Source organism: uncultured Sphingomonas sp. (assembly GCF_913776855.1).
In the GTDB taxonomy this organism is placed as follows: Bacteria; Pseudomonadota; Alphaproteobacteria; order Sphingomonadales; family Sphingomonadaceae; genus Sphingomonas.
The window spans coordinates 56,163-110,501 of record NZ_CAJYQD010000032.1 but is presented as its reverse complement, the minus strand read 5'-3'; the positions used below and the strand labels follow the sequence as shown (position 1 = coordinate 110,501).

Below are 54,339 nucleotides of genomic sequence, written 5' to 3'. Positions count from 1 at the left end.
CGAGCGTCAACCACAGCTGCCCCGACTTCAGCACGTTCAGTTCGGCAAGCGGACTGGCGTCCCGGTCGGGCCGGTCGTGCGGCGCGGCCCATGCGACCATCGCCATCGTCGCCGCCGCCAGCACCGCGACCACACCGAATCCCCAGCGCCAGCCCAGCGCCTGCCCCAGGGCATTCGCCAGCGGCACGCCGACGATGGTGGCGACGGTCAGCCCCAGCATCACCCGCCCGATCGCCTGTGTCCGCTTCTCCGCCGGTACCAGCGACGCGGCGACCAGCGCGGCGATCCCGAAATAGGCGCCGTGCGGTAGTCCGCTGAAGAACCGGGCGACCAGCATCGCTTCATAGGTCGGCGCCAGCGCGCTCGCCGCATTGGCGATGCCGAAACACGCCATCAACGCGATCAGCACCGTCCGCCGCGCCATCCGCGCGGTCATGACCGCCAGCAGCGGTGCCCCCACCACCACGCCCAGCGCATAGGCGCTGATGACATGCCCCGCCGTCGGCTCGTCGATGCCCAGCCCCGGCGCGAAGAACGGCACGAGGCTCATCGTCGCGAACTCGGTCGTCCCGATCGCGAACCCGCCGAGCGCGAGCGCGAGATGGACGAGGGCAGGGCTACGGGTCGGGGTCACGGGCACGCTCCTTGCTGCGACGCAGCATTTCGAGCGGGCCATATGGGAAGGGGGTGGGGCAGTTCAACAATGAATAGCTATGCGATGGCAAAGCGGGCGCTGCCGAATACCGGCGGCGGCGCGTCCTCCCCAAGCGTCGCCCCGGTGAACACCGGGATAGCAAGGCCATGATGCTGGGCGGGAGTCGCTTGCGGCCCCGTCTTCGTCGGGGCAGCGCTCCAAGTCGACTTATCCCCGCGGGAAACCGCCAGCACGCGCTACCGCGACGAGAAGTGGATCAGGACGCGGCGGTCGGGCAGCATCATCGCAAAGCCGGAGGAGTACAGGTTCGATGCGAACGGCTTGCCGTCGGATACCGACCGGTTGAAGACATACTCTCCGCCCCGTTTGTACCCGACGAGATCGACATCGGCCAGCAGCCAGCCGGGCGGCGCGTCAACCGTGACCGGCTGCGTCGCCGGGGTCGCCGCCAGCGCGCGGGTGATCGTGGCGGCATCGGCTTCCGAATAGCGGACCACCGCCCATAACGCCCGGTCGGTCGGGCCGAAGCCGTCGTCCTTGCCGATGGGGTCGAGCGACCAGCGCGCCTCGATCGGCACGGGTTGCAGCGTCACCAGCTTTTGCAACGTCGCGACGTCGTTCCGCACGTCTTCGACCATATCTGCCTTGCTCCTCGAACAGCCGGGCGAACCCGCCATGACCAGTGCCCCGATCGCGAGCATCCGCGCCAGTCGCTTCACAACCGGTTCCGGATGCGACGGTTGTCGCCGGGTTGCCGCTGACGCAGCCAGGGCTGCATCAAAACCTCGAACGACGATGCGGGCGCGCCGGCCCAGGTCACGTGCCGGGTCAGGGTCGCGACATTCATATATTGTTTCGCCAGCCCGGTGATTTCGAACACGCCGTTCTCGTCGTCGGGGATGCCGGTCGCGATGTCGGCGGCGCCGGGATTGAAATTATACCGGTCCTCGGCATGGACGATCAGCGTCAGCGCGAAACGCGGGGCGCTCGATTCCTTGCTCCGCTGCACCGTCACGTCGCCGCTGATCCAGATGACATGGGCGCCGATCGCCTTTTGCCAGTTCTCGGTCGCAGGATAGGGGAAGGGGCCGGTCTTTCCGGCACCGCAGGGGATCGCGCCGCCGGTGAAATTGAAGCTGCCGTTGCCGGACGGCACCGCGCTGCCATGCAGTTCATAGGCGGCGGCCATCGCCTCGAGGATCGCGGACTGGAGCGTGGCCTTTCCCGACGGATCGCCCGCGACATAGCGTTCGTAGCTGAACGTGCGTGCGGCCCCTCGACCGGTCAGGAAATGCCGATAGGCGGCCAGCGCGTCGGGAATATTGTTCTTGGGCGCATAGGGCACGCCCTGCACCGCCTCCGCCAGTTCCAGCCGCCCTTTCCATTTGCGATAGCCCTGGCGGTCCGCCGCGGTCGGCTGGCGCGGGCGGAACTGGTCGAGAAAGCCGTTGTCGTGACGGATTTCGGGTCGGCGCGGCGGTCCGACGAAATACCGGGCGTGCGTCATGGTCCGCTTCTCCTGATCGCATCGTCGAGTATCGCGTCGGTCCTCAGGCAAAACAAGCCCGGCGCGGTGCGCTTCACCCCCGGTACAGCGCGTCCAGCCGCTCGCCATACACGTCCTTCAACACGTGCCGGCGGATCTTCAGGCTGGGGGTGAGCTGCTGGTTCTCGATGGTGAAGGGTTCGTCGGCGATGATGAAGCGGCGGATGCGTTCGGTGACCGACAGGTCCTTGTTCACCCGTTCCACCGCCGCGCCCAGCGCCGCGCGATAATCGCTGTCTTCCCGCAGCTTCGCGAAGTCGCAGCGCGCGCCGCCCTTGGCACAGAATTGCTGGGTCCATTCGGCATCGGGCACGATCACCGCGACCATATACGGCCGGCGGTCGCCCGCGATCATCGCCTGCGCGATCTCGTTCTGGAGGGTCAGCATCCCCTCCACCTTCTGCGGGGCAACGTTGTCGCCCTTGTCGTTGACGATGATGTCCTTCTTGCGATCGGTGATGCGGATACGGCCCTTCGCATCGATCTCGCCGATGTCGCCGGTGTGCAGCCACCCGTCCTTCAGCACGCGGGCGGTTTCCGCCTCGTTGCGCCAATAGCCGTGCATGACCAGCTCGCCACGCACCAGGATTTCGCCGTCCTCGGCGATGCGGACCTCGGTATCGGGCAGCGGCGGGCCGACCGTGTCCATCTTGATGCCGGCGGCGGGGCGGTTGCACGAGATGACCGGCGCGGCCTCGGTCTGGCCATAGCCCTGCAGGAAGGTGAGGCCGAGCGACTGGAAGAATGCGCCGACCTCGGGCGTCAGCGGCGCGCCGCCCGACACCATCGCCTTCAACCGGCCGCCGAAGCGCTTGCCGACCTTGGGTTTCAGCAGCGTGTCGACCAGCAGCTTGGTGGGGCGGTCGAGCAGCGTCGGGCCGTCGGGCTTGCCACCGATCGCGACCGCCCGGTCGAGCAGCCAGGACGACACGCGGCCCTGTTTCTGCACCGCCTTGGTGATCCGCGTCCGCAGTACCTCGAACAGGCGGGGGACGACGACCATGATCGTCGGGCGCACCTCCTCGATATTGCTCGCCAGCTTGTCGAGGCCTTCGCTGTAATAGATTTGCCCGCCCAGCCCGATCGGGAAATGTTGCCCGCCGGTATGTTCATAGGCGTGGCTGAGCGGCAGGAACGACAGGAACACCTCGTCCTCCCAGCCGAAATCCTCCGAGATCACGGTGCAGCAGCCATTGACGTTGTGCAGGATCGCGCCGTGATGCTGCATCACGCCGCGCGGCGACCCGCCGGTGCCCGAGGTATAGATGATGCAGGCAAGGTCCTCGCGGTTGAAATCGGCCCCGGCCGCGACGGTCGCCGGGTCGGCGGGGTGCTTCGCGATCAGCTCGTGCCAGTCGTGGAACTCCAGGCTCCCCTGCTGCGCGGTGCGCATCGGTTCGATCGTGATGATCTTTTCCGACGACTGGGTGGTGCGCAGTGCCGCGGGCAGGACGGTGCGCGCCAGCTTCTCGGTCGACACGATGATCGCACAGGCGCCCGAATTCTCGATGATATGGCCATGGTCGCGCACGGTGTTGGTGACATAGGTCGGCACCGTCACGCACCCCGCCGCCATGATGGCGAGGTCCGAGATGCACCATTCGGGCCGGTTCTCGCTGACCAGCATCACGCGGTCGCCGCGTTTCAGCCCGATGGCCTTCAGCGCGGTGGCGAGGCTTGCGACCTGTCGTGCGGCATCGGCCCAGCTGATCGATTCCCATGCGCCGCGCTTCTTGCTCCACAGGAACGGCGCATCGCCACGCTCGGCGGCGCGCGCGAAGAACATCGCGACCAGATTGGGGAATCGTTCCAGTTGCCGAGCCATCGCTTATCCTTCTCCTGGTCCAGAGGTGTAGGCAGGCAGAACCGCAACGGCAACGTCCGAGAGCGGGTGACGGGGGCGACGCTCTTGGATAGACAGGGCGCCATGAAGATGTTCGCCACCACCATCGCCGCGCTCGCCACCGTCACGCTGGGGGGCTGCAACGTCCTCTCGTTCGGCAAGAAGGAGGTCGCGACCCCCGCGACACAGGCGCCGCCGACCGCCCCGACCGCTGCGGCGTCACAGGCGCAGAAGTTCGTGGTTTCGGCCAATCCGATCGCCAGCGAGGCGGGGATGGCGGTGCTGCGTCGCGGCGGCAGCGCGGTCGACGCGGCGATCGCGGTGCAGGCGATGCTGTCGCTGGTCGAACCGCAGAGTTCCGGGCTGGGGGGCGGGGCGTTCCTCACCTATTTCAATGCGAAGACCGGCAAGGTCGAAATCTATGACGGACGCGAGGTCGCACCGGCGGGTGCCACGCCGACGATGCTGCTCGGCAGCGACGGTCAGCCGCTGCCGTTCGCGCAGGCGGTGATGAGCGGTCGGGCGACCGGCGTGCCCGGCGCGGTCAGGATGCTGGGGCAGGCCCATGCCGACCATGGCACGCTCGCCTGGGACCAGCTGTTCGACGATGCCGAACAGGTCGCGCGCAAGGGCTTCGTGATCCCGCCGCGTCTTGGCCGGTTCCTCGGCGGACAGTCGCCGCAGTTGCAGGCCGAAGACGTGCGCCGCTATTTCAAGGGCAAGGGCGGCGCGCTCGCGACCACCGGTGACCGGATCAAGAATGGCGATTACGCCGATTTCCTGCGCCGTCTGGCGAAGCAGGGACCGGATGCGCTCTATACCGGCAAGACCGCCGAGCGGATCGTCGCGAAGACGACCGGTGGCAGCCTGCCCGGCACGATGACGCTCGCCGACCTTGCCGCCTATCGCGCGGTGAAGCGCGATCCGTTGTGCGGCAACTGGCGCGCGTACATCGTCTGCACGCCGCCGCCGCCGTCGAGCGGGGTCGGCCTGCTCGAACTGCTCGCGATCCTCGGCCGCACCGACATCGACAAGCGGGGGCCGAACGACCCGCAAAGCTGGTATCTCTTCGCCGAAGCCAGCCGGCTGATGTATGCCGACCGCGACCTGTATGTCGGTGATCCGAAGTTCGTGAACGTGCCGGTCGCAGGACTTCTGGCGCCGGCCTATATCGCCGAGCGGGCGAAGCTGATCGGCGTGACCGCGGGGCCGGCGCCGGCGGCAGGCGTGCCGGCAGGCGTGGTGACGGCGGCGGCGGACACGACGCGCGAACCGGCGGGGACGTCGCACTTCATCGTCGGCGATGCGCAGGGCAATGTCGTGTCGATGACGACGACGGTCGAAAGCTTCTTCGGCACCGGGCGGATGGTCGACGGCTTCTTCCTCAACAACCAGATGACCGACTTCGCCTTCTCGCCGCGCGATGCGCAGGGGCGGGCGTCGGCCAATGCGGTGGCGCCGGGCAAGCGCCCCCGCTCGTCGATGACGCCGCTGGTGATGATCGACCGGCAGGGGAAGTTCGCGGGGGCGCTGGGGTCGGCGGGGGGCAATGCGATCCTCGCCTATGTCGGCAAGTCGCTGGTCGGCGCGGTCGAATGGAAGCTGCCGATGCAGCAGGCGCTGGCGCTCCCCAACCTCGTCGCGCGCGGCAGCAGTTTTCAGGGAGAGGTGACGAAGTTCTCGCCCGAAATCCTGAGTGCGCTGGCGGCCAAGGGCGTGCGGTTGCAGCCGGGGCAGGGCGAGGATTCGGGCCTGCACGGGGTCATCGTGCGTGACGGCAGGATCGATGGCGGCTTCGATCCGCGGCGCGAGGGCAAGGTGATCGTGGAGTAGAACTGGTTCGTCACCCAGCGCAGGCTGGGGTCTCCTTGTCAGGGAACGCGCGCCTCGCCGCAGGAGACCCCAGCTTGCGCTGGGGTGACGGACGTGCGGTTGGTTACCCCTTCCGCCGCACCTTCGCGAAATGCTCGGCCCGTTCCAGCAGCAGGGTCAGGTCCTCCCGCGCGATGTCATACGCATCGGGCGTCTCCGCCAATGCCGCGTCGATGTCGGCGGGCAGGACGCCGCCCGGCTCCACCGCCGCCTGGATCGCAGCGGGCGTGGCCGGCTCGTGCGGATAGGTGAGCGCGGTCATCCGGTGGTAGAAGATGCCGATCGACACCAGCGCGATCGAATTGATCCCGACCGGCGCGAAGGCAAAGGCATAGCCGGCGTCATGGATGCCGGCGCTGCCGATCACCGCCGTCAGCGCCGCCGCGCCGCCCGGCGGATGCAGGCAGCGGCATAGCGACATGACGAGGATCGCGATGCCGACCGCCACACCGGCGGCGATAGTCACGTTCGGGATCGCCTGAAACACCGCCACGCCGACCAGCGTCGACAGGATGTTGCCGCCGACCACGGGCCAGGGTTGCGCCAGCGGACTGGCCGGCACCGCGAACACCAGCACGGCCGACGCCCCCAACGGTGCGACGATGATCGGCAGGTCGCGGCCCAGCCACGGGAACTGCGCACAGACCGCCATGGTCAGCGCGATGCCGATCGCCGCCCCGATACCCGCGACCACCCGCCGGGCGAACCCGGCATTGGCGAGCAACGGGCGGAACAGCCGGGTCACAGCCCCGCGACGATCCGCCGCGCGAGGCCGGGTCCTTCATAGACCATCGCGCTGTAGAGCTGGACGAGGCTGGCCCCTGCATCCAGCCGCCGCCGCGCCTCGCCCGCCGATCCGATGCCGCCCGCCGAAATCAGCGGGATCGCGCCATCGGCGATCTCGCGCGCCTCGACCAGCTTGGCGAGGGCGAGGGGGGCGAGTGGCGCCCCTGACAGGCCGCCGGTCTCCCCCGCATTCGCCGAGCGCAGCGTGGCCGGCCGCGAGATGGTGGTGTTCGACACGATCAGCGCATCGACCCCGCCATCGATTGCCGCGCGGATGGCGACCTCCAGCCCCTCACGCGACAGGTCGGGCGCGACCTTAAGGAACAGCGGTACGCGCTTTGCCCCCACATGGCGCGCGGCGTCGCTGGCGGCGATCAGCTGGCCCAGTTCGGGCTGCGATTGCAGGTCGCGCAGGCCCGGCGTGTTGGGGCTGGAGATGTTGATCGTCACGTAATCGGCCAATGGCGCAGCCTTGGCGACCGCCGTGGCGTAATCGGCGATACGGTCGGTCGAATCCTTGTTGGCGCCGACGTTGATGCCAATGATGCCGGGGCGGGGCGTGAGCGCGGCCACCCGCGCCAGTGCCGCGTCGATCCCGCCATTGTTGAACCCCAGCCGGTTCACCACGCCCTTGTCCTCGAGCAGACGGAAGATGCGGGGCTTGGGATTGCCCGGCTGCGGCTTGGGGGTCAGCGTGCCCACCTCGACGAACCCGAAGCCCAAGCCGAGGAACCCGGCGACCGCGCGCGCATCCTTGTCGACCCCCGCCGCCAGCCCGACTGGATTGGGAAAATGGATGCCCGCCACCGTCACCGTGTGCCTGCTGTCGGTCTTGGGCGCGAGCGGTGCGCCGGCCTTCCCCCATGCCTCCAGCATGGCGATCGTCAGCGAATGCGCGCGTTCGGCGTCGAGGGCGAAGAGGAGCGGGTGATACCAGGCCATGTCGGCCGCTGTATCGCCGGAGCGCGGCCGAACCAATCCCCGACCCGACAATCGATCACAGCAATCGGAACAAACTCGGTTGACCTATGCCCCGCGCGCGACCACATGCCAATCCGACCGGAACGATCCGATTAAGGAAGCGATGCGCCTTTCCAGCCTTGCCGACTATGCCGTCGTCCTGCTCGCCGCCACCGCGCGGCGGGGCGGGGACGCGCGCGTCACGGCGACCGCGCTGGCGGAGGAAACCGGCCTGCCGCTGCCGACCGTGCAGAAGCTGGTCAGTCGGCTGTCCGCCGCGTCGCTGATCGAAACCGGGCGCGGCAGCGGCGGCGGCTTCCGCCTTGCCCGCGGCCCCCACGCGATCGACCTTGCCCAGATCATCGAGGCGATCGAGGGGCCGATCGCGCTCACCACCTGCGTCGATGCCGCGCGGCATGACTGCGCGGTTGAGACGAACTGCATGATCCGCCCCCATGCCGGCACGGTCAACGCCGTGGTCCGGGGCGCCTTGGCGGGCGTGACGCTCGCCCAACTCGCGAACACCGGGGCGATGCCCCAAGAGGTAGTGTGATGGCCACCAAGAATGCCGAGGCGCTCGCCGCCGCCAACAAGAAGTACGAGTGGGGTTTCTCCTCGGACATCGAACAGGACTTCGCGCCCAAGGGGCTGAGCGAGGACACGGTTCGCTATATCAGCGCCAAGAAGAACGAGCCGGAATGGATGCTCGACTGGCGGCTGAAGGCGTTCCGCCTGTGGCAGACGATGAAGGCGCCCGACTGGGCCAAGCTGAACCTCGACCCGATCGATTATCAGGACGCCTATTATTACGCCGAGCCGAAGGCGAAGCCGAAACTGGGGTCGCTCGATGAAGTCGATCCCGAGATTCTGCGCGTCTACGAAAAGCTCGGCATCCCGATCGAGGAGCAGAAGGTCCTCGCCGGGGTCGAGGGATCGCGCAAGGTTGCGGTCGACGCGGTGTTCGACAGCGTCTCGGTCGCGACGACCTTCCGCAAGGAACTGGAAGCCGCCGGCGTCATCTTCCGTTCGATCTCCGAGGCGATCCGCGAATATCCAGAGCTAGTCCGCAAGTGGCTGGGCAAGGTCGTGCCGCAGCGCGATAACTTCTTCGCGACGCTGAACAGCGCGGTCTTTTCGGACGGCACCTTTGTCTACATTCCGGAGGGCGTGCGCTGCCCGATGGAGCTGTCGACCTATTTCCGGATCAACGCGGAAAATACCGGCCAGTTCGAACGCACGCTGATCGTTGCCGACAAGGGCAGCTATGTCAGCTACCTCGAAGGCTGCACCGCGCCGATGCGCGACGAGAACCAGCTGCACGCGGCGGTGGTCGAGCTGGTCGCGCTGGACGATGCCGAGATCAAGTACAGCACCGTCCAGAACTGGTATCCCGGCGACGAGAACGGGAAGGGCGGCATCTACAATTTCGTGACCAAGCGTGCGCTGTGTCAGGGCAAGAACTCGAAGGTGTCTTGGACGCAGGTCGAAACCGGTTCGGCGATCACGTGGAAATACCCGTCCTGCGTGCTGGCGGGCGAAAATTCGGTCGGCGAATTCTATTCGGTCGCGGTAACCAACAATCGCCAGCAGGCCGATACCGGCACCAAGATGATCCATCTGGGCAAGGGATCGCGCTCGACCATCGTGTCGAAGGGGATCAGCGCGGGCCGCAGCGACAATACCTATCGCGGGCTGGTGCGCGTCGGCCGCTCGGCAGAGGGCGTGCGCAACTTCACCCAGTGCGACAGCCTGTTGCTCGGCGACCAGTGCGGCGCCCACACCGTGCCCTATATCGAGGTCAAGAATCCCTCGGCGCAGATCGAGCATGAGGCGACCACCTCGAAGATTTCCGAGGACCAGATGTTCTACGCGATGCAGCGCGGGCTGGATTCGGAGGCGGCGGTCGCGCTGATCGTCAATGGCTTCGCGCGCGAAGTGCTGCAACAGCTGCCGATGGAATTCGCGGTTGAGGCGCAGAAGCTGCTCGGCATCAGCCTTGAAGGGTCGGTGGGGTGATCGTGCTGGCCGCCGCCCTGATGACGCAGACGCCGATGCCGGCCGCGACGCCCGAGGAGGAGATCGTCGTGATCGGGCGCAAGCTGCGCAGCGCGAATCTCCATTACACGCTGCGCAAGTCGGCGCTGCGAAGCTGTCGCGCGATGAGCAAGGACGTTGATCCCGTGATCCAGACGGCTGGGTGCGAGGCGATCGGCTGGTGCGCCGACCAGAAGCGTGCTGGGAAGGCCGAGATCGCGGCGTGCGTTGCCGAACGGCGGCCGGCGATCCTCGATCGGGTTGCTGAACTGCGGGTGGCCCAATGATCGCGCTGCTGCTCGCCTTGCAGGCAGTTGCACCTACCGCGCCCTATGCCGATTGTCTGTCGGAACGGATCAACACCGATCCGCGCATGGAAAAGCCGCCGACTGAGGCGGCGGCGCGGGTTGCGATCTTCGATGACGCGGCCAAGGCTTGCGCGCCGGTGCGGGCGAAGGTGGCGAAGGCCCATGCGGCGATGCTCGACAAGATCGACGCGTCGATGAAGGCGGTGCTGACCAACCCGGACGCCGCCGAGGCCGAGTTCGGCACCGAACCGGTCGCGGGCGAGACGCCGTAATACGAGATTTGCGGCCGCGGTCGCACGAACAGGACGGAACATGCTGAACATCGAAAACCTCCACGCCGAAATCGACGGCAAGGAAATCCTCAAGGGCCTGTCGCTCACCGTGAACGCGGGCGAGGTCCATGCGATCATGGGGCCGAACGGCGCGGGCAAGTCGACGCTCGGCTATGTGCTGGGCGGGCGTCCCGGTTACGAGGTGACCGAGGGCAGCGTGACCTTCGCGGGGGAGGATTTGCTGGAGATGGAGGCCGATGCCCGCGCCGCCGCCGGCCTGTTCCTGGGCTTCCAGTATCCAGTCGAAATCCCCGGCGTGTCGAACGTCCAGTTCCTGCGCGAAAGCCTGAACAGCCAGCGCCGCGCGCGTGACGAAAAGCCGCTGTCGGGTGCCGAGTTCCTGAAGCTCGCCCGCGCGCAGGCCGATGGCCTCGGCATGGACATGGACATGCTGAAGCGGCCGGTGAATGTCGGCTTTTCGGGCGGCGAGAAGAAGCGCAACGAAATGGTGCAGATGGGCATCCTCGACCCGAAGCTTGCGATCCTCGATGAAACCGACAGCGGCCTCGACATCGACGCGCTGCGCATCGTCGGCGACGGCATCAACCGCATCATGCGGCGGCCGGACAAGGGCGTGATCCTCATCACCCATTACCAGCGGCTGCTCGACTATGTGCAGCCCGATTTCGTGCATGTGCTGGCCGATGGCCGCATCGTCCGCTCGGGCGGGCCGGAACTGGCGCACGAACTCGAACGCGAAGGCTATGGAGCGGTGGCGGCGTAATGGCGACGCTCCCCTCCAACCGTGACGAGGCGTTCCGCTGGACGGACCTTGCCGCACTGACCGGCGCGGCTGCATCCGCCCGTGGTGAAGCGGCGAATGCCGACGGCTACTGGCTCGACATTGCCGGCCCGCGCATCCTGTTCGTCGACGGTGTCTATGCCGCCGATCGCAGCACGCCGGGTCATGTCGCGCTGTCGCCGCTGACGCTCGATACCGCACATCCGCTGGGCGTGCAGGCATCGGGTGCGGCGGGCTGGTCCATCGACCTGTCGGCGACCGAGATCGCGGACACCGTACAGATCGTTCATGTCGCGACCGGTGCCGAGAACCACGTTCCCGCCCGGTTGACGCTGGACGAGGATGCCGTCGCGTCGGTGGTCGAAACCTATGTCGGCACCGGCTGGACCAACCGCCTGACGCAGATCGATCTCGAACGCGGTGCGCGGCTGATGCGCAGCGTCCGCCTGCTCCAGTCGGACGGCTTCGTATCGATCCGCGACGAAGCGGTGGTGGGCGAGGGTGCGAGCCTCGTGTCGCTATTCCTGGGGGCCGGCGGCATGGGTAGCCGGATCGACGCGCAGCTGACGCTCGATGGCGATAGCGCGTTCGTTGACTATGGCGGCGCGCTGCTGACCCGCGAGGACCAGCGGCAGGAATGTGCCGTCGCCGTCCGCCACGCCGCGCTCAACGGATCGAGCCGCCAGACGTGGCGCGCGGTCGCCGCCGATCGGAGCCAGGCCAGCCTTGCCGCCCGCGTCGAAGTGGCGCGTGGTGCGCAGAAGACCGATGGCGAACAGTCGCTGCGCGGCCTGCTGTTGCAACGGACGGCGACGGTCAACCTGAAGCCCGAACTCGAAATCTTTGCCGACGACGTGAAGTGCGCGCATGGCGCGACGGTCGGTGAACTCGACGCGAAGGCGCTGTTCTACCTGCGCAGCCGCGGTGTGACTGAGGCGCGGGCCAAGGCGCTGCTGACCACGGCCTTCGTCGCGGACGCGCTCGACCGGATCGGGGACGAGACGGTGCGCGAAGCGTTCGCCGCCGATGCCGATGCATGGCTGGAAGCGGCGCTTTGACCAACACCACCCCCCTTGACCGCGTCAGCGACTTCCCGGCGATCCCCGCCGGCTGGTCGTATCTCGACACCGCCGCGACCTCGCAAAAGCCGCAGGCGGTGATCGACGCGATCACCCGCGCCTATGACACGACCTACGCCACGGTGCATCGCGGCGTGTATCAGCGTTCGGCCGACATGACGCTCGCCTATGAAGCGGCACGTCGTCGGGTCGCGTCGTTCATCGGTGCCGGCGCTCCGGAAGAATGCGTGTTCGTGCGCGGCGCGACCGAGGGGATCAACCTGGTCGCGCAAGGGTGGGCCGAGCGTCACCTGAAGGCTGGCGACCGTATCCTGCTGTCGATGCTCGAACACCATTCGAACATCGTGCCGTGGCAGTTGATTGCCGAGCGGATCGGGGCGGCGATCGATGTCGTGCCGCTGACTGAGGACGGCCGCATCGACCTCGATGCGATGGCGGCGATAATCCGGCCCGAGCATAAGCTGGTCGCGCTGGCGCATGTGTCGAACGTGCTGGGATCGGTCCTGGACGGCCGCCGCGCGGCGGACATCGCCCATTCGGTCGGGGCGAAGCTGTTGCTCGACGGGTGCCAGGCGGTGCCGCGCGTGCGTGTGGACGTCGCGGCGCTCGACTGCGATTTCTACGTGCTTTCCGGACACAAGCTGTACGGCCCGACCGGGATCGGCGTCCTGTGGGGGCGACCGGACCTGCTCGACGCGATGCATCCGGTGCAGGGCGGCGGCGCCATGATCGACCGGGTGACGTTCGAACGCACCACCTATGCCCCGCCGCCGGCGCGGTTCGAAGCGGGAACGCCGCATATCGTCGGCGCGCTCGGCCTGCACGCTGCGATCGATTATGTGGACAGCATCGGGCTGGACGCGATCCACGCGCACGAAGCCGCGCTGGTGATCACCACGCGCGAGGCGCTGGGCCGGATCAACTCCGTCCGGCTGCTCGGACCCGACGACTCCGCCGGAATCGTCAGTTTCGTCGTAGAGGGGGTGCATCCGCATGATGTCGGCACCATCTTGGACGAGGAACGCGTCGCGATCCGTGCCGGCCATCATTGCGCACAGCCGCTGATGGACGTGCTGGGCGTCCCCGCCACCGCGCGGGCGAGCTTCGGCGTATATAACGGACCGGCCGATGTCGATGCGCTGGTGCGCGGACTGGAACGGGTGAGCAGGATTTTCGGATGAACGACGAACGCAGCTTTGAGGTCGAGGAAGTCGACGCGGTGACCCCGCCGCCGCGCGCACGGGTGACCGATGCCGACGCACCGCGCCAGCGCGACTATCTGGGCGATTTCCTGGCGCAGAAGCCGGTGCCGGTTTCGACAGGCGAACCGGGCGGCGATGTGTACGAAGCGGTGATCGCCGCGCTGAAGGAAATCTTCGATCCCGAAATCCCGGTCAACATCTATGATCTCGGCCTGATCTACGGTGTCGACGTGGCCGACAACGGCCATGTCGCGGTGACGATGACGCTGACCACGCCGCATTGCCCGGTTGCGGAATCGATGCCGGCCGAGGTCGAACTGCGCGTGTCGGCTGTGCCGGGCGTCTCTACCGCTGACGTCAACCTTGTCTGGGACCCGCCATGGGACCCGCAAAAGATGTCGGACGACGCCAAGCTCGAACTGGGGATGCTGTAATGGCCACGCGCGTTCGTCCCGCCGCGATCATCCTGACCGCCAATGCCGAACGGCGCGTCGCCGACCTGATGGCGAAGGCGCCGGCGGATGCGATCGGTGTCAAGCTGTCGACGCCGCGCCGTGGCTGTTCGGGCCTTGCCTATTCGGTCGATTACGTCACCGCGGCGAATGCGATGGACGAACGGATCGAAACGCCGGGCGGTACCTTCTTCGTCGATGGCGGATCGATCCTGTACCTGATCGGTTCGACGATGGACTGGGTCGAGGACGATTTCACCGCGGGCTTCGTCTTCGCCAATCCGAATGCCAAGGGCGCGTGCGGATGCGGGGAGAGCTTCACGGTCTGATCGTCCCAAGTCGGGGGCAGGGTTGAAGCGTTTTCTATGGTTGCTGGCCGCATGGCCGGGCGCGGCGACGGCGCAGGACGCGCCGGAGATCGTCGTGACCGGGCGCGGGCTGGCCGATGCGCCGGGCGACCGGGTGTATGACATCGTGACGCTGGACCGGGACCGTATTCTGGCATCGGCCAGCGGCCGGGTGGAGAATGTGCTGCGCGATGTCGCCGGCCTCCAGCAATTTCGCCGTTCCGATTCGCGCAGCGCCAATCCGACGTCGCAAGGGATCACGCTGCGCGGCCTTGGCGGCAACGCGTCGAGCCGCGCGCTGCTGCTGCTCGACGGCGTGCCGCAGGCCGATCCGTTCGGCGGCTGGGTCGCCTTTCCGGCCTATGCGACCGACCGGCTCGGTCGAATACGGGTGACGCGCGGCGGCGGTAGCGGCGTGGCCGGACCGGGGGCGTTGGCCGGAACGGTCGAACTCGATAGCGCCGGGCCGGGCGACCTGCCCCCGTTCGCGGCATCGATTGCCGGGGGCAGCCGCGCCTCGCTCGACGCCCGCGGATCGGCCGCACTGGTGCGCAGCGGCGGCTTTGCCATTCTGTCGGGCGCCTATGCGCGCGGCAACGGCTTTGTGTCGATCGTGCGCGGGGATCGCGGCCCCGCCGATCGCGCCGCACCGTTCGAGCAGGCCAGTGCAGCGGCGCGTGCGGTGGTGCAGGTCGCCCCCGCCACCGAACTACAGGCCAATATATCGGGGTTCACCGACCGGCGCGACCGCGGCCTCGACTTCACCGACAATCGCAGCGAAGGCGCAGACGCCAGTGTCCGGCTGGTCGGGCGCGGGCCGTTCGGCTGGTCGCTGCTCGGCTATCTGCAGACCCGCGCCTTTGCCAGCCGGTTCGCCAGTATCGCGGCGGGGCGGGCGTCGACCGCGCTGACCCTCGACCAGTATAATGTGCCTGCGACCGGCATCGGGGGGCAGGCGGAGATCGCTCCGGCCCTCGGCGCTTTGTCGCTGCGGCTGGGGGGCGATGTCCGCGTCGTCACTGGCGAGACACAGGAGCTTTACACCTATGTCGCGGGCAACCCGACGCGGCGGCGGGTCGCGGGTGGGCGGAACACGACCGCCGGCCTGTTCGCCGATGCCAGCGTCACGACCGGCGATGTCGTGCTGAGCGCGGGGGGGCGGATCGATCGCTGGACGATCGGCAAGGGCCGGTTGCAGGAGGCGGCGCTGACCGGTGCGACGCTGACCGACCAACGCTTCGTCGATCGACAGGGCTGGCAGCCGACCGGCCGCGGCGGGGTGGCGTGGACGCCGGCGGACCGGGTGACGCTGCGACTGGCGGGCTATCGCGGGTGGCGCTTGCCGACGCTCAACGAACTGTACCGACCCTTTCGCGTCGGGGCCGATGCCACTGCCGCCGAAGCCACGCTCGCGCCGGAAACCCTGTGGGGCGGGGAGGCCGGGGTGGATCTTCGCCCCGCCGCCGGCCTCCGGTTTGCCGCGACCGCGTTCGCGAACGATCTGCGCGATGCCATTGCCAATGTGACCGTCGCCAACGGGCCGGGCAATTTTCCGGGTGTCGGCTTCGTATCGGCGGCGGGCGTGTATCGCCGACGCGCGAACCTCGATCATGTTCGCGTACGAGGAATCGAGCTGGACGCGTCGGGTCGGCTGGGCGCGGTCGAAGGGCGGCTGTCCTACGCCTATACCGATGCACGGGTACGCGATGGCGGTGCGCTGGACGGGCTGCGTCCGGCGCAGACCCCGGCGCATAATGGATCGGCGACGATCGGCTGGCGGCGCGACCGGTGGCAGGCTTCGGCGACGCTACGCCACGTTGCGGGCCAGTATGAGGACGATGCCAATCTGCGCCGCCTGTCCGCCGCCACGACACTCGATTTGATCGCCACCGTTCCGGCAACCCGCTGGCTGGCATTCGAGGCGCGGGCCGAGAATGTCACCGACACCCGGATCGAAACCGCGATCGGCGGCGATGGCGTGGTGGAGCGCGCTACCCCCCGCACCCTGTGGTTCGGGGTACGGCTGGGCGGCTGACCGACGCGCGGGCAGCCGCTCCGTCCGTCAGGCGCCGGTCTGCGATGCCATGGTGCCGCGTGGTTCGACCATCGACGGTACCGGTCCCGTTGCCGGGCGCAGCGATTCGCGGTCGGCGGCGGCCACCGGAGCAGTCGGATCGGGGCGAAAGGCTTCAGGTGCGCGATCGGTCGGACCGGGCCGTGCCTTGCCCAGTGCCAGGTCGGGCGCGGCATGGCCCTCGCCCGGTTTGCGTCGGGCCAGCAGGACGCCGAACAATCCGACCGCTACGCCGGTTGCGGCAAGCGCGACCGTACGCAGCGTCGATACGCCGGCGGTGCGCGATTTCGGCTTGTGTTTCTTGTGCTTGGCCATGGTCGATCCTTTTGCTGTCGCCGATCCAACGACCGGCGCGCGGACAGGTTCAACCGACGGCTTCGCTCCGCCGGATCGTGGCTGCTTCGCGGATCAGGCGCTGTTCGGTAGTGCGCTCGGCCCGGTCGGCCATTTCGGTCCACGCCTGTTCGGCGCGGCGGCAGCGATCGCGGACATTGTCCAGCGTCGCGGCTTCGGCATTGGCGCGCTCCACGGCGGCGCGGGCGCGATAGGCTTCGGCGGTGTCGGCCAAGAAAACACTCCTGCAAGCAAAAGGGCGGGTGGAGATGCTCCACCCGCCCCTTGGAAATCAGTCGGCGGCGGTCAGGTTGACCGCGCTGACCCGGCCGCGCCGGTCTTCTTCCAGTTCATAACCGACGCGCTGGTTCTGGTTCAGCGTGACCATGCCCGCGCGCTCGACGGCCGAGATGTGGACGAAGGCGTCGGTGCCGCCATTATCGGGGGCGATGAAGCCATAGCCCTTGTCGATGTTGAAGAATTTTACGGTGCCAAGTGTGGCCATCATGCTTCCTTCCGGATGTTGCGGGCGGCGGAGATGCCCGTCACCCGTGCCTTAGGCAGCAGGGAAAGAAGGAACTTGCCGCAAAGCAGGACACCATCGATTTGCGACTGTAGCGCGCCGGATATGGGTATCGGTCCGCCCTCGTACAAGGGGGCGGACCGATCCGTCGTTCCAGCCGTGGCGGGTGGCTTTAGCGGCAGCGGACGTCGCTGTTGCTGCGATCGATCGCCTGACCGCCTGCGGCACCGGCTGCGCCGCCCAAGATCGCGCCCAGCAGGCCCGAACCGCCCGGACGCAGCGCCGTGCCCAGCACGCCACCGGCGATGCCGCCGACAATCAGGCCGGTCGTACCGTCGTTCCGGCGGCAATAATAACGACCGTCCTGTCCGACATAGACCCGGTCGTTCCGCGACAGGCGGCGTTCGCGGTAGCGTCGATCGTCCCGATAATAGCGCGCGGCGTCATAGCCGTTATAGGCGGGATCGGGCCGGTCCCAGTCGTAGCGGCTATAGCCCGCATCGGCATAGCGCGGGCCGCCCATGCCATAATCGGTGCATCCGGAAACCAGGGTAGCAGCGGCGACGAGGCCGAGGGTAAGCGCGCGCATGTCACAGGTCCTTCGCTTGATAGTTCGATCAAGCGGGAATGCCGGGGCGCGATGGATGTTCCGAAATTATACGGGAGGCGTCGGTTCCGCGACGGAATTACCAGCGCCCGCCGGCCGCCTCGATCGCCGCCAGCAGTGCGCGCTTGCTCTCGGTGCGGTTGTCGCCGGCATTGCGCGGAAGTTCCGGATTGCCCAGCGCGGCGCGGCGGCGCGTCAGATCGCGCCCGAAAGCTTCAAGCGACATGACCTGAGGGGCCGGAGCGTAGGGTTGCGATGCCATGTTCGTTCAATGTTTCTTCGCGTATCCGCTTTTCCAGATAATCCATATCCAGATCGGATGAAAGCTCGAACAGGGTTCGAGCCTGTTCCAACATCTCCTGCGCGGTTCCGGATGCATATTGGCCCATCCGATCCGCGATCAAGTCTTCTACCGAAATGATTTCGAAAGCGTCATCGCTCGACAAGAAAAAAACGCGCACCCGATTTCCATCGGCGGCGCCGTCGAGCAGGACGGTATCGACGATCTCGAACCCGAGGCGCAAATCGCGATAAACCCAGCCCCGTGTCGCGACGCCCGCACCACGGGGGCGCTCAAAGCCGGCTTCGATAAAAATTTGTTCGAGCACATCGTCGCGCGCGACCACGATATCGAAATCGCCGGTAGCGACGATACCGCCAGAGTAGATTTCGACCGCCGCCCCGCCCACCAGAACGGGGCGGTCGAATCCCCGTCGCGCCATCTCGGAACTGATCCGGGCCAGCAGTTCCAGACCAGCGACAAATTCAGGCCGCCAGACGCTCACTCCGCCGCCTGCGCCCTCGGAGTAAGCAGGGGCTTCAGATACCGACCGGTGAAGCTACCCTCGACCGAAGCGACCTTCTCCGGCGTGCCCTCGGCAACCAGCTTGCCGCCCTTCACGCCGCCCTCCGGCCCCATGTCCAAAATCCAGTCGGCGGTCTTGATGACGTCGAGGTTGTGCTCGATCACCACCACCGTATTGCCCTGCTCGACCAGCTGGTGCAGCACCTCCAGCAGCTTGCGCACATCCTCGAAATGCAGCCCCGTCGTCGGTTCGTCGAGGATGTAGAGCGTGTTGCCGGTCGCGCGCCGCGCCAGTTCCTTGGCCAGCTTCACCCGCTGCGCCTCGCCGCCCGACAGGGTCGTCGCCTGCTGTCCGACCTTGACGTAACCCAGGCCGACCTCGGCCAGCATCGCCATCTTGTCGCGGATCGGCGGGACCGCCTTGAAGAACTCGACCGCATCCTCGACCGTCATGTCGAGGACGTCGGCGATGCTCATCCCCTTGAACTTCACCTCCAGCGTCTCGCGATTGTAGCGCGCGCCGTGGCACACGTCGCACGTCACATACACGTCGGGCAGGAAGTGCATCTCGATCTTCAGCACGCCGTCGCCCTGACATGCCTCGCACCGGCCGCCCTTCACGTTGAAGCTGAACCGGCCGGGCTTGTAGCCGCGCGCCTGCGCCTCCGGCAGCCCGGCGAACCAGTCGCGAATCTGGGTGAAGGCACCGGTATAGGTCGCCGGGTTCGATCGCGGGGTGCGACCGATCGGCGACTGGTCGATGTCGATCACCTTGTCGAGATGCTGCAGCCCGGTGATCTTGTCATGTTTGCCCTGCACGATCCGCGCGCCGTTCAGCGTACGGGCGGCGGCGGCGTAGAGCGTGTCGATGGTGAAGCTCGACTTGCCCGATCCCGACACGCCGGTGATGCAGGTGAAGGTGCCCAGCGGAATGCTGGCGGTGACCCCGGTCAGGTTGTTGGCGGTGGCGTTATGCACCGTCAGCTTCTTGCCATTGCCCTTGCGTCGCTTGTCCGGCAGCGGCACCGATCGCGTACCGTTCAGATAATCGGCGGTAACCGACCCCTTGGCCTTCAGGATCTGCTTCAGCGTCCCCTTGGCGACGACCTCGCCGCCATGGACGCCCGCGCCCGGCCCCATGTCGATGACGTAATCGGCGGTGCGGATCGCATCCTCGTCATGCTCGACCACCAGCACGGTATTGCCGAGGTCGCGCAGGCGGCGGAGCGTCGCCAGCAGCATGTCGTTGTCACGCTGGTGCAAGCCGATCGACGGTTCGTCCAGCACGTACAGCACCCCCGACAGCCCGCTGCCGATCTGGCTGGCGAGGCGGATACGCTGCGACTCCCCGCCCGACAACGTGCCGCTGGTGCGGTCGAGGTTCAGGTAGTCGAGGCCGACATTGTTGAGGAAGCCCAGCCGTTCGACAATTTCCTTCAGGATCGATTGCGCGATCGCCTTTTGCTGGTCGTTGAAATGCTCCGGCAGCCCCTCGAAAAAGCGTAGCGCGTCGACCACCGACAGATGCGTGGCATAGGCAATGTCTTGCATCGCCACCTTCACCGCCAGCGCTTCCGGCTTCAATCGCGCCCCGTGGCAGGTCTCGCACGGCTGCGATGCCTGGTACTTCGCCAGCTCCTCGCGCATCCACGCGCTCTCGGTCGACAGCATCCGCCGGTTGAGATTGCCCAGCACGCCCTCGAACGGCTTCTTGACGTCATACGCCTTCTTGCCGTCGACGAAGGTCAGCGTCACCGGCTTGCCCGCCGTCCCGTGCAGGATCACTCGCTGCGCTTCTTCCGGCAAATCCTTCCACGCCGCGTCGAGCGAGAAGCCGTATGCCTTCGCAAGACTGCCCAGCACCTGCATGTAATAGGGCGAGGGCGGGTTGGATTTCGCCCACGGCACGACCGCGCCCTTCTTGATCGACAGTTCGTGGTTGGGGACGATCAGGTCCTCGTCGAACTCCAACCGTTCGCCAAGACCGTCGCACGCCGGACACGCCCCCTGCGGCGCGTTGAAGCTGAACAGGCGCGGTTCGATCTCGCTGATCGTGAAGCCGCTGACCGGGCAGGCGAATTTTTCCGAAAAGACGATGCGGTTGTCGGGGATGCCGGCACCCTTCAGCTTGCCGGTCTGTGGCGCGGCTTCGGTCGCGCGGTCGCCCTGTTCGCTCTCCAGCGGCGGATTGCCCGACTGCGCCTGTGCCACGGTCGTATCGACCAGATCGACATAGGCAAGGCCGTCCGCCAGCTTCAGCGCGGTTTCGAAACTCTCCGCCAGACGCGTCGCCGCTTCCGGGTTCACGACCAGGCGATCGACCACGATCTCGATGTCATGCTTGAACTTCTTGTCGAGTGCGGGCGCATCCTCGATCAGATGGACTTCACCGTTCACCCGCACGCGCTGGAAACCGGCCTTCTGCCATTCGGCCAGTTCCTTGCGATACTCGCCCTTGCGCCCGCGCACGACCGGGGCGAGCAGCAGCAGCCGTGTCCCCTCGGGCAGGGCCAGCACCCGGTCGACCATCTGGCTGACCGTCTGCGCGCTGATTGGCAGGCCGGTGGCGGGCGAGAAGGGAACGCCGACCCGCGCCCACAACAGGCGCATATAGTCGTAGATTTCGGTGACCGTCGCGACCGTGGATCGCGGATTGCGGCTCGTCGTCTTCTGCTCGATCGAGATCGCCGGCGACAGCCCCTCGATATGCTCGACATTCGGCTTCTGCATCAGCTCGAGGAACTGCCGCGCATAGGCCGACAGCGACTCGACATAGCGCCGCTGCCCCTCTGCGTAGATGGTGTCGAAGGCGAGGGACGACTTGCCCGAACCCGACAGGCCGGTGATGACCGTCAGCGTGTCGCGCGGGATGTCGATATCGACGCCCTTGAGGTTATGCTCCCGCGCACCGCGGACGGAGATATGGGTCAGGCTCATGCGGTCCGTTCTATCTTCGTTCTTCTGGATTGGCTAGGGCGAGAGATGGGGGTGCCGCCTGCCGGTTTCGAGGGGGCCTTGCCGCGCCACATCAGCGATTGCCGATTGAGGGCGGCCAGATCGGCGTCGCCCGCCAATGCCGCTTCGCCCAGCGTCACCGCCCGCGCCAGCGCGGCCGGATCAGCATGGGCATAGGCCGGACGCCCGGCGACATGATCGTACCACGTGCCGCCGAACGCATGGTCGAGCAGGATGCGCTGAAAACAATGATCCGCCACCACCGGCCAGCCCCGCTCGCGAGCGACGCCCGGCAAGGCGCGCCGGGTCAGGTCGAGCCAGCGCGCCTCCAGCGCCGCACGGTCGGTCATGCCGGCAACCGGACCTGCAGCCGCCGCCAGCGCGCCTCGACGAAGCTGAACGCGCCGAACGCGACGAAGCCGATGCCGATCGCGGTCAGCAGCAATTGCCCGCCCGCCTGCCGCTGCAACAGCGCGAAGCCGCTCGCCATGCCGCCGGCCTCGTCGGCATCCGCCGCCCAGGCCGCGCCGACGAACAGGATCGCGATCGCCGCGAACACCGCCGCCCGCGCGCCATAGCCGATGCGACCCATCGTACAGACATAATCGGGCACCGGTGTGCCGCCCGACAGGGTGCGGGCGAACTCGCCGGTCCACGCCTTTTTCGCCTGTTGCGCCGCCGCGGCGAGCAAGCCGATCGCGACCAGCGCCACCAGCAGCCGGCCGCCCGGCTGGTCGAGCATCCACGCGGTCCAGTCGTGCGCGCTATCCTCGCCACCGATCCGCCCGGTCGCCCGCGCGCTACGGACGGCCAAGCGGGCGGCGGTCCAGGCCAGCACGACATGGGCGATGCCGCTGACCGCGTGGCCGGCGCGGCGGAACGCGCCCTTGGCATCATTCGCCTGCGCTTCCGGGTCGAACATCGCCTCGGTCAGCCGCCACAGCGCATAGCCGGCCAGCCCTGCGGCCATCGCCGCCAGCACCCATTCGCCGAACGGCTCGTCGGCCAAGCTGGCGATCGCACCCTGATTGTCACCCGCCCGGCCGCCACGCAGCGCAGCGTCGATCGCGAACCAGCCGACGATGCAATAGACGACACCGCGCGCAGCGAAGCCGAGGCGGGCAAGAAGCGTGGCGCCGGTGCGCGTCGACATGGGGAAGCAGGCCTTCGAAAATCGTTGCGCCATGCCAACAGCTTGCCCTGCCAAGGGTTCCGGAGATTGCGCGGCGACATGGCCGGTGGCAGTTTCCGGACGAGGGGCAGAACGGGGGAAACACGATGCGGACGATCATGCTGGCGGCGATGCTGGTGGGCCAGGCGGGCGGGGCGGATGCGCCGCTGAAGCCGGTACGGTCGTGGAACATGGAATATGCCGACAGCATGTGCGTGGCTGCCCGCGCCTATGGTGATCCCGCCGCGCCGATCACCATCGCCTTCAAGCCGACACCGTTCGGCGATGTATTGCAGGGCGTCGTCCTCGGCACCAAGAAGCAATTGGGGCGGCAGGCGCGGGTAAAGATCGATCTGCTGGTATCGGGCCGCGAACTGGGCGAACAACAGAGCGGCACGCGGGTGCATTTCCCGAACGAAGACCGCGCGGCCATCACCTTTTATTTCTCACGCGAAGCGTTTGAATCGCTGGTCGGCGCCTCGACGTTCACGGTGCGCGCAGCGGGCAGTCCGACGATTTCCGTTGCGCTGTCGATGGGCAAGCCGGTGCTGGCAGCGCTTCGAACCTGTGAAACCGACCTGCTGCAGCATTTCGGCTATGATCCCGTAAAGATCGCGGCGATCGCCAAGCGGGCAGAGGGAGCAAACGCCGCGCAATGGATCACCAACGACGATTATCCGACGTCGGCATTGAACGGGAACAGACAGGGGGTCAGTTTCATCGGCTGGACCGTTTCGCCCAGTGGCCGGATTTCCGACTGCCGGGTGCTGCGGTCGTCCGGCACGCCCGACCTGGACAAGGCGGCGTGTGAAGCCATTCAGAAACGCGGGCGATACCGCCCGGCGCTGGATGCAGCAGGCAACCCGGTCGAATCCTATTCGACCCGCAACGTCCGCTGGCTGCTTCCGGACTGACGGCCCTCATCCCCGCCCGAACGGCAGCAGCGCCTCATACACCTCCAGCGGCGGCTTGTCCTTTACCGCCACCCCCTGTCGCAGCAGGAAGGCGTGGCGGACGATTTCCGCCTGTTGCTCGATGCCGTACGCCTCGAACGGTTTGCCGGGCACGATGGCGTAGCGATAGGTGCAGAAGGGATGCCGCATCAGCGGCAGCCAGTATCGCCCGCGATGCTGGGTCTGGTGGATGTGCATCATCTCGTGCAGGAACAGCGCGGCCAGGTCGCGCCCGGCGTGCGCGAAATCGTCCCGATACAGCGTGCCGCCCGGATGGAAATGGATGCAGCCGGTCGGCGCCATCGCGACCTGCTTGGGCTGAAAGAACGCCCATTTCGCATTCGCCACCCGCGCCCGCGCGTAATCGATGCTGTCGCCGAACATGGTGCGGGCAAGGTCGGTTTCGGCGGAGGTGAGTGGGCGCTTCATTCGGGTGCGGGATCACCTGCGCCGACCAGCTTCGCGTCGAAGGTCTTCGTGCCGCTATCGAACTGGAACGTGATCGGCATGATGCCACCCGGTTTCAGGTCGGCGGCGACGCCGAAGACCATCATGTGTGCGCTGCCGGGCTTCAGGTACAACGTCGTGTTCGGGGGCACGGGGATTTCGGCGATCGGCTTCATCGACACCGCCTTGTCGTCCATCGTCATGGTGACGTGCAGTTCGATCCGCTCCGCCTTCGGACTAGTCGCACCGCGCAGCATCGCCGAGAATTTGCCGCCCCCGCCGCGGATCGTTGCATAGCCAGCGGCCGGCCGGCCCGGAACGGCGGGCAGGCGGACCCATGCCTGTTCGATCGTAGGCCCGCTCTCCGCCTTGCTTCCGCAGCCGCCCGCCAAAGTTACGGGAAGCAGCCCCGCCAGCATCATCCACCGTGTCTTCATGCCCACGCTCCTGTCCCGATACGGTTCCCTATGCCCCGCATAATCTTGCGGCAAGCCGAACCCTGCCTATATCCGCCCTCGGAATGACCCGGACGGCACTTCCCCGTGCTGCCGGGTCCAGGTTTTACATTCAATCCGGGGGCCAACGAGGGACCATGGCTAAAGTAATCGGTATCGATCTGGGCACGACCAACAGCTGCGTCGCGGTGATGGAGGGCGGCAGCCCCAAGGTCATCGAAAATGCGGAAGGCGCGCGGACCACGCCGTCGATCGTCGCGTTCGCCAAGGATGGCGAGCGTCTGATCGGCCAGCCGGCCAAGCGTCAGGCCGTGACCAACGGCGACAACACGATCTTTGCGGTGAAGCGCTTGATCGGCCGCCGCTTCGACGATCCGGTCACCAAGAAGGATACCGAGCTGGTTCCCTACACCATCGCGCGTGGGCCGAACGGCGATGCGTGGGTGAAGGCGGGCGGCGAGGAATATTCGCCGTCGCAGATCAGCGCCTTCATCCTGCAGAAGATGAAGGAAACGGCGGAGTCGTATCTCGGCGAAACCGTGACGCAGGCGGTCATCACCGTCCCGGCCTACTTCAACGATGCCCAGCGTCAGGCGACCAAGGACGCCGGCAAGATCGCCGGCCTCGAAGTCCTGCGCATCATCAACGAACCGACGGCGGCGGCGCTGGCCTACGGCCTCGACAAGGACAACAACAAGACCATCGCGGTCTATGACCTTGGCGGCGGCACGTTCGACATCTCGGTCCTCGAGATCGGCGACGGCGTGTTCGAGGTGAAGGCGACCAACGGCGACACCTTCCTCGGCGGTGAAGACTTCGACGCCAAGATCGTGCAGTTCCTGGCCGACGAGTTCAAGAAGGTCGAAGGCATCGACCTGACCAAGGACAAGCTGGCGCTCCAGCGCCTGAAGGAAGCCGCCGAAAAGGCCAAGATCGAGCTGTCGTCGGCGCAGACCACCGAAGTGAACCTGCCGTTCATCACGGCGGACGCGACCGGTCCGAAGCACCTCGTCAAGTCGATCACCCGTGCCGACCTCGAACGCCTGGTCGAAGACCTGGTGAAGCGCACGCTCGAGCCGTGCAAGAAGGCGCTGGCCGATGCCGGCGTGCAGGCAAGCGCGATCGATGAAGTCGTACTGGTCGGCGGCATGACCCGGATGCCGCGCGTCCGCGAAGTCGTTAAGCAGTTCTTCGGCAAGGAACCGCACACCGGCGTGAACCCTGACGAGGTCGTGGCGATCGGTGCCGCGATCCAGGCCGGCGTGCTGCAGGGCGACGTGAAGGACGTGCTGCTGCTCGACGTGACCCCGCTGTCGCTGGGTATCGAGACGCTGGGCGGCATCATGACCCGCATGATCGACCGCAACACCACCATCCCGACCAAGAAGTCGCAGGTCTATTCGACCGCCGATGACAATCAGGGTGCGGTGACGATCCGCGTGTTCCAGGGCGAACGCGAAATGGCGAGCGACAACAAGATGCTCGGCCAGTTCGACCTGGTCGGCATCCCGCCGGCACCGCGCGGCGTGCCGCAGATCGAGGTCACGTTCGACATCGACGCCAACGGCATCGTCAACGTGTCGGCGAAGGACAAGGGCACCGGCAAGGAACAGCAGATCCGCATCCAGGCTTCGGGCGGCCTGTCGGACAACGACATCGACCAGATGGTTCGTGACGCCGAACAGTTCGCCGAAGAGGACAAGAAGCGTCGTGCCGGCGCCGAGGCGAAGAACAACGCCGAATCGCTGATCCACACGACCGAACGCCAGCTGGCCGACAATGGCGACAAGGTCGACGCGTCGCTGAAGTCCGAGATCGAAGCCGCGGTCGCCGAGACCAAGGCAGCGGTCGAGAGCGGCGATGCCGATCGCATGACCGAAAAGAGCCAGGCGCTGGCGCAGGTCGCGATGAAGCTCGGCCAGGCGATCTATGAAAAGCAGCAGCAGGCCGAAGCCTCGCCTGCTGCCGATGCCGGCGAAGCGAAGAAGGCCGACGACGATGTGGTCGATGCCGAATTCTCGGAAGTCGACGACAGCCACAAGGCGTAATGACTGCTCCCTCTCCCCGCTGGCGGGGAGAGGGCCGGGGAGAGGGGCTGTTGCGTGACTTCCCCTCTCCCAACCCTCTCCCCTGAAGGGGAGAGGGCTTTTGGGGTTTTCGAATGACCACCGAAGTCGATTTCTACGAGCTGCTCGAATGCGAGCGCACCGCGGACGGGCCGACGATCAAGTCCGCCTATCGCAAGCTCGCGATCAAGTACCATCCCGACAAGAATGCCGGGTGCAAGGATTCCGAGGCGAAGTTCAAGGCGATCAACGAAGCCTATGACTGCTTGAAGGACCCGCAGAAGCGTGCCGCGTATGACCGCTACGGCCATGCCGCCTTCCGTCAGGGCGCGGGCGGTGCCGGCGGCGGCGCACAGGATTTCGGCGGTTTCTCCGACATTTTCGAAAGTGTTTTCGGCGAATTCATGGGCGGCGGGCGGCAGGGCGGCCGCGCCGGTCCGCGACGCGGTGCCGACCTGCGCTACGACATGGAGATTTCGCTGGAGGAGGCCTATCACGGCCACCAGACCGAGATCACCGTCGACGTCTCCACCGCCTGCGCCCCGTGCGGCGGCAGCGGCGCGTCGCCGGGCACCAAGGCGCGGACCTGCCACACCTGCAACGGCCATGGCAAAGTGCGAGCGCAGCAGGGTTTCTTCGTCGTCGAACGCGCCTGCCCGACCTGCCATGGCGCAGGGCAGGTCATCAGCGACCCGTGCCCGGTGTGTAACGGCGAAGGCCGTGTCGACCAGACCAAGACGCTGCAGGTCAACGTGCCCCCCGGTGTTGACGAAGGGACGCGCATCCGCCTGACCGGTGAAGGCGAGGCCGGTGCGCGCGGGGCGCCGTCCGGCGACCTCTACATCTTCCTGCACGTGAAGCGTCACGCGCTGTTCGAACGCGAAGGCACCGCGCTGCACGCACGCGCGCCGATCAGCTTCACGACGGCGGCGCTGGGCGGGACGATCGAAATCCCCGGCCTCGACGGACAGAAGCACAGCATCCGCGTGCCCGCGGGCATCCAGTCTGGCAAGGAACTGCGCCAGCGCGGTGCCGGGATGCCGGTGCTTCAGGGGCGCGGCCATGGCGACATGGTAATCCATATCGAGGTCGAGACACCGACCCGGCTGTCCGCGCGGCAGAAGGAATTGCTCGAAGCGTTCCGCGAAACCGAAACCGGCGAGGAATGCCCGGAATCGATGGGCTTCTTCAGCCGCCTGAAGACCGCGCTCGGCGGATAGACGCTTTGCCCGTCATCCCGGCCTGCGCCGGGATGACGATGGCCAGCGGATCAAGACCTTGGAATGAAACGACCATGACCGCCCAGTGGCGACCCGCCATTGTCGCCGATGCGCCGCAGATCGCGGCACTCGCCCTTGCCGAACTGGGTGATTACGGCGAGGCGGCTGACCTGTATGCCGAACGCATCGCGCTCAGTCCGGAGGGGTGCTGGGTGTTAAGCGCCGGCGATGCGGTGACCGGGCATTGCATCAGCCATCCGTGGCACCGGCTGGCCCCGCCGACGATGCACGCCCTGCTCGGCAGCCTCCCGTCCAGCGCCGATTGCTGGTATATCCATGATGTCGTCGTCGCCCGGGCGGGACGCGGAACGAATGCGGTCGAGCGGCTGCTTCCAATCCTCGACACCATCGCTGCGCGTCGCGGCATTCCGGTGCTGGCGCTGATCGCTGTCGGCGGCGCGGATGCCTATTGGGCGCGACAGGGGTTTATCGCAGCCCCCGGCGGCGCTGCCGGGTTCGGTGCGGATGCGGTGTATATGGAGCGCCCGGTCGACTGACCGGACGGGGCGGCGGTTACCGTCGCCCGCCCGCCACCATCCGCAACGGGGCGCCGCCCGAATGCCGCGTTTCGGCCCGAGCCACGCGGAAGATCGATACCGCTTCGTTCAGCCGGGCCGCTTCGTCGGCAAGGCTGCGCGCGGCGGCGGTCGTTTCCTCGACCATCGCGGCGTTGTGCTGCGTGATGCTGTCCATCTCGCCGACCGCGATGTTGATCTGGCCCAGTGTTTCGGCCTGCTGGCGGGCGGTGGTCGCGATATTGCCGATCAGCGCGCGGATACGGTCCATCTGCTCGGTGATGCGTTTCAGCGCGACGCCGGTGGTCGACACCAGTTCGACGCCGCGATCGACCTGCACCGTCGACGCGGTCACCCGCGCCTTCACGTCCTTTGCCGCATCGGCCGAACGCTGCGCCAGTGCGCGGACTTCGGAAGCGACGACGGCAAAGCCCTTGCCCGCATCGCCCGCGCGTGCCGCCTCGACGCCGGCGTTCAGCGCCAGCAGGTTCGTCTGGAACGCGATCCCGTCGATGACGGAGATGATCTCGCCGATCTCCCTCGACGCGCTTTCGATGCATGCCATCGCCCGCGTCGTATCCTCGACGATGCTGGCCGAATTCTGCGCGTCGCGGTGCGTGTCGGCGATGATCGTCTCGGTCGTATCGACCAGCGTCGCGGCCTCGCGCACATTCTGGGTGATTTCCTGGATCGCCGCCGCCGATTCCTCGAGGCTCGCGGCCTGTCGTTCGGTGCGGCCCGATAGGTCGTCCGATGCCTGGCGGATGTCGCTGCACCCGTTATGCAGCGCGGCGGCGACGGCGGTAACCTCGGCCATCGATTCCGCCATGCGATCGGCGGCGGTGTTGAAGCTGCCGCGCAGCGGTTCGAATTCGGCGCTGAACGGCGTGTCGAGCCGGACGTTCAGGTCACCCTGTGCGAGGCTCGCCAGACCCTTTGCCACCGCGTTGACCACCTGTCCGGTATTGGTCAGGTCCTGCACCTGTACCAGCACCGCATCGGCACCCTCCTGCGGGACGGGGATCAGCGTCACCAGCATCCGCACCTCTTCGGGCCCGCGCATGTTGAACCATTCGAAACGGGCAAAGCCGTCCTTCACCGCCTGTTGCACGCGTTCGCCGACATGTTCGGCGGTCGGGCGGCCATCGCCCTGCGTCGGACGCGAGAAGACGACCGGGTTCCGGCCCAGGATTTCGGCACGTGTCAGGCCGTAGACCGCTTCGGCGGCCACATTGCATTCGATGAACGCTCCTTCCTTCAGCAGGAGGACGGCATCGGGCGACTGGCGATAAGCAGCCAGCGCGGTGCGGGCTTCGAGGTCGAGCGTGGAGCGGCGGAAGATCATGCGGCCGGCGTAGCGCCGCATCGTTAAGATTATACTATCCCCGCCGGACGCTCACGCCCGGCGGGGGCAGGGGATCACGCCTTGCCGAACACGCGGGCGAAGATCGTGTCGACATGCTTGTAGTGATAGCCGAGGTCGAACCGGCTCTCGATCTCGTCGGCCGAAAGCGCAGCGGTGACATCGGGGTCGGCCTTGAGCAGTTCGAGCAGCGACAGTTCACCGTCCGACTCCCACACCTTCATCGCGTTGCGCTGGACATAGCGGTACGAGTCCTCGCGGCTGACCCCGGCTTGCGTCAGCGCCAGCAGCACGCGCTGCGAATGGACCAGCCCGCCCATCTTGTTCAGGTTCTTCTCCATCCGCGCCGGATAGACGACCAGCTTGTCGATCACCCCGGTCAGGCGGGCGAGCGCGAAGTCGAGCGTGATCGTCGCATCGGGACCGATGTAACGCTCGACCGACGAGTGCGAGATGTCGCGCTCATGCCACAAGGCGACATTCTCCAGCGCGGGAGTGACATAGCCGCGCACCATGCGGGCAAGGCCGGTCAGGTTTTCGGTCAGCACCGGGTTGCGCTTGTGCGGCATCGCCGACGACCCCTTCTGCCCCGGCGAGAAATATTCCTCGGCCTCCAGCACTTCGGTGCGTTGCAGGTGGCGGATTTCGGTGGCGAGGCGCTCGATCGATCCGGCGATCACGCCCAGCGTCGCGAAATACATCGCATGGCGGTCGCGCGGGATGACCTGGGTCGATACCGGCTCGACGCTCAGCCCCATCTTCTCGGCGACATGTTCCTCGACGCGCGGGTCGATATTGGCGAAGGTGCCGACCGCGCCCGAAATCGCGCAGGTCGCCACTTCGGCGCGGGCGTTCTTCAGGCGGGTGCGGCAGCGGTCGAACTCGGCATAGGCCTGGGCCAGCTTCAACCCGAACGTCACCGGTTCGGCATGGATGCCGTGGCTGCGGCCGATGGTCGGGGTCAGCTTGTGTTCGCGCGCCCGGCGTTCGATCACGTCCAGCAGCTTGTCGAGATCGGCCAGCAGGATGTCCGACGCCCGCGCCAGCTGCACCGCCAGGCAGGTGTCGAGGACGTCCGAACTGGTCATCCCCTGATGCAGGAAGCGCGCTTCCGGCCCGGTCCGTTCCGACACATGCGTCAGGAAGGCGATGACGTCGTGCTTCGTCTCCGCCTCGATCGCGTCGATCCGGTCGACGTCGAAATCGGTATCGTTCATCGCCCAGATCTTTTCGGCCGCCTCCTTGGGGACGACGCCCAGCTCGGCCAGCGCGTCGGTCGCGTGTGCCTCGATCTCGAACCAGATGCGGAATCGGGCCTGCGGCTGCCACAGGGCGGTCATCTCGGGGCGGGAATAGCGGGGAATCATGACAGGCCTTTCGAAAACGGGCGAACGGTTTGCCGCGCCCTAGCAACAAGTCGCGGACGAATCGAGCCTGTCCTGCGATAGAAGAAACGCGAAAAGGGGTTCAATAGAAACCGAAACGACCTAAGTTGGTTGGGTCATCGCAATGCTGCTACGGAGTTGTTTCGTAGTGGCAGCATGAAGTTCCGAACCAATCCGAAAGGAGAAATTCGATGATGAAGCGTATTCTTATCGCCAGTGCCATGGTTGTTGCTGCTCCGGCATTCGCCCAGGACACGGCGCCCGCGCAGACGACTGCACCAGCCGCGCCGACTGCGCCGGAAACTGCGCAGCCAGCACCGGCTGATCCGTCGATCGCCGCGACTCAGGCGGCACCGGCAACCCAGCCCGATCCCGCGACGCAGACCGCACAGACGACGGCCGAGGCCGGCCAGCCTGCCAGCGGCACGCAGATCGCCCAGATCGTCGAGGCGGAATTCCCGAAGTACGACAAGGCCGGGAAGGGCGAACTGACCGAGAAGCAGTTCGGCGAATGGATGGTCGCCCTGCGCTCGGCGAGCGAACCCGGCGTTACGGCTGACAAGCCCGAGGTGAAGAGCTGGATCAAGCAGGCCTTTGCCCAGGCGGACAAGGACAAGTCGAAGGCCGTGACGAAGGCGGAGCTGACCAGCTTCCTGAGCCAGAGCGCCTGAAGCACGGCCAGGAGCTGATGGAACTGGACCGTCGGGAGCAATCCCGGCGGTCTTTTCTATCGTATCCGTGCCGGGTTGCCCACCACCGTCGCCCCCGCCGGCACGTCGCGGGTCACCACCGATCCCGCGCCGACGATCGCATCGTCGCCGATCGTCACGCCCGGCAGGATCATGGCCCCGCCGCCGATCCAGACATTGCGCCCGATCGTCACCGGCCGTCCGAATTCCAGCATCTGCGCGCGCACTGCCGGGTCGCGCGGATGATCGGCGGCAAGGATCTGCACCCCCGGCCCGATCTGCGTCTTGTCGCCGATGGTCACGGCACACACGTCGAGGATGACGCAGCCATAGTTCAGGAACACCTCGTCGCCGAGGGTGATGTTGTAGCCATAGTCGATATGGAACGGCGCGCGGATCAGGACATCCTTGCCGACCCCGCCCATGATCTCGCGCAGCAGGTTGCGCTGTTCGTCGCGGTCCAGCGCGATGCGGGCGTTATAGCGATCCATCCACGCCGCCGCCCGCGTGACGTCGGCGACCAGTTCGGCATCGCCGGCATGATATAGCTCGCCGGCGATCATCTTCTGCTTTTCGGTGCGCATTCAAAACATTCCCTGGGCGCGGAGGCTGGTATGCCCCTTCGCGCCGATGATGAGGTGGTCGTGGACGGTGATGCCCAGCGGCTTGCCTGCGGCGGCAATGGTGCGGGTCAGGTCGATGTCCGCCCGGCTGGGGCTGTGGTCGCCGCTGGGGTGATTGTGGACGAGGATCAGCGCGGCAGACCCCAGGTCGAGCGCGCGGCGGATCACCTCGCGGGTGTAGATCGGCGCTTCGTCGATCGTCCCTTCGGTCACCAGCTCGTCGCGGATCAGCAGGTTGCGGCTGTTCAGGTGCAGCACGCGAATCCGCTCGACCGCCTGGTGCGCCATGTCGGCGTGGAGATAGTCGAGCAGCGCCTGCCAGTTCGACAATACCGGCCGTGCCGTCACCTGCGCCTGCAACATCCGCGTCGCCGCCGCCTGCGCGATGCGGATTGCCGCCACCGCGCTGTCGCCCATGCCCGACACCTTGCCCAGCGCCAGCGGATCGGCCGACAGCAGCCCGCCGATCCCGCCGAATTCGTGGAGCAGCGTCTTGGCCAGCGGCTTGGTATCGCGGCGCGGAATGGCCAGCGTCAGGAGGTACTCGATCAGTTCATGGTCGAGCAGCGCCGCGCCGCCATGCTCCAGCAGCCGCCCGCGCAGGCGCGCGCGGTGGCCGGTGCCATCGGTTTCGGGGCTGGTCATAGCCGAATGCCTAGCGGATCGCGAAGGGCTGGGCGAGGGGGCGGCTCAATCCTCGCTCCCCGGCTTCAGGTCATCGTTGGACGGCGTATAGTCGAGGATGTCGCCCGGCGTGCAGTCGAGATAGCGGCAGATTGCCGCCAGCGTCGCGAAGCGCACGCCCTTCACCTTGCCCGATTTCAGCAGCGACAGGTTCGATTCGGTAATACCGATCGCCTCGGCCAGTTCCTTCGATCGCACCTTCCGCCTTGCCAGCATCACGTCGAGATTGACGATGACCGGCATCAGACGAAATCGGCCAGTTCGCGCTCGGCCCGGATGCCGGCCTCCAATGCCCAGATCGTGGCGTAGGCCGCGAACGCCAGCATCAGGAGCAGCAAGGTCATATCCACCATGATGGGAGAGGTGAGTACCTCCGGGTGGTCGAACCCGTTGGCGAGCAACAGGCTTTGAAGGATGGGTGCTAACACGCGCGCAACGGCCAGTACGATCGCGGCGCGCGATGCCCGTCGTAACCACGGCAACGCATCGGCCAGGGCGTTGCGCCGCTTCTGCCCAAGACGTCGCAATGCCATGCCCACCGCGAATAACAGGACCGGCATCGGCCCCGATTCCAGCAGCATGACAGCGGCCAGTCCGACGCGGATGCCGGGCGTCGCCACCCAGGCATCGAAACGGCGGCGGGCCGTTGGATTGCTGTTGAGTTTGGTCAGTGTTTCGTCGGGCAGCAGGTTCGCCGCATCGGCACCGACCCGGCAATCTTGCTCGGAACCACAATGCCAATAGGGTCCCGGTGCCGCCGCTGCGACGATCGTCAGCACCGCCATCACCGCTGCGAAGAACAAAAACAATGCGCCGACCCCGCGGCTGGTCCGCGCCTTCTTCGGCGGTAACGAATATCCGTCAGGCACAACATACTTTCTGTTTTACAGCAATTATTGTCGATGATACGGCATTGGCCACGGCGAAGCGACTGCCGTTTGTGGGAAGGGGTTCACATGATTCGGTTGGAAAAGCGCGTCCTGGGCGCAGTGTTGGCGCTCGCCTCCACGACGGCGATGGCACAGGAGCGGGAGGCACCGCCGCGCGAGGCAGCGGAGGTCGCCATCGGCGTGCTGCGGCATGGCGCCAACTTCCATCCGCTGGGCAGCAAGCTGATCTTCGACCTACCCGAATTGCCGGCCGGCCCGATTTACGAAGGTGAGGAGGAAAACGGCACGGTCGACGTGCAACTCGCCTATCGCACCGCGCCGCTGCGTATCCTGCTCAAACCCCGCCTGACGGCAAAGGCGCAGATCAACACCGCCGGGCGCACCAGCTTCTTCAGCGTCGGGGCGGAGTGGCGCCAGCATATTCTGCGCGGCCGGGTGTACGGTCAGTTCGGCATCGGCGCGACGGTCATCGACGGCTATCGCTTCACGCCCGATCCGTTCCAGCCGGGCATCTCGAACGACGAGGCATGGCGGCGCTACGACATCTATCGGCGCCGCACCTCGTTCGGGTCGAAAATCCTGTTCAATCCCAATGCGTCGATCGGCGTACGGGTCGACCGACGCTGGGCCGTCGAGCTGGCATGGGAGCATTTCAGCCACCGCCAGATATTTTCCGACACCAATCCCGGCATCGACAATGTCGGCATCCGCATCGTCCGGCGCTTGGGGCGGTGATCGCGTTTCTCGTCACTGCCGCGTTGCTGGCTCAGGCCGGGCCGGCCCCGTCAGTACCGAACGACGACATCGTCGTCACCGGCGAACGCCCGCGCAATTTCCGCATCGTGACGAAGCGGGATCGGCGGGCGGGCGTCACCGGCTGCACGTTGAAGCCGCCCAGCGGTGACCCGCTGTTCGATACGGGCATCTGCCAGGCGTATATCGTCTGCGCGCCGACCGCACGGACCGCAGGCGAAATGGAGGCGTGTATGCGGCCTCCGCTCGAACGGGAGGTGAAGGCCTGGCAGGATCGGCGCAAGGCGGCGATCGCGACACGCCCGCCGGCCGGCTGACACAAGTTCCGTTGCGCTGCCGGAACCGTTTGCCGCCTCTCGCGCTTGACCCCGGTGGCGCGAGGCGCGACGAACGGGACGGAACAGCGGAGTGAGTGGTCTGGGCGGTGACGACGAGCAGGCGGTGGAGACCGTGGCGTCGCCGCGTCGCCGGGGCCGCAAACGCCAGCGGTTCGCGCAGGTGTTGCTGGTCGTCTCCGGCATCGTGCTGCTGCTCGCCGGGCTGTTGTGGACGCAGCGCAAGCCGATCGCCGACAATCTGGTCCGCCGCGAACTGGAAAAGCGTGGCGTCGCCGCGCGCTACCGCGTGGCGGAAATCGGACCGGGTCGGCAACGGCTGGTCGATGTCGTGCTGGGTGATCCCAAGGCGCCCGACCTGATCGCCGACTGGATCGACATCGATACCAGTGTCTCGCTGAACGGGGCAAAGGTCACCGGTGCGCGCGTCGGACAGGCGCGGTTGCGCGCCACCTTGCGGCCCGATGGGACGGTTTCGTTCGGGCAGATCGACAAGTTGCTGCCGCCGCCGTCGGGCAAGCCCTTTGCATTGCCCGACTTCGATGTGGGCGTCGACGATGGCCGTATCCGCCTTGCCACCCCGTACGGCGTGATCGGCGCGAAACTCGCCGGGCGCGGCAACCTGGCCGATGGTTTTACCGGGCAGCTGGCGGCGGTGTCGGAACGACTGGCGCTGAATGGTTGCGGGATCGACCGGTTGGCGGCGAACCTGTCGCTGCGCACCGGCCGTGCCGGCCCGTCGCTGACCGGGCCGATCCGCGCACGGGCGGCGGCGTGCGGCGATGTCCGGCTTGCCGGACCGGTGGTCCGCGTCGAAGCGCGACTTTCGCCCGGCTTCGATCACTGGCGCGGGCGGGCCGAAATTGCGGCGGAACGCATCGCCGCGCCCCGGACACAGGTGGCCGCCCTGACCGGGACGGTCGGATTCGATGGTCGGGCGCAGCGGACGACCGGCACGCTCGACCTGGCATCGGATGATTTCGTCCTGCCGCAGCTGGCCGGGCAGGCGCTGTCGATCGCCGGACGCTATGAGGTCGGTGGCGTCCCCGCGTTCGACGGACGGATCGGCGCGCGGGGGGCACGGCTGTCACTTGATCTGGTCACGCGGATCGCCGGCTATGGCGATGCCGCCGCCGGTACGCCTGTCGCGCCTTTGGCAACCGCCGCGGCGCGTGCGGCGGCCCGCGCGGCGCAGCGTTTCGACCTGTCGGCACAGGTCGCTGCCCGTCCGCTCGCCGCACGGATCGATCGGTTGGTGTTCGTAGCGGCCAGCGGTGCCCGCGCGACCCTGCGCGACGGGCCGGTGCGCTGGGTATCGGGCAAGGGCGTGACGCTGAACGGCTCGCTGGCAACAGGTGGCGGTGGCCTGCCGGTGGCGAGCATCCGCCTGTCCCATGCCGGACCCGGATCGCCAGTCAGTGGCACCGCGACGATTGCGCCCTACGCGGCGGGCGATGCGCGCCTTGCGCTTGCCCCGATCCGGTTCCGGACCGCTGGCAACGGCGCGACCCGGATCGAAACCCGCGCCGAACTGTCCGGTCCGTTCAGCGGCGGGCGGATCGACCGCCTCGCGCTGCCGATCGATGCGCGCTGGGATGGTGCTAAGCGGCTGGTCGTGAATGCCGGCTGCGTCCCCGTCGCCTTCGATCGGCTGCGCGTATCGGCGCTGACGCTCGACCCGGCGCGGCTGCGGCTGTGCGCCACGGAGGGCGGCATGGTCCGGCTGGCCAACGGTCGGATCGGCGGCGGCGTATCGACCGGCGCGACCCGGCTGACCGGCAAGCTGGGCGGTACGCCGGTCACGCTGGCGGCGGCGGGCGGGAAGTTCGGTCTGGACGACCTCGGCTTTGCGCTGACCGATGTGAAGACCCGGCTGGGCAGCCCGGATCGCGTGAGTGTCCTCGACCTTGGCACGCTGACCGGCCGCGTCGCGAACGGCGTGGTCGCGGGCAATTTCGCGCGGGGTGAGGGGCAGATCGGCAATGTGCCGCTGCTGATTCGCGGGGCGTCGGGCGACTGGCGGCTGGCGGGTGGGGTCCTGTCGCTCGACGGCGATGTCGGCGTGCGCGACGCCGATCCGCAGCCGCGATTCGAACCGCTGCGCAGCGACGATTTCAAGCTGACGTTGAACGGCAACGATATTCGCGCCGGCGGCACGCTGAAACACCCGACAAAGGGCGTGAAGGTCAGCGACGTGACCATCGTCCACGACCTTGCCACCGGGCGCGGCAATGCGGTGCTGGCGGTGCCCGGCATCACCTTTGGCGATGCATTCCAACCCAACGAACTGACCCGGCTGACCTTCGGTGTCGTCGCCGATGTGAAGGGCACGGTTTCGGGACGCGGCGACATCGCGTGGAGTCCCGACGCCGTTACCTCGACCGGTACGTTCCGCACCGCCGACACCGACCTCGCCGCCGCGTTCGGCCCGGTGAACGGGCTGGCGGGCGAAATCCGCTTCACCGACCTGCTCGGCCTCGTGACGGCACCGGGACAGGTCGCGACGATCGCAGAGGTCAATCCGGGCATCGCGGTGACCGACGGCGTGGTCCGCTATCGCCTGATCGAAGGGATGCGCGTCCAGATCGAAGGCGGGCGCTGGCCGCTGGGCGGTGGGGAAATGGTGCTGGAGCCGACCATCCTCGACTTCGCCGAGGATCAGGAACGGCGCATGACCTTCCGCGTCACCGGGGTCGATGGCGGGCTGTTCCTGCAACAGTTCGAATTCGACAATCTGAACGCCTCGGGCGTGTTCGACGGCGTGCTGCCGATGATCTTCGATGCGAAGGGCGGCCGGATCGAGGGCGGCAAACTGCAATCGCGCGGTGGCGGCAACCTGTCCTATGTGGGGGAGGTGTCGAAGGAGGATGTCGGCTTCTGGGGCAATCTCGCGTTCCAGGCGCTGAAATCGATGAACTATCGCCGCCTGACGATCGAACTGGATGGGCCGCTGGCCGGCGAGATGCTGACGGCGATCCGCTTCGCCGGGGTCAGCCAGGGGAAGGGCACCTACAGCAATTTCCTGATCCGCCGGTTGGCGAAACTCCCGCTGGTCTTCAACGTGCGGATCAAGGCACCCTTCCGCCAGCTGATCGATTCGGTGCAGAATTACTACGACCCGAAACGGCTGATCGAACGCAACCTGCCCGCGCTCCAGGCCGAACAGCGCCGCCGCGAACAGGGCTTGCCACCGGCGCCGCTCGACACCACCATTCAGCCCTCCGAAAGCGAGACTGTGCCATGAACGACAGCGTGACGATGTTCAGAGCCTTGATGATCGGTGGCACCGCGTGCCTTGCCGTCGGGTGCGTCAACGTGTCCGCGCCGGACAAGCCGATCGTCATCAACCTGAACATCAACATCACGCAGGAAGTGGTGTATCGCCTCGATGGGGAGGCGAAGACGCTCATCCAGGACAATCCGGGGATTTTCTGACCATGCACGCATATGTCAAATACGGCCTTGCCGCAGCCGCCTTCGTCGCGGTCGCCGGACTTGCCGGCACCGCATGGGCGCAACGCGACCCCGCCTATCAGGCCGCCCGCGCGGCCGGGCAGGTCGGCGAACAGCCCGACGGCTATCTGGGCGTCGTGGGCGGCGGCACGGCGGAGCTGCGCGCGCTGGTGGCCAACATCAACATCCAGCGCAAGGCCGCCTATACCCGCGGCGCACAATCGGGCGCGACGGTCGAACAGTTCGCGTTCGTATCGGGCTGCAACCTGATCGCGCAGACCAAGCCGGGTGAGAAGTACAAGACACCGGGCGGCGCTTGGGAAACCCGCGGCAACGGCCCGCCGGAGCGCGACGCGCGCTGCGTGTGAGGGATTGAAAATCGGCGGCCAATACGCTATGTATTGATGGCGGTTTCAGCAGAGTATCGCCTCCTTGAACCCCGGTCATGCCAGTGGCCGGGGTTCTTCGCATTCGGGGGTCGGGCGAACCCGACCCCCTCCCGTTATTTCGAACGGGCTACCTCGATGATTTTCAGCACCAAGGTAGTGAACGCCACCATCAGCGTGCCAGCGCCAATGATGATAGTTGCAGTTTCAGGGGTCAGAGTAATCACCCCCTTTCTGACCGACGTGTCGGCCGAGAACTGGATATCCCAATGCGGCGGTCATGTCTGCCCGAATGCGAGGCGGTGTCGAGCAACCGTGTCTCCGTTCATCGTCCCGAAAGGTTTCCGCGCGAACGCTATGGTTGACTCGAAACCGTCACCTTCCTAAAGCGCGCCTGCCTTGGCGGGCTCGCCATCCGGCGCATATCCGGCCCGACCGACTGGTCGTGGAGGGGATGATGGCGGAGAACGAGCCCGGACTAGACCCCTTGCCCGAAGATGCCCGGATCACCTCGCTCGACGAGCGATTGCGACGGGCGAAGACGGACGAGGCGATCCGGACCGGCCAGGCGCGCGACGAAGCGGGGGAGAAGAACTACCGCCTCGGCAATCGCGTGCTGGCCGAACTGATCGGTGGGATGGTCGGGGGGGCGGTGATCGGGGGAACCCTCGACTATCTGCTCGGCACCTCGCCATGGCTCCTGCTCGTGCTGCTCTCCCTCGGGATCGTCAGCGCATTCAGGAATATCATCAGGATTTCGAACCGGCGTCCGGACTGACAGTCCTCGGGCGCCTTGGCATATCGGGGCGAAGCGACGTGGCGCAGGCAGGCAAGATCGATCCGATGCACCAGTTCGAGGTGCAGACGATCTTCAACATTCCCCTGGGCGATCACGTCCTGCCGTTCACCAATTCGGCGCTGTGGATGATCGTTGCGGCGGTCGCGCTGTTCGTGTTCATGATCGGCGGCATGAAGCAGCAGGTCGTTCCGGGTCGCTGGCAGATGGCGGTCGAGGGCTTTACCGGCTTCATCGACAAGCTGCTCGCCGCGAACATCGGGCATGAAGGGCGCAAGTACCTTCCGTACGTCTTCTCGCTGTTCATGTTCATCCTGTTCGCGAACGTCGTCGGCCTGTTGCCCTTCGGCCTGGTCGGGCTGCACCCGTTCACCGTCACCAGCCACTTCACCGTGACCGGCGTCCTCGCCATCGCCAGCTTCTCGATCGTGCTGATCGTCGGCCTGTTCAAGCATGGCCTGCGCTTCTTCAGCCTGTTCGCGCCGAAGGGCACGCCGATCCCGGTGCTGCTGCTGGTCGCGCCGATCGAGTTCGTGTCGTTCATGGTCCGCCCGTTCAGCCTCGCACTGCGACTGTTCGTGGCGATGACCGCGGGCCACATCCTGCTGAAGGTGCTGGCGGGCTTCATCATCAATTCGACCGCGACCGGCGCCGGCATCGGCGTGCTGGTCAGCGTGCCCAGCTTCGCGCTGATGGTCGGCGTGTCGGCCCTCGAAATGCTGGTCGCCGGCGTGCAGGCCTATGTCTTCGCGCTGCTGACCTCGCTCTACATCAACGATGCCGTGCATCTGCACGACCATCACTGATCCCAACCAACATACAGATTTTTCCAAGGGAGTTTTCGACATGGAAGCAGACGCCATCAAGTTCCTCGGCGCCGGTCTCGCAGCTATCGGTGCCGGCCTTGCCGCACTCGGCGTGGGCAACGTCTTCGCCGCCTTCCTGCAGGGCGCGCTGCGCAACCCGTCGGCCGCTGCCGGTCAGCAGGGCAACATGTTCATCGGCTTCGCCGCCGCCGAACTTCTGGGCCTGCTGGCGTTCGTCGTCGCAGTGCTGCTGATCTTCGTCGCGTAACATGCGTGACGCCCGGCGCGGGGGTTAGTCCCGCGCCGGACTCCCGGTCCGGCTGACGGACCGGTTTCGGCCGGGCGATGGCGCCCGGTCGACCAGACCAATACGGGACGTTTCATGCCGCAAATCGAGCAGCTCGCCGCGACCTGGGGGTCGCAGGTCTTCTGGCTGGTGCTGACCTTCGGCATCGTGTTCCTCGTCGTGGGCCTCGGCATGGTGCCCAAGGTGCAGGGCACGGTCGACCAGCGCGACCAGGGCATCGCCGCCGACCTCGCCGCCGCCGAAGCGGCGCGTGGGCAGGCGGATGCGACCGAGGCGGCATGGCGTGCCCGCGAAAACGCCAGCCGCGAGGCTGCGCAGAAGCTGCTGGCCGAAGCCCGTGCCAAGGGTGCGGCGGCGGCGGCCGAACGGCTGGCTGTGGCCAATGCCGACATGCAGGCCCGTGTCGCGCAGGCCGAAGCCGACATCGCTGCCCAGCGCGGCGCGGCGATGGCGCAGGTCGAACAGGTCGCTGCCGAAGCGGCCCAGGCGATCGTCGAGCGCGTGTCGGGCGTGCGGGTCAGCGAACAGGACGCGCAGGGCGCGGTGAAGGCGGTGCTCCATGGCTAATCCCGATGTTTCGCACGGTAGCCCCACGTTGAACGAAGCGATTCACGAAGAGGGCCTGCCCCGCACCGGCACCGAGGCGGTCGAGGGTTCGCACGGCAGCACTACGGGGACGGCGCATGCCGATCCGACCGCGCTGGGGCTGAATGCCACGGCATGGGTAAGTGCGGCGATGCTGCTGTTCCTGATCGTGCTGGTCGTGAAGGGCGTTCCGGCGGTGATCGGTCGCCTGCTCGACGGACAGATCGCCGCGATCCGTACCCGGCTCGACGAAGCGCGCACGCTGCGTGCCGAAGCCGAAGCGCTGCGTGACGAATATACGTCGAAGATCGCCGGGATCGAGGCACAGGCCGCCGAAATGGTCGCCCATGCCGAAGCCGAGGCGCAGGCGCTGCTGGTGAAGGCGGAGGCGGATGCCGCCGAGCTGACCCAGCGTCGTGCCAAGATGGCGACCGACAAAATCGCCGCCGCCGAACGCGCCGCCATCGCCGAGGTCCGCGCGACCGCCGCCGATGCCGCCGCCAAGGCCGCTGGCGCGCTGATCGCGACGCATCTGTCGGGCGATGCCGATCGCGCGCTGGTCGACCGGACGATCGCAGGTCTGGGCGGCAGCCGCCTGAACTGATCGACGTCTTTCCGCGCGACGACGCCGCCCCGCCGATCCGGCCGGGCGGCGTTTCGCGTTCCGGCCCTTGCGTCTCTTTCGGGTTTCCGACGCCAAGGCCCATTTTCCCGAGCCCGTGACAGGAGAAGCGATATGGCATGGGCCATTCTCGCCGTTGCGGTCGTGTGTGAGATCATCTGGGCATTGAGCCTGAAATGGGCGGCGGGGCAGGGGACGCTGGCAGCTTCCGCCGTGCCGATCACCTTGTCGTTCGTGAACATGGGCCTGTTGGCGCTGGCGATGCGCGGCATCCCGGCGGGTACCGCCTATGCGGTGTGGACCGGGCTGGGCGCGGTCGGCGTCATCATCGGCGGCGCGGTCCTGTTCGGCGAACGCATCGCGCCGGTGCAGGCGGGCTTCATGGTGCTGATCGTGATCGGTGTCGTCGGCACGAAGCTGTTCGCGCAGGGGTAATTCTGTTCAACAACGTATCCCCACAACTGCGGGGATACGATACTCACGAACCTATCGCCGTTACCGCTAACAGGAATCGTTGGACAACCCGCTGGCCTGCAGGAATACTCGCCCGATAACAACAGGGAGAGGGTTTATGCGAGGAACCAATGGACGGCGTGCGCTTGGCTGGGCGATCGGGGCGGCACTGGCGGTGATCGCCACGCCGGCACTGGCGCAAAGCGACAAGATGGAACCCATGGCTGCCCCGGCCCAGCCGAACGCGATTCCGCTGAATACCGGTACGCTGCCCGGCGCGACCGCGAAGGAATCGTGGCACACGCAATATGGCAGCAGCTTTACCCGCAACGTGACCGATGCGACGCTGACCCCGTTCCTGCCCGATCCCGCAAAGGCCAACGGCACGGCGGTGATCGTCGCGCCGGGCGGCGGTTTCCGCACGCTGTCGATGTCGAACGAGGGTTGGGACGTGGCAAAGGCGCTGGCGGCACGCGGCGTCGCGGCCTTCGTCCTGAAATATCGCCTGAACCAGACGCCCGCCGACATGGCCGGGTTCGAACGGTCGATGCGCGAGATGTTTTCCGGCACCGCGCCCCGCCCGCGTCCTGCGGCCGGACCGGCGGCGAACGGGCTTGCCCCGCAGATCGCCGATGCCAATGCCGCCTTCGCGCTGATCCGGTCGCGCGCGGGGGAATGGAAGGTCGATCCGAACCGCATCGGCATGGTCGGTTTCTCGGCGGGCGCCATGCTGACCATGGCGACCACGCTGTCGAACGGCCCGGCCCGGCCGGCGTTCATCGGCGACGTCTATGGCCCGCTTGCCGCGATGGGACCGGTGCCCGCCGACGCCCCGCCACTGTTCGTCGCGATCGCCGCCGACGATCCGTTCTTCGCGAACAGCGGCTTCGGCCTGATCGAATCATGGAAGACGGCAAAACGCCCGGTCGAATTCCACCTGTACGAACAGGGCGGGCACGGCTTCGGCATGTATCCGAAGCCGACGACCAGCACCGGCTGGTTCGACGCCTTCGTCCACTGGATGGACATGCATGGCTGGATGAAGCGCGCCGGCTGATCGACGCGCCCCGCTTGGCGAGGGCCGGGCGGGGCGCTAAGTCCCTGCATGGGCGACCACGCCCATGGAGGGATTGCCATGAAGTTCCTGTTCACCGTCGCCGCGTTGCTGGCGACGCCGCTTGCCGCCTCGGCGCAGACTGCCGCGCCGGCTCCGGCCGCGACCGCCAAGCTGACCATCGACAGCAGCATCGAAGCCATCGCTGCCAATCCCAAGGGCAAGGCGATCCTCGACGCGCAGTTTCCGGGGATGCTGGCGCATGAATCCTATCCGATGTTCAAAGGCATGAGCCTGAAGCAGGTGCAGCCCTATGCCAACGGCAAGATCACCGATCAGCAGGTGGCGACCGTCGCCGCCGAACTGGCGAAGCTGAACTGACGTGGTGCGCGTCGGCCTGATCGGGTTCGGCCTGGCCGGCGCGTCGTTCCACGCGCCGCTGATCGCGTGCGTGGAGGGGATGGAGCTGGCCGCGATCGCCACGTCACGCCCGATCGACCGCTTTCCCGGCGCGGCGCGCCACGACGATCCGATGGCGCTGATCGACGACGACAGCCTCGACCTGATCGTCGTCGCCACCCCCAATGACAGTCACGCCGCGCTGGCACAGGCGGCATTGGCCGCCGGCCGCCATGTCGTGGTCGACAAGCCGCTGGCGACCGACGACGGCGATGCGGTTGCGCTGGTCCAGCTGGCGCGCGGGGCCGGGCGGCTGCTCAGCGTGTTCCATAATCGCCGCTGGGACAGCGATTTCCTGACGGTCGAACGGCTGCTGCGCGACGATGCGCTGGGCGAGGTGCAGCTGGCCGAGCTGCGCTGGGACCGGTTCCGCCCCGCGATCAAGCCGGGCTGGCGGGAAGAGGGCGGTCCGGGCAGCGGTCTGCTGAACGACCTCGGCCCGCATATGATCGATCAGGCGATCCGCCTGTTCGGGATGCCCGATGCGGTCGCCGGCGACGTCACGACGCAGCGGGGTGATGCCACCGTCGACGATTATTTCGAGGTGGTGCTGCGCTACGGCGCACGGCGGGTGACGATCGGCTCCGCTTCGCTGGTGGCCGCGCCACGCCCGCGCTTCGCGCTGCACGGAACGAAGGGCAGCTTCGTCAAATACGGCATCGATCCGCAGGAAGCGGTACTGCGCGCCGGCGGGATGCCGACCGACAGCGGCTATGGCATCCAACCCGATAGCCTGTGGGGCATACTGACCGATGCGCAGGGCAACGCCCGCCCGGTCCGGTCGGAGGCAGGCGACTGGCGTGGCTTCTACCGCGCGATGCGCGACGCGATCCGGGGGGAAGGCGAGGTGCCGGTCGATCCGGTCGACGCGGTACGCGGCCTGCGCATCATCGAAGCCGCACGGGCCGGTTGAAACAGGCCGTAGTGATCGACTGTTAACGATCGTCCGCTACGCTAATCGACGATGTTCGACCTTCCCGATGTGGCGACGCTGCGCCAATGCAGCATCCTGTGCAGCGCGGCCTATACCGTGGTGTTCTTCGCCATGGGGGCGGGGGGAAGCTGGTATCGATACTGGGGCTGGGGGGCGTTCAGCTATTGCGCCTCGCTGATCCTGGCCGGGCTGATCGGGGAACCGCTGCCGCTGTGGACGCTGGTGCTGACCGACGGCGTTCTCAGCTTTTCGATGGCGCTGGTGCTGGCGGGCGTGCGGCGCTTCGACGGGGAGCGGGGCTTCGTGCCATGGATGTGGATCGTGGTGGCAGTAACCGCGGTCGTGCCCAGCGTCGCGCTGACGGTGGTTGGGGCGGGGGCGGTTGCAGCGGCAGTCTGGTCGCTGACCATGGCGCTCAGCTCCTTCGCGCTGGCCGTGCCGCTGATCCGCAATCGCGCGACCGACGGCACCGCCCGGCCGCGTCGGCTGGCCGGGTGCCTGCTGTCGCTCTATGCGCCCGTTTACCTGACCGTCGCGGTCGGCGCATTGGTGACGCAGCAATTGGCGCAGCTGCTGGAAGCGATCCCCTATCTTGCCGATCAGCTGCTGTTCGGCGCGGCCAATCTCGCGCTGCTTTGGATTCCAACAGCGCGCGCGCAGCAGCAGTTGCGCGATACGGCGCTACGCGATCCGCTGACCGGCTTGGGGAACCGCGCCGCGCTGGCGGCGGGGGCGGCCGAACTGCTGGTGCCGGGGCGGGTGGCGCTGCTGATCGATGTCGACCGGTTCAAAACGATCAACGACCGCCACGGCCATGCGGTCGGCGATCGGGTATTGGTGGCGATCGCGGACGCCCTGCGCCGCAGTACCGGCGGCGATTTCGTCGCGCGGCTGGGCGGTGACGAATTTCTGGTCGTGACCGATGCCGATGATCCCACAACAGCGGCCGAACAGATCCACCGACGCGCCGGACGCAGCGAAGCCGGACTGCCGCCATGGACGCTCAGCATCGGTGCGGCCCGGATCGAACCCGGCGACCGTTCGATCGACGACGTGATCCAGCGTGCCGATATGCTGATGTACCGCGCCAAGGACCGGGGGCGCACCGCCGCGGCGGCATGACGCTGGCACTCTTCATGCGTACTCCCTAAATCGGCGGGAATGTCGGAAACCCCCAACGCCCCCAATCGCTTCCACGAGGACAAGGCCAGCTTCACCGTGCGCGGGTCGGACGCGCCGGACATCGATGCCGGTGTCGCCGCGATCCGCAACGTGCTGGCGACGCTGCCCGTGCGGCCCGGCGTGTACCGGATGCAGGATGCGCGCGGCGAGGTGCTGTATGTCGGCAAGGCCCGCGCACTGAAGAACCGCGTGGCGAACTATACGCAGGTATCGCGCCTGACCAAGCGGTTGCAGCGCATGGTCGCGCAGACCCGCAGCATGACCATCGTCACGACCAATAACGAGGCGGAGGCGCTGCTGCTCGAAGCGCAGCTCATCAAGCGCTACCGCCCGCCCTACAACGTGCTGCTGCGCGACGACAAATCGTTCCCGTTCATCCTGCTGCGCGCCGATCACGAATTTCCGCGCATCCAGAAGCATCGCGGCGCGCGCCGGGCGAAGGGCAATTATTACGGCCCCTTCGCCAGCGCGGGATCGGTGACGCAGACGCTGAACGCGCTGCAAAAGCTGTTCCTGCTGCGGTCGTGCACCGACAATTTCTTCAAGACGCGCGACCGGCCGTGCCTGCTGTACCAGATCAAGCGCTGCTCGGCCCCCTGTGTCGGCCGAATCGACGCGCCGGCCTATGCTGAGCTGATCGCCGACGCGAAGGATTTCCTTGGCGGCAAATCGACCAAGGTGCAGGCGAAGCTTGGCGTGCAGATGCAGGCGGCGGCGGAAGCGATGGACTTCGAACTGGCCGCAGTGCTGCGCGACCGGCTGAAGGCGCTGACCTTCATCCAGGGGTCGCAGGCGATCAACGCCGATGGCGTCGGCGATGCCGATATCTTCGCCATGGCCTGTCGTGAAGGCACGATCGGCATCCAGGCATTCTTCATTCGCGGCGGCCAGAATTGGGGCCATCGCAGCTTCTTTCCGGCGCACACCAACGACGTGCCGGAGGACGAGGTGCTGTCCGCCTTCCTGATGCAATTCTACGAAGAGGTGCCGCCGCCGCGCAACGTCTTCGTCGATCGCGACCTTGCCGAAAGCGAGGTACTGGCCGAGGCGATGGCCGAGCGCGCCGGGTTCAAGGTCGCGCTGTCGGTGCCGCAGCGCGGCGTGCGCCGCCGCCTGCTCGATCAGGCCAAGCGCAATGCCGAGGAAGCGCTGGAACGTCGCAACGCGGAATCGACCACCCAGGCGAAGCTGCTGCGCGAGGTCGCCGACCTGTTCGAACTGGAGGGGCCACCCGACCGGATCGAGGTGTACGACAACAGCCATATCCAGGGCACCAATGCGCTGGGGGCGATGGTCGTCGCCGGGCCGGAAGGGTTCCGCAAGGGCCAGTATCGCAAGTTCAACATCAAGCAGGCGCAGACGAACGACGACTTCGCGATGATGAAGGAGGTGCTGACCCGCCGCTTTGCCCGCGCGCAGGAGGAGAATCCGGACCGCGAGACCGATCGCGACGGCAATGGCTGGCCCGACCTCGTGCTGATCGACGGCGGCAAGGGGCAGCTGAACGCGGCGAAGGCGGTGCTGGAGGATCTGGGCATCGAGGATGTCTGCATGGTCGGCGTGGCGAAGGGGCCGCACCACGGCCGCGACGGGCGCGAGGTGTTTCACCTGATGGACGGGCGCGAACTGATGCTGCCGGTCAATTCGCCGGTGCTGTTCTACCTCCAGCGGCTGCGCGACGAGGTCCATCGCTTCGTCATCGGCGCGCACCGCGACAAACGGTCGAAGGCGATCGGCGCGAGTCCATTGGACGACGTGCCCGGCATCGGCCCGGCGCGGAAGAAGGCGCTGCTGATGCACTTCGGCACCGCGCGGGCCGTGCGCAACGCCAGTCTCGAAGACCTGCAAAAGGCACCGGGGGTCAGCAAGGCGATGGCGCAGGGGGTGTATGACTTCTTCCACGCCCGATAGTGTCGCGCTCGACCCCGCGCTGGTGGCACGGGCGCAGGGCATGGGGATCGATATCGCCGCCACCTGCCATGCCGCGCTGCTGCGTGCGATCGAGGAGGCGGCGCTGGCCGGATTGCGCGCGGAAACGGCGGCGGCGATCGCGGAGTGGAACGACTGGGCGGGCACGCCGGAGTGATGTCGCGGGCGGCCCGCGTTTCTCGGCCAAAGGCCGTGCCGCCCCGGTCCTACCGGATGCTGCGCTGGATGAAGCTGCGGATCGCCTTCCACCGCCGGGCTTCGCCGGCGTCCCCCCGGTCGCCCGCGCGAACGCTGTGCGACCCGGCGACATCGGACGCCGCCCGGCCGTGACGGGCGACGAGGAAGATGGCGTCGGTACGGTCGGTTTCGTCGATCATCCAGCCCTCCGGTAAGATTGTTTCGCCGCCCAACGACGTGTTCGCTGCTCCTGTTCCGCTTGTCGAGCGCGGATTTCCGCCAGATTCGGCGTGATTTTCGGTACGGTAGGGTAACAATACGCGGCGCATCTGCCCTAGGATAGTTAACGGGGCGATGGTACCTGACGTACAAAATATCCGACGTCGTCTCCGCTGCTTTAGGGGATGTTTACGCCACCCCGTGCAGGACATGTCCATGGCCACGCCGGTATTCCTGACGATCGACACCGAATTGATGTGGCGGCACCATGCCGCCGATCTGCCGGCATCGACCGTCGTCGCCCGCTCGCTCGAACCCGCCGGGGTCGGCGTCACGTGGCAGCTGGAGCAGTTGCGCGCGCATGGGCTGAAGGCCTGCTTCTTCGTCGATCCGCTTCCCGCGCGCCTCTATGGCATGGCGGCGATCGCCCCGACCGTCGAGGCGGTTCTGGCGGCGGGGCAGGAGGTGCAACTCCACCTCCACCCCAATTGGGTCGGTGCGGCGGTCGGCGACCGGGGACGGGCGCATGGCAGCTTCGAACTGGTCGACCTGTCGCGGCAGGAACAGCAGGATTTGCTAGGCGAGGCACGCGACCTGTTGCGGGACGCGGGCGCGCCCGATCCGGTCGCGTTCCGCGCGGGCAGCTACAGCGCCAACGACACCACGATCGACGCTCTGGCCGCCTTGGGCTTCGCCTATGACAGCAGCCATAACGGCGCGCACCATCCCTGGCCCAGCGCGCTGTCGCTGTCGCCCGACCTGATCGCGCCGGTCGCGCATCGCGGCCTGATCGAGCTGCCGGTCACCACCATCGCCATGCCCGGCGGCGGGCGGCGGCATTTCCAGATCTGCGCGCTGTCGGCGGCCGAGATGCGCGCCGCGCTGACCCATGCCGCCGCGCAGGGCCATGCGGCGGTCACCATCGTCAGCCACGGCTTCGAACTCGCCAACCGGAGCGGCACGCGCGCCAACGGCGTCCATGTCCGCCGGTTCGAGGCGCTGTGCCGCACGCTGGCCGATCGCGCCGGGGCACTACCCACCACCCATTTCCGCGACCGTCCCGCCTTGCGGCTGGGGCAGGACGACCGTCCGCTGCCTGCCAGCGCTTTGCGGACGAGATGGCGACAGGTCGAACAGCTCTGGTCCAACTGGGTCGAGGAGCGCGCGGCATGAGCATTGCCGTCCCCTGGCCGATCAAGTTCCAGATCGGCGCGCGAACGCTGTTCGCGATCCGCCGCCGGCTGGTGCGCGTGCCGCTCGAACTGCGCGACGTGCTGTCGGGGGCGGCACCGGTCCTGCCGCCGCTGCCGCCCGGTGCCGATGGCTGGTCGGTCACCTCGCTGCCCGAACCGTTGCTGGACGCGGTGCGCCCCGCCAGCGGCTTTACCTTCGTCCGCCAACGCTACACCCGCTACCACACCGACCTGACCATCGGCTTTGACGCGTGGTTCGCCGGCCTGTCGGGCAACGCCCGCTCCGGCCTGAAGCGCAAGGCGAAGAAGCTGGCCGAGGCGAACGAAGGCATCCTCGACGTCCGCACCTATCGCACCGCGCAGGAGCTGGCCGAGTTCCACGGCATCGCCCGCCGCGTGGCGGAGCGGACCTATCAGGAAAAGCTGCTGGGTGCCGGTCTGCCGGGCGACATTGCCTTCCGCGCCGCGATGCAGGGGAAGGGGACGCGGAGCGAGGCGTTCGGCTGGCTGCTGTTCGTCGGCGATTCACCGATCGCCTATCTCTACTGCCCGATGACGGCGGGTGACGTCCGCTACGACTATGTCGGCCATGACCCGGCATGGAGCGACTGGTCGCCGGGCAGCGTGCTGCACATGGAAGCATTCCGTACCCTGTTCGCGGAACCGGCGGCCGAGCGCTTCGACTTTACCGAGGGCGAGGGCCAGCACAAACGCCAGTTCGCGACCGGGGGGACGGCGTGCGTCGACCTGCTCCTGCTGCGCGCGACGCCAGGCAACCGCGCGACGGTAAAGGCGCTGGCGGCGTTCGACGGCGCCGTGGCGCGGGTGAAGCGGGCGCGCGACTGGCCGGTGGTCGGCCCGCTGGTGGCGCGAGTGCGGCGGGGATAGCGTTGTCGTACCCTCCCCGGAGGTGAAATGGCCATCCGATTTGTGGCCGTGTTCTACTGCAAGCCAACCGGCAGCGTACCGGACGTTGCGATCGGTACCGTTGAGGGCTTTCGGTTTTTTCGTCCTCGACCACGAGCGGTCAGCCACAGCGGCACTTGGTCAACTGGCGCAAGGGACCGGCTCGATGGTCGACGGTCAGGGAAGGCGACTGCATCCCGGCGACCGTAGCGAACCGGTGGTTTGCGCGCCCATTCCCGGCCAAACCCTGCTAAACCCACCCCATGCACCTGAACGCCACCGCGATCCTCCTGTCCGTGCGCGCGCACGGCGAGCACGGCGCTGTGGTGCGGGCGCTGACCGAACACGCCGGCGTCCAGCTCGGCTATGTCCGCGGCGGGCGGAGCCGGGCGATCCGGCCGGTGCTGCAACCGGGCAACCTCATCCGCGGCGACTGGCGCGCGCGGACCGATACGCAGCTGCCCGCGCTGACCGTCGAGCTGATCGAGAGCCGCGCGCCGTTGTTCGCCGAACCGCTGGCCGCCGCCGCGATCGACTGGATGTGTGCGCTCACCGCCTATGCCCTGCCCGAGGCGCTGCCCTATCCCCGCATCCATGCCGCGCTGGACGGGCTGTTTGCCGCGATCGCCGTCGCGCCGGGAGCCAGCGACTGGGTGGGGGCGCTGGTGCGGACCGAATTGCTGATCCTGTCCGAACTAGGCTTCGGCCTCTCGCTCGACGAATGCGTCGCGACCGGCGTCACCGACGACCTGACCCATGTCAGTCCCAAGAGCGGCGGCGCGGTGTCGCGCGCGGCGGCGACCGGCCTCGAACACCGCCTGCTGCCGCTGCCCGCCTTCCTGATCGAAGGGGGCCGGGCCGACTGGGCGGCGGCGTTCGACGGCCTCGCCCTGTCGGGCCATTTCCTGTCGCGCGACCTGCTGGGGCTGAAGGGGCAGGACGTGCTGGCGGCACGCACCCGGCTGGTCGAGCGATTGAAAAGGACGGTTGCGTGAGCGGCGCGGAGTGGGCAGAGGCTGCCCCACGCAATCTTCGTGCGTGAACCATGGATGATATGATGGCTTTGATCGCGATACTGCCCGGCGACGGGATCGGACCGGAAGTAGTGGCGGCGGCGCGCCAGGTACTGGATACACTGAATCTCGACCTGACGTTCGCGGAAGCACCGGTCGGTGGCGCGGCCTATCGTGCGCACGGCCACCCGCTGCCGCCAGAGACGCTCGATCTGGCGAAGCGCGCCGATGCCGTCCTGTTCGGTGCGGTCGGCGATCCGGCGTTCGACAATGTCGCGCGCGAACACCGCCCCGAACAGGCGATCCTCGGCCTGCGCAAGGAACTGGGCCTGTTCGCCAATCTGCGCCCGGCAAAGCTGTTCGCCGGGCTGGAAGACGCCTCCGCGCTCCGCCCCGAAGTTGCCGCCGCGATCGACATGGTGATCGTGCGCGAGCTGACTGGCGACGTGTATTTCGGGGAAAAGGGCCGGGGGACGACGGCGGACGGCCTGCGCGAGGGCCATGACCTGATGCGCTATGACGAGGCGGAGGTCGCCCGCATCGCCCGCGTCGCGTTCGACACCGCGCGGACCCGCAACCGCCGGCTGTGTTCGGTCGACAAGGCCAACGTCCTCGAAACCTCGCAGCTGTGGCGCGATGTCGTGATCGAGGTGTCGAAGGATTATCCCGACGTCCAGCTGACCCACATGTATGTCGACAATGCCGCGATGCAGCTGGTGCGCAATCCGGGCCAGTTCGACGTGATCGTCACCGGCAACCTGTTCGGCGACATCCTGTCGGATCAGGCGAGCATGTGCGCCGGGTCGATCGGGATGCTGCCCTCCGCCGCGATCAATCAGGACAAGAAGGGCCTGTACGAACCGATCCACGGCTCCGCGCCGGACATTGCGGGCCAAGGCAAAGCGAACCCGCTGGCGACGATCCTGTCGGCGGCGATGATGCTGCGCCATTCGCTGGGGCTGACCGCGCCGGCGGACCGGATCGAGGCGGCGGTCACCGCCGCTTTGGTCGCCGGGCACCGTACGCCCGATCTGGGCGGGACCGCGACGACGCAGGACATGACGGACGCGGTGCTGGCGGCACTGTGATCCCCTCGCGCTACCGTACCCCTGCCCAGGCGTGGGGCCAGGGCCACCAAAGACATCGCCTGTGGTTCTGGACCCCCGCGTGCGCGGGGGTACGATAGCGCGGATATGACCCCGCTCGCCCTCGCCATCGTCGTTCCCGTCTTCAACGAACGCGGCAACGTTCCCCTGCTCGTCGCCGCGCTCGACGCTGCGCTCACGGGTATCGCGTGGGAAGCGATTTTCATCGACGACGACAGTCCCGACGGCACCGCCGACGTTGCCCGCGCCATCGCCCGCGACGATCCGCGCGTCCGCGTGATCCAGCGCATCGGCCGGCGCGGCCTGTCGACCGCCTGTATCGAGGGGATGTGCGCCACCGCCGCGCCGCTGGTCGCGGTGATCGACGGCGACCTGCAGCATGACGAGACGCTGTTGCCGCGCATGGCGGCGGCGCTGATCGCCGATCCGGCGCTCGACCTGGTGATCGGATCGCGCTTCGTGGCGGGCGGCGGGACCGGGGCATGGGATGCCGACCGCGTGGCCAAGTCGGCGCTTGCCACCCGCCTGTCGCGCCGCGTGCTGAAGGCCGACCTGTCCGACCCGATGAGCGGCTTCTTCATGATCCGGGGAGAGGTTGTGCGCCGCGTCGTGCCGCGCCTGTCGGGGATCGGGTTCAAGATCCTGCTCGACATCCTGACCGCCGCGCCGCAGCCACTGACGTTCGCCGAGCTACCCTATGTGTTCCGCACGCGAGCGGTGGGGGAAAGCAAGCTCGACCATGTCGTCGCCCTCGAATATCTGATCGCGCTGTACGACCGGATGTTCGGGCGGGTGGTGCCGGTGCGCTTCGTCATGTTCTCCGCGATCGGTGCGGCGGGCGCGATCGTGCATCTGGCGGCACTGGCGCTGCTGCTGGAGGGGCAGGCCGGGTTCATCGGCGCGACGATCGTGGCGACGATGGTCGCGATGACCTTCAACTTCTTCCTCAACAACCTGCTGACCTATCGCGACCGGCGGCTGCGGGGCGCACGGGCGCTGGCCAATGGGTGGGTATCGTTCTGCGCGGTGTGTTCGGTCGGCGCGGTCGCCAATGTCGGCGTCGCGGCGTTCCTGTACGATGTGCGCGGGCACGCATGGGCGTTGCCGGCGCTGGCTGGAATCGCGGTCGGTGCGGTGTGGAATTTCGCGCTGTCGTCGCGCTTTACGTGGGGGCGGTACGGGCGGAAGCGATCGGCCTAGCGCCAGCTGTCGAACCACATCCACCGGTTGAATGCCTGCGGCCCGTCGAGCGGCGCGGCGGAGATGATCGGGTAGAAATAGACGAACAGCATCAGCACCGGCAGCGCGAACCATTCGTTCGCCCGCGCGAACCGCCCCTTGGCACAGCCATGGAATGCCGCCGCCAGCGCGAGGCACAACCAGATGCTCGACAGATGGTAATAGTAATAGAAGCCGAGCGATTTCGGGATCACGGCCCACACCGCCAGCGACCCGACCCAGAGCAGCCCGACCCCCAGCAATGCCCGCGACCGCCGCCGCCACCCGGCCCACAGGCACGCGGCCACCGCGGCCAGCCCGCCCCACATGATCGCCGGATTGCCGAGCAGCAGCACGCCGCGCTGCACGCCATTGTCGGGTTCGTAGAAATACCAGATCGGCCGGATCAGCAGCGGCCAGCTCCACCAGCTCGACTGATAGGGATGGGGGGCCAGAATTTGCGTCTGCCGCTGGTAC

63 protein-coding genes (2 of these 63 running past the window's edge) are annotated in these 54,339 nt (G+C 67.2%); 38 read left to right on the top strand and 25 right to left on the bottom strand.

Annotated elements, in window-relative coordinates; genetic code table 11:
* The 4 genes from QZ755_RS09075 to QZ755_RS09060 all read right to left on the bottom strand — a co-directional run.
* Window positions 1-676, bottom strand: partial view of an MFS transporter gene (locus QZ755_RS09075; RefSeq protein WP_294322068.1) — the 5' portion only. It extends 545 nt beyond the left edge of the window; only the first 676 of its 1,221 coding nucleotides appear in the window; its start codon is at window positions 674-676; its stop codon lies off the left edge, out of view.
* A gap of 215 nt (window positions 677-891) precedes the next feature.
* The gene (locus tag QZ755_RS09070; RefSeq protein ID WP_294322066.1) at window positions 892-1,374 is read right to left on the bottom strand and encodes a hypothetical protein; all 483 of its coding nucleotides are present in this window, start codon (window positions 1,372-1,374) and stop codon (window positions 892-894) included.
* Window positions 1,371-2,162: a hypothetical protein gene (locus QZ755_RS09065; RefSeq protein WP_294322065.1), complete on the bottom strand. Its 792-nt coding sequence runs from the start codon at window positions 2,160-2,162 to the stop codon at window positions 1,371-1,373. The genes QZ755_RS09070 and QZ755_RS09065 overlap by 4 nt, the downstream gene beginning before the upstream one ends.
* A gap of 73 nt (window positions 2,163-2,235) precedes the next feature.
* Entirely contained in the window at window positions 2,236-4,026 is a 1,791-nt protein-coding gene (locus QZ755_RS09060) for an AMP-dependent synthetase/ligase (RefSeq protein WP_294322063.1), read from the bottom strand.
* A gap of 102 nt (window positions 4,027-4,128) precedes the next feature.
* Here QZ755_RS09060 and ggt point away from each other — a divergent pair, with 102 nt between their 5' ends.
* Window positions 4,129-5,877 carry a gamma-glutamyltransferase gene (ggt, locus tag QZ755_RS09055; protein WP_294322061.1) on the top strand — a complete coding sequence of 583 codons (1,749 nt, stop codon included), beginning with the start codon at window positions 4,129-4,131 and terminating at the stop codon, window positions 5,875-5,877.
* A gap of 103 nt (window positions 5,878-5,980) precedes the next feature.
* Here the strand turns inward: ggt and QZ755_RS09050 are convergent, their stop codons facing one another.
* Both QZ755_RS09050 and QZ755_RS09045 read right to left on the bottom strand, forming a co-directional pair.
* Window positions 5,981-6,661, bottom strand: a complete 681-nt coding sequence (locus tag QZ755_RS09050) for an HPP family protein (protein WP_294322060.1) — start codon at window positions 6,659-6,661, stop codon at window positions 5,981-5,983.
* Window positions 6,658-7,644, bottom strand: a complete 987-nt coding sequence (locus QZ755_RS09045) for a quinone-dependent dihydroorotate dehydrogenase (RefSeq protein ID WP_294322058.1) — start codon at window positions 7,642-7,644, stop codon at window positions 6,658-6,660. The genes QZ755_RS09050 and QZ755_RS09045 overlap by 4 nt, the downstream gene beginning before the upstream one ends.
* 142 nt (window positions 7,645-7,786) lie before the next feature.
* On the opposite strand from QZ755_RS09045, the gene QZ755_RS09040 reads away from it, so the two are divergent.
* The 10 genes from QZ755_RS09040 to QZ755_RS08995 are packed head-to-tail and all read left to right on the top strand — an operon-like array spanning window position 7,787 to window position 16,193.
* Window positions 7,787-8,215 (top strand): Rrf2 family transcriptional regulator, encoded by a 429-nt coding sequence (locus QZ755_RS09040; RefSeq protein WP_294322057.1) that lies wholly within the window; start codon window positions 7,787-7,789, stop codon window positions 8,213-8,215.
* Entirely contained in the window at window positions 8,215-9,678 is a 1,464-nt protein-coding gene (sufB, locus tag QZ755_RS09035) for a Fe-S cluster assembly protein SufB (RefSeq protein WP_294322055.1), read from the top strand. The genes QZ755_RS09040 and sufB overlap by 1 nt, the downstream gene beginning before the upstream one ends.
* Entirely contained in the window at window positions 9,675-9,983 is a 309-nt protein-coding gene (locus QZ755_RS09030) for a hypothetical protein (RefSeq protein ID WP_294322054.1), read from the top strand. The genes sufB and QZ755_RS09030 overlap by 4 nt, the downstream gene beginning before the upstream one ends.
* Window positions 9,980-10,276, top strand: a complete 297-nt coding sequence (locus tag QZ755_RS09025; RefSeq protein WP_294322051.1) for a hypothetical protein — start codon at window positions 9,980-9,982, stop codon at window positions 10,274-10,276. The genes QZ755_RS09030 and QZ755_RS09025 overlap by 4 nt, the downstream gene beginning before the upstream one ends.
* 40 nt (window positions 10,277-10,316) lie before the next feature.
* Complete coding sequence (sufC, locus tag QZ755_RS09020) at window positions 10,317-11,060, top strand: Fe-S cluster assembly ATPase SufC (protein WP_294322049.1); 744 nt, start codon at window positions 10,317-10,319, stop codon at window positions 11,058-11,060.
* On the top strand, window positions 11,060-12,136 hold the full coding sequence (locus QZ755_RS09015) for a SufD family Fe-S cluster assembly protein (RefSeq protein WP_294322047.1): 1,077 nt from the start codon (window positions 11,060-11,062) through the stop codon (window positions 12,134-12,136). Before sufC ends, QZ755_RS09015 begins: the two co-directional genes overlap by 1 nt.
* Window positions 12,115-13,338 (top strand): cysteine desulfurase, encoded by a 1,224-nt coding sequence (locus QZ755_RS09010; protein ID WP_294322046.1) that lies wholly within the window; start codon window positions 12,115-12,117, stop codon window positions 13,336-13,338. The genes QZ755_RS09015 and QZ755_RS09010 overlap by 22 nt, the downstream gene beginning before the upstream one ends.
* Window positions 13,335-13,793, top strand: a complete 459-nt coding sequence (locus QZ755_RS09005) for an SUF system Fe-S cluster assembly protein (RefSeq protein ID WP_294322045.1) — start codon at window positions 13,335-13,337, stop codon at window positions 13,791-13,793. The genes QZ755_RS09010 and QZ755_RS09005 overlap by 4 nt, the downstream gene beginning before the upstream one ends.
* On the top strand, window positions 13,793-14,140 hold the full coding sequence (locus QZ755_RS09000) for an iron-sulfur cluster assembly accessory protein (RefSeq protein WP_294322043.1): 348 nt from the start codon (window positions 13,793-13,795) through the stop codon (window positions 14,138-14,140). Before QZ755_RS09005 ends, QZ755_RS09000 begins: the two co-directional genes overlap by 1 nt.
* 22 nt (window positions 14,141-14,162) lie before the next feature.
* On the top strand, window positions 14,163-16,193 hold the full coding sequence (locus tag QZ755_RS08995; RefSeq protein ID WP_294322041.1) for a TonB-dependent receptor: 2,031 nt from the start codon (window positions 14,163-14,165) through the stop codon (window positions 16,191-16,193).
* A 27-nt stretch (window positions 16,194-16,220) separates the two neighbouring features.
* Here QZ755_RS08995 and QZ755_RS08990 read toward each other — a convergent pair whose 3' ends face one another.
* The 9 genes from QZ755_RS08990 to QZ755_RS08950 form a co-directional block, all read right to left on the bottom strand.
* Window positions 16,221-16,547, bottom strand: a complete 327-nt coding sequence (locus QZ755_RS08990) for a hypothetical protein (RefSeq protein WP_294322040.1) — start codon at window positions 16,545-16,547, stop codon at window positions 16,221-16,223.
* A gap of 49 nt (window positions 16,548-16,596) precedes the next feature.
* Window positions 16,597-16,800 carry a hypothetical protein gene (locus QZ755_RS08985; RefSeq protein ID WP_055789913.1) on the bottom strand — a complete coding sequence of 68 codons (204 nt, stop codon included), beginning with the start codon at window positions 16,798-16,800 and terminating at the stop codon, window positions 16,597-16,599.
* 57 nt (window positions 16,801-16,857) lie between these two features.
* Window positions 16,858-17,070 carry a cold-shock protein gene (locus QZ755_RS08980; RefSeq protein ID WP_242416964.1) on the bottom strand — a complete coding sequence of 71 codons (213 nt, stop codon included), beginning with the start codon at window positions 17,068-17,070 and terminating at the stop codon, window positions 16,858-16,860.
* A 190-nt stretch (window positions 17,071-17,260) separates the two neighbouring features.
* Entirely contained in the window at window positions 17,261-17,677 is a 417-nt protein-coding gene (locus tag QZ755_RS08975) for a hypothetical protein (protein ID WP_294322036.1), read from the bottom strand.
* 97 nt (window positions 17,678-17,774) lie between these two features.
* The gene (locus QZ755_RS08970) at window positions 17,775-17,921 is read right to left on the bottom strand and encodes a hypothetical protein (RefSeq protein ID WP_294322034.1); all 147 of its coding nucleotides are present in this window, start codon (window positions 17,919-17,921) and stop codon (window positions 17,775-17,777) included.
* On the bottom strand, window positions 17,911-18,480 hold the full coding sequence (locus tag QZ755_RS08965; protein WP_294322032.1) for a hypothetical protein: 570 nt from the start codon (window positions 18,478-18,480) through the stop codon (window positions 17,911-17,913). The genes QZ755_RS08970 and QZ755_RS08965 overlap by 11 nt, the downstream gene beginning before the upstream one ends.
* Window positions 18,477-21,437: an excinuclease ABC subunit UvrA gene (gene uvrA, locus QZ755_RS08960; protein ID WP_294322030.1), complete on the bottom strand. Its 2,961-nt coding sequence runs from the start codon at window positions 21,435-21,437 to the stop codon at window positions 18,477-18,479. The genes QZ755_RS08965 and uvrA overlap by 4 nt, the downstream gene beginning before the upstream one ends.
* Window positions 21,434-21,805: a GCN5-related N-acetyltransferase gene (locus tag QZ755_RS08955; RefSeq protein WP_294322028.1), complete on the bottom strand. Its 372-nt coding sequence runs from the start codon at window positions 21,803-21,805 to the stop codon at window positions 21,434-21,436. Before QZ755_RS08955 ends, uvrA begins: the two co-directional genes overlap by 4 nt.
* Complete coding sequence (locus tag QZ755_RS08950) at window positions 21,802-22,608, bottom strand: DUF1206 domain-containing protein (protein WP_294322026.1); 807 nt, start codon at window positions 22,606-22,608, stop codon at window positions 21,802-21,804. The genes QZ755_RS08955 and QZ755_RS08950 overlap by 4 nt, the downstream gene beginning before the upstream one ends.
* Before the next feature lie 125 nt (window positions 22,609-22,733).
* Between QZ755_RS08950 and QZ755_RS08945 the strand changes: the two genes are divergently transcribed.
* Window positions 22,734-23,540: an energy transducer TonB gene (locus tag QZ755_RS08945; RefSeq protein WP_294322025.1), complete on the top strand. Its 807-nt coding sequence runs from the start codon at window positions 22,734-22,736 to the stop codon at window positions 23,538-23,540.
* A gap of 6 nt (window positions 23,541-23,546) precedes the next feature.
* On the opposite strand, the gene QZ755_RS08940 is transcribed toward QZ755_RS08945, so the two are convergent.
* Both QZ755_RS08940 and QZ755_RS08935 read right to left on the bottom strand, forming a co-directional pair.
* Window positions 23,547-24,008, bottom strand: a complete 462-nt coding sequence (locus QZ755_RS08940) for a vgr related protein (RefSeq protein WP_294322023.1) — start codon at window positions 24,006-24,008, stop codon at window positions 23,547-23,549.
* Window positions 24,005-24,463, bottom strand: coding sequence for a copper chaperone PCu(A)C (locus QZ755_RS08935; RefSeq protein WP_294322021.1), 459 nt, complete (start codon window positions 24,461-24,463; stop codon window positions 24,005-24,007). Before QZ755_RS08935 ends, QZ755_RS08940 begins: the two co-directional genes overlap by 4 nt.
* A gap of 155 nt (window positions 24,464-24,618) precedes the next feature.
* Between QZ755_RS08935 and dnaK the strand changes: the two genes are divergently transcribed.
* From dnaK to QZ755_RS08920, 3 genes are all read left to right on the top strand, one after another.
* Complete coding sequence (dnaK, locus tag QZ755_RS08930) at window positions 24,619-26,529, top strand: molecular chaperone DnaK (RefSeq protein ID WP_294322018.1); 1,911 nt, start codon at window positions 24,619-24,621, stop codon at window positions 26,527-26,529.
* Window positions 26,530-26,642: 113 nt separating this feature from the next.
* The gene (dnaJ, locus tag QZ755_RS08925) at window positions 26,643-27,767 is read left to right on the top strand and encodes a molecular chaperone DnaJ (RefSeq protein ID WP_294322017.1); all 1,125 of its coding nucleotides are present in this window, start codon (window positions 26,643-26,645) and stop codon (window positions 27,765-27,767) included.
* 74 nt (window positions 27,768-27,841) lie between these two features.
* Window positions 27,842-28,324: a GNAT family N-acetyltransferase gene (locus QZ755_RS08920; RefSeq protein WP_294322015.1), complete on the top strand. Its 483-nt coding sequence runs from the start codon at window positions 27,842-27,844 to the stop codon at window positions 28,322-28,324.
* Between the two features lie 16 nt (window positions 28,325-28,340).
* Here QZ755_RS08920 and QZ755_RS08915 read toward each other — a convergent pair whose 3' ends face one another.
* Together QZ755_RS08915 and purB are read right to left on the bottom strand one after the other, a co-directional pair.
* The gene (locus QZ755_RS08915) at window positions 28,341-29,708 is read right to left on the bottom strand and encodes a methyl-accepting chemotaxis protein (RefSeq protein WP_294322014.1); all 1,368 of its coding nucleotides are present in this window, start codon (window positions 29,706-29,708) and stop codon (window positions 28,341-28,343) included.
* 53 nt (window positions 29,709-29,761) lie between these two features.
* Window positions 29,762-31,072, bottom strand: a complete 1,311-nt coding sequence (gene purB, locus QZ755_RS08910) for an adenylosuccinate lyase (RefSeq protein WP_294322013.1) — start codon at window positions 31,070-31,072, stop codon at window positions 29,762-29,764.
* Window positions 31,073-31,284: 212 nt separating this feature from the next.
* On the opposite strand from purB, the gene QZ755_RS08905 reads away from it, so the two are divergent.
* Window positions 31,285-31,761: an EF-hand domain-containing protein gene (locus tag QZ755_RS08905; RefSeq protein ID WP_294322011.1), complete on the top strand. Its 477-nt coding sequence runs from the start codon at window positions 31,285-31,287 to the stop codon at window positions 31,759-31,761.
* A gap of 56 nt (window positions 31,762-31,817) precedes the next feature.
* Here the strand turns inward: QZ755_RS08905 and QZ755_RS08900 are convergent, their stop codons facing one another.
* Genes QZ755_RS08900 through QZ755_RS08885 form a run of 4 tightly spaced genes read right to left on the bottom strand, consistent with a single transcriptional unit; the run spans window position 31,818 to window position 33,871 of the window.
* Window positions 31,818-32,363 carry a sugar O-acetyltransferase gene (locus QZ755_RS08900; protein ID WP_294322009.1) on the bottom strand — a complete coding sequence of 182 codons (546 nt, stop codon included), beginning with the start codon at window positions 32,361-32,363 and terminating at the stop codon, window positions 31,818-31,820.
* Complete coding sequence (radC, locus tag QZ755_RS08895) at window positions 32,364-33,047, bottom strand: DNA repair protein RadC (protein WP_294322008.1); 684 nt, start codon at window positions 33,045-33,047, stop codon at window positions 32,364-32,366.
* A 45-nt stretch (window positions 33,048-33,092) separates the two neighbouring features.
* Window positions 33,093-33,329, bottom strand: coding sequence for a helix-turn-helix transcriptional regulator (locus QZ755_RS08890; protein ID WP_294322006.1), 237 nt, complete (start codon window positions 33,327-33,329; stop codon window positions 33,093-33,095).
* Entirely contained in the window at window positions 33,329-33,871 is a 543-nt protein-coding gene (locus tag QZ755_RS08885) for a hypothetical protein (RefSeq protein WP_294322004.1), read from the bottom strand. Before QZ755_RS08885 ends, QZ755_RS08890 begins: the two co-directional genes overlap by 1 nt.
* Window positions 33,872-34,042: 171 nt before the next feature.
* Between QZ755_RS08885 and QZ755_RS08880 the strand changes: the two genes are divergently transcribed.
* The 17 genes from QZ755_RS08880 to QZ755_RS08800 all read left to right on the top strand — a co-directional run bounded on the left by QZ755_RS08880 (window position 34,043) and on the right by QZ755_RS08800 (window position 48,187).
* Window positions 34,043-34,711: an acyloxyacyl hydrolase gene (locus QZ755_RS08880; protein ID WP_294322002.1), complete on the top strand. Its 669-nt coding sequence runs from the start codon at window positions 34,043-34,045 to the stop codon at window positions 34,709-34,711.
* Window positions 34,708-35,046: a hypothetical protein gene (locus QZ755_RS08875; RefSeq protein WP_294322000.1), complete on the top strand. Its 339-nt coding sequence runs from the start codon at window positions 34,708-34,710 to the stop codon at window positions 35,044-35,046. The genes QZ755_RS08880 and QZ755_RS08875 overlap by 4 nt, the downstream gene beginning before the upstream one ends.
* A gap of 91 nt (window positions 35,047-35,137) precedes the next feature.
* Window positions 35,138-38,308, top strand: a complete 3,171-nt coding sequence (locus QZ755_RS08870; protein ID WP_294321998.1) for a YdbH domain-containing protein — start codon at window positions 35,138-35,140, stop codon at window positions 38,306-38,308.
* Between the two features lie 14 nt (window positions 38,309-38,322).
* The gene (locus tag QZ755_RS08865; RefSeq protein ID WP_294322123.1) at window positions 38,323-38,499 is read left to right on the top strand and encodes a YnbE family lipoprotein; all 177 of its coding nucleotides are present in this window, start codon (window positions 38,323-38,325) and stop codon (window positions 38,497-38,499) included.
* Window positions 38,500-38,501: 2 nt separating this feature from the next.
* On the top strand, window positions 38,502-38,885 hold the full coding sequence (locus QZ755_RS08860) for a YdbL family protein (RefSeq protein ID WP_294321997.1): 384 nt from the start codon (window positions 38,502-38,504) through the stop codon (window positions 38,883-38,885).
* 475 nt (window positions 38,886-39,360) lie between these two features.
* Window positions 39,361-39,681, top strand: coding sequence for an AtpZ/AtpI family protein (locus tag QZ755_RS08855; protein ID WP_055790254.1), 321 nt, complete (start codon window positions 39,361-39,363; stop codon window positions 39,679-39,681).
* A 38-nt stretch (window positions 39,682-39,719) separates the two neighbouring features.
* Entirely contained in the window at window positions 39,720-40,505 is a 786-nt protein-coding gene (locus QZ755_RS08850; protein WP_294321995.1) for a F0F1 ATP synthase subunit A, read from the top strand.
* A gap of 40 nt (window positions 40,506-40,545) precedes the next feature.
* Window positions 40,546-40,773: a F0F1 ATP synthase subunit C gene (locus QZ755_RS08845; RefSeq protein WP_055759731.1), complete on the top strand. Its 228-nt coding sequence runs from the start codon at window positions 40,546-40,548 to the stop codon at window positions 40,771-40,773.
* 114 nt (window positions 40,774-40,887) lie between these two features.
* The gene (locus QZ755_RS08840) at window positions 40,888-41,379 is read left to right on the top strand and encodes an ATPase (RefSeq protein WP_294321993.1); all 492 of its coding nucleotides are present in this window, start codon (window positions 40,888-40,890) and stop codon (window positions 41,377-41,379) included.
* Window positions 41,372-42,001, top strand: a complete 630-nt coding sequence (locus QZ755_RS08835; RefSeq protein ID WP_294321991.1) for a hypothetical protein — start codon at window positions 41,372-41,374, stop codon at window positions 41,999-42,001. The genes QZ755_RS08840 and QZ755_RS08835 overlap by 8 nt, the downstream gene beginning before the upstream one ends.
* A 132-nt stretch (window positions 42,002-42,133) precedes the next feature.
* On the top strand, window positions 42,134-42,454 hold the full coding sequence (locus QZ755_RS08830) for a multidrug efflux SMR transporter (protein WP_294321990.1): 321 nt from the start codon (window positions 42,134-42,136) through the stop codon (window positions 42,452-42,454).
* Window positions 42,455-42,590: 136 nt separating this feature from the next.
* On the top strand, window positions 42,591-43,529 hold the full coding sequence (locus tag QZ755_RS08825; RefSeq protein WP_294321988.1) for an alpha/beta hydrolase: 939 nt from the start codon (window positions 42,591-42,593) through the stop codon (window positions 43,527-43,529).
* A 78-nt stretch (window positions 43,530-43,607) separates the two neighbouring features.
* Window positions 43,608-43,907, top strand: a complete 300-nt coding sequence (locus tag QZ755_RS08820) for a hypothetical protein (protein ID WP_294321986.1) — start codon at window positions 43,608-43,610, stop codon at window positions 43,905-43,907.
* Window position 43,908: 1 nt separating this feature from the next.
* Window positions 43,909-44,898: an oxidoreductase gene (locus QZ755_RS08815; protein WP_294321984.1), complete on the top strand. Its 990-nt coding sequence runs from the start codon at window positions 43,909-43,911 to the stop codon at window positions 44,896-44,898.
* Between the two features lie 51 nt (window positions 44,899-44,949).
* A complete protein-coding gene (locus QZ755_RS08810; RefSeq protein WP_294321982.1) occupies window positions 44,950-46,041 on the top strand; it encodes a GGDEF domain-containing protein in 1,092 nt (363 codons plus the stop codon).
* 39 nt (window positions 46,042-46,080) lie between these two features.
* A complete protein-coding gene (gene uvrC / locus QZ755_RS08805) occupies window positions 46,081-48,012 on the top strand; it encodes an excinuclease ABC subunit UvrC (protein WP_294321981.1) in 1,932 nt (643 codons plus the stop codon).
* Window positions 47,990-48,187: a type II toxin-antitoxin system CcdA family antitoxin gene (locus QZ755_RS08800; protein WP_294321979.1), complete on the top strand. Its 198-nt coding sequence runs from the start codon at window positions 47,990-47,992 to the stop codon at window positions 48,185-48,187. Before uvrC ends, QZ755_RS08800 begins: the two co-directional genes overlap by 23 nt.
* 49 nt (window positions 48,188-48,236) lie before the next feature.
* On the opposite strand, the gene QZ755_RS08795 is transcribed toward QZ755_RS08800, so the two are convergent.
* Entirely contained in the window at window positions 48,237-48,407 is a 171-nt protein-coding gene (locus QZ755_RS08795; protein WP_294321977.1) for a hypothetical protein, read from the bottom strand.
* A gap of 235 nt (window positions 48,408-48,642) precedes the next feature.
* Here QZ755_RS08795 and QZ755_RS08790 point away from each other — a divergent pair, with 235 nt between their 5' ends.
* The 5 genes from QZ755_RS08790 (at window position 48,643) to QZ755_RS08770 (ending at window position 53,844) form a co-directional block, all read left to right on the top strand.
* Entirely contained in the window at window positions 48,643-49,599 is a 957-nt protein-coding gene (locus tag QZ755_RS08790) for a polysaccharide deacetylase family protein (protein WP_294321976.1), read from the top strand.
* A complete protein-coding gene (locus tag QZ755_RS08785) occupies window positions 49,596-50,507 on the top strand; it encodes a GNAT family N-acetyltransferase (RefSeq protein ID WP_294321974.1) in 912 nt (303 codons plus the stop codon). The genes QZ755_RS08790 and QZ755_RS08785 overlap by 4 nt, the downstream gene beginning before the upstream one ends.
* A 281-nt stretch (window positions 50,508-50,788) precedes the next feature.
* On the top strand, window positions 50,789-51,520 hold the full coding sequence (gene recO / locus QZ755_RS08780) for a DNA repair protein RecO (protein WP_294321973.1): 732 nt from the start codon (window positions 50,789-50,791) through the stop codon (window positions 51,518-51,520).
* Between the two features lie 62 nt (window positions 51,521-51,582).
* A complete protein-coding gene (gene leuB / locus QZ755_RS08775) occupies window positions 51,583-52,626 on the top strand; it encodes a 3-isopropylmalate dehydrogenase (RefSeq protein ID WP_294322119.1) in 1,044 nt (347 codons plus the stop codon).
* 105 nt (window positions 52,627-52,731) lie between these two features.
* Window positions 52,732-53,844, top strand: coding sequence for a glycosyltransferase family 2 protein (locus tag QZ755_RS08770; protein WP_294321971.1), 1,113 nt, complete (start codon window positions 52,732-52,734; stop codon window positions 53,842-53,844).
* On the opposite strand, the gene QZ755_RS08765 is transcribed toward QZ755_RS08770, so the two are convergent.
* On the bottom strand, window positions 53,841-54,339 hold the 3' portion of the coding sequence (locus QZ755_RS08765; RefSeq protein ID WP_294321969.1) for a glycosyltransferase family 39 protein. 734 nt of this gene lie beyond the right edge of the window; the window shows 499 of its 1,233 coding nt (coding positions 735-1,233); its start codon lies beyond the right edge, outside the window; it ends in the stop codon at window positions 53,841-53,843. The two genes, QZ755_RS08770 and QZ755_RS08765, sit on opposite strands and share 4 nt — an antisense overlap.

Bases quoted from the DNA above. Each gene is read 5' to 3' on its own strand.
- QZ755_RS09065 (WP_294322065.1), bottom strand. From the start codon at position 2,162: ATGACGCACGCCCGGTATTTCGTCGGACCGCCGCGCCGACCCGAAATC.
- QZ755_RS09060 (WP_294322063.1), bottom strand. From the start codon at position 4,026: ATGGCTCGGCAACTGGAACGATTCCCCAATCTGGTCGCGATGTTCTTC.
- ggt (WP_294322061.1), top strand. From the start codon at position 4,129: ATGAAGATGTTCGCCACCACCATCGCCGCGCTCGCCACCGTCACGCTG.
- QZ755_RS09045 (WP_294322058.1), bottom strand. From the start codon at position 7,644: ATGGCCTGGTATCACCCGCTCCTCTTCGCCCTCGACGCCGAACGCGCG.
- QZ755_RS09040 (WP_294322057.1), top strand. From the start codon at position 7,787: ATGCGCCTTTCCAGCCTTGCCGACTATGCCGTCGTCCTGCTCGCCGCC.
- sufB (WP_294322055.1), top strand. From the start codon at position 8,215: ATGGCCACCAAGAATGCCGAGGCGCTCGCCGCCGCCAACAAGAAGTAC.
- QZ755_RS09025 (WP_294322051.1), top strand. From the start codon at position 9,980: ATGATCGCGCTGCTGCTCGCCTTGCAGGCAGTTGCACCTACCGCGCCC.
- sufC (WP_294322049.1), top strand. From the start codon at position 10,317: ATGCTGAACATCGAAAACCTCCACGCCGAAATCGACGGCAAGGAAATC.
- QZ755_RS09015 (WP_294322047.1), top strand. From the start codon at position 11,060: ATGGCGACGCTCCCCTCCAACCGTGACGAGGCGTTCCGCTGGACGGAC.
- QZ755_RS09010 (WP_294322046.1), top strand. From the start codon at position 12,115: ATGGCTGGAAGCGGCGCTTTGACCAACACCACCCCCCTTGACCGCGTC.
- QZ755_RS09005 (WP_294322045.1), top strand. From the start codon at position 13,335: ATGAACGACGAACGCAGCTTTGAGGTCGAGGAAGTCGACGCGGTGACC.
- QZ755_RS09000 (WP_294322043.1), top strand. From the start codon at position 13,793: ATGGCCACGCGCGTTCGTCCCGCCGCGATCATCCTGACCGCCAATGCC.
- QZ755_RS08990 (WP_294322040.1), bottom strand. From the start codon at position 16,547: ATGGCCAAGCACAAGAAACACAAGCCGAAATCGCGCACCGCCGGCGTA.
- QZ755_RS08980 (WP_242416964.1), bottom strand. From the start codon at position 17,070: ATGGCCACACTTGGCACCGTAAAATTCTTCAACATCGACAAGGGCTAT.
- QZ755_RS08975 (WP_294322036.1), bottom strand. From the start codon at position 17,677: ATGCGCGCGCTTACCCTCGGCCTCGTCGCCGCTGCTACCCTGGTTTCC.
- QZ755_RS08970 (WP_294322034.1), bottom strand. From the start codon at position 17,921: ATGTCGCTTGAAGCTTTCGGGCGCGATCTGACGCGCCGCCGCGCCGCG.
- uvrA (WP_294322030.1), bottom strand. From the start codon at position 21,437: ATGAGCCTGACCCATATCTCCGTCCGCGGTGCGCGGGAGCATAACCTC.
- QZ755_RS08955 (WP_294322028.1), bottom strand. From the start codon at position 21,805: ATGACCGACCGTGCGGCGCTGGAGGCGCGCTGGCTCGACCTGACCCGG.
- QZ755_RS08950 (WP_294322026.1), bottom strand. From the start codon at position 22,608: ATGTCGACGCGCACCGGCGCCACGCTTCTTGCCCGCCTCGGCTTCGCT.
- QZ755_RS08945 (WP_294322025.1), top strand. From the start codon at position 22,734: ATGCGGACGATCATGCTGGCGGCGATGCTGGTGGGCCAGGCGGGCGGG.
- QZ755_RS08940 (WP_294322023.1), bottom strand. From the start codon at position 24,008: ATGAAGCGCCCACTCACCTCCGCCGAAACCGACCTTGCCCGCACCATG.
- QZ755_RS08935 (WP_294322021.1), bottom strand. From the start codon at position 24,463: ATGAAGACACGGTGGATGATGCTGGCGGGGCTGCTTCCCGTAACTTTG.
- dnaK (WP_294322018.1), top strand. From the start codon at position 24,619: ATGGCTAAAGTAATCGGTATCGATCTGGGCACGACCAACAGCTGCGTC.
- dnaJ (WP_294322017.1), top strand. From the start codon at position 26,643: ATGACCACCGAAGTCGATTTCTACGAGCTGCTCGAATGCGAGCGCACC.
- QZ755_RS08920 (WP_294322015.1), top strand. From the start codon at position 27,842: ATGACCGCCCAGTGGCGACCCGCCATTGTCGCCGATGCGCCGCAGATC.
- QZ755_RS08915 (WP_294322014.1), bottom strand. From the start codon at position 29,708: ATGCGGCGCTACGCCGGCCGCATGATCTTCCGCCGCTCCACGCTCGAC.
- purB (WP_294322013.1), bottom strand. From the start codon at position 31,072: ATGATTCCCCGCTATTCCCGCCCCGAGATGACCGCCCTGTGGCAGCCG.
- QZ755_RS08905 (WP_294322011.1), top strand. From the start codon at position 31,285: ATGAAGCGTATTCTTATCGCCAGTGCCATGGTTGTTGCTGCTCCGGCA.
- QZ755_RS08900 (WP_294322009.1), bottom strand. From the start codon at position 32,363: ATGCGCACCGAAAAGCAGAAGATGATCGCCGGCGAGCTATATCATGCC.
- radC (WP_294322008.1), bottom strand. From the start codon at position 33,047: ATGACCAGCCCCGAAACCGATGGCACCGGCCACCGCGCGCGCCTGCGC.
- QZ755_RS08890 (WP_294322006.1), bottom strand. From the start codon at position 33,329: ATGCCGGTCATCGTCAATCTCGACGTGATGCTGGCAAGGCGGAAGGTG.
- QZ755_RS08885 (WP_294322004.1), bottom strand. From the start codon at position 33,871: ATGGCGGTGCTGACGATCGTCGCAGCGGCGGCACCGGGACCCTATTGG.
- QZ755_RS08880 (WP_294322002.1), top strand. From the start codon at position 34,043: ATGATTCGGTTGGAAAAGCGCGTCCTGGGCGCAGTGTTGGCGCTCGCC.
- QZ755_RS08865 (WP_294322123.1), top strand. From the start codon at position 38,323: ATGTTCAGAGCCTTGATGATCGGTGGCACCGCGTGCCTTGCCGTCGGG.
- QZ755_RS08860 (WP_294321997.1), top strand. From the start codon at position 38,502: ATGCACGCATATGTCAAATACGGCCTTGCCGCAGCCGCCTTCGTCGCG.
- QZ755_RS08855 (WP_055790254.1), top strand. From the start codon at position 39,361: ATGGCGGAGAACGAGCCCGGACTAGACCCCTTGCCCGAAGATGCCCGG.
- QZ755_RS08845 (WP_055759731.1), top strand. From the start codon at position 40,546: ATGGAAGCAGACGCCATCAAGTTCCTCGGCGCCGGTCTCGCAGCTATC.
- QZ755_RS08840 (WP_294321993.1), top strand. From the start codon at position 40,888: ATGCCGCAAATCGAGCAGCTCGCCGCGACCTGGGGGTCGCAGGTCTTC.
- QZ755_RS08835 (WP_294321991.1), top strand. From the start codon at position 41,372: ATGGCTAATCCCGATGTTTCGCACGGTAGCCCCACGTTGAACGAAGCG.
- QZ755_RS08830 (WP_294321990.1), top strand. From the start codon at position 42,134: ATGGCATGGGCCATTCTCGCCGTTGCGGTCGTGTGTGAGATCATCTGG.
- QZ755_RS08825 (WP_294321988.1), top strand. From the start codon at position 42,591: ATGCGAGGAACCAATGGACGGCGTGCGCTTGGCTGGGCGATCGGGGCG.
- QZ755_RS08820 (WP_294321986.1), top strand. From the start codon at position 43,608: ATGAAGTTCCTGTTCACCGTCGCCGCGTTGCTGGCGACGCCGCTTGCC.
- QZ755_RS08810 (WP_294321982.1), top strand. From the start codon at position 44,950: ATGTTCGACCTTCCCGATGTGGCGACGCTGCGCCAATGCAGCATCCTG.
- uvrC (WP_294321981.1), top strand. From the start codon at position 46,081: ATGTCGGAAACCCCCAACGCCCCCAATCGCTTCCACGAGGACAAGGCC.
- QZ755_RS08800 (WP_294321979.1), top strand. From the start codon at position 47,990: ATGACTTCTTCCACGCCCGATAGTGTCGCGCTCGACCCCGCGCTGGTG.
- QZ755_RS08795 (WP_294321977.1), bottom strand. From the start codon at position 48,407: ATGATCGACGAAACCGACCGTACCGACGCCATCTTCCTCGTCGCCCGT.
- QZ755_RS08790 (WP_294321976.1), top strand. From the start codon at position 48,643: ATGGCCACGCCGGTATTCCTGACGATCGACACCGAATTGATGTGGCGG.
- QZ755_RS08785 (WP_294321974.1), top strand. From the start codon at position 49,596: ATGAGCATTGCCGTCCCCTGGCCGATCAAGTTCCAGATCGGCGCGCGA.
- recO (WP_294321973.1), top strand. From the start codon at position 50,789: ATGCACCTGAACGCCACCGCGATCCTCCTGTCCGTGCGCGCGCACGGC.
- leuB (WP_294322119.1), top strand. From the start codon at position 51,583: ATGGCTTTGATCGCGATACTGCCCGGCGACGGGATCGGACCGGAAGTA.
- QZ755_RS08770 (WP_294321971.1), top strand. From the start codon at position 52,732: ATGACCCCGCTCGCCCTCGCCATCGTCGTTCCCGTCTTCAACGAACGC.